This is a genomic window from Rubricoccus marinus (genome assembly GCF_002257665.1).
Lineage (GTDB): Bacteria > Bacteroidota > Rhodothermia > Rhodothermales > Rubricoccaceae > Rubricoccus > Rubricoccus marinus.
In genome coordinates this window covers 2,767,100-2,824,770 of record NZ_MQWB01000001.1, presented here as the reverse complement: position 1 = coordinate 2,824,770, position 57,671 = coordinate 2,767,100, and the positions used below count along the sequence as shown (strand labels likewise).

40 protein-coding genes (1 of these 40 cut by a window edge) are annotated in these 57,671 nt (G+C 70.5%); 19 read left to right on the top strand and 21 right to left on the bottom strand.

Annotated elements, in window-relative coordinates; genetic code table 11:
* Positions 1–6: the end of a hypothetical protein gene (locus BSZ36_RS11860; protein ID WP_094549210.1), read on the top strand. 567 nt of this gene lie to the left of the window's left edge; 6 of the gene's 573 nt are visible here — the last part of the coding sequence; the start codon falls outside the window, past its left edge; its stop codon occupies positions 4–6.
* A 94-nt stretch (positions 7–100) separates the two neighbouring features.
* On the opposite strand, the gene lon is transcribed toward BSZ36_RS11860, so the two are convergent.
* The 3 genes from lon to BSZ36_RS11845 all read right to left on the bottom strand — a co-directional run bounded on the left by lon (position 101) and on the right by BSZ36_RS11845 (position 6,538).
* On the bottom strand, positions 101–2,674 hold the full coding sequence (gene lon, locus BSZ36_RS11855) for an endopeptidase La (RefSeq protein WP_094549208.1): 2,574 nt from the start codon (positions 2,672–2,674) through the stop codon (positions 101–103).
* 363 nt (positions 2,675–3,037) lie between these two features.
* A complete protein-coding gene (locus tag BSZ36_RS11850; RefSeq protein ID WP_143536881.1) occupies positions 3,038–4,186 on the bottom strand; it encodes a PepSY-associated TM helix domain-containing protein in 1,149 nt (382 codons plus the stop codon).
* Positions 4,187–4,237: 51 nt separating this feature from the next.
* The gene (locus tag BSZ36_RS11845; protein WP_094549204.1) at positions 4,238–6,538 is read right to left on the bottom strand and encodes a TonB-dependent receptor; all 2,301 of its coding nucleotides are present in this window, start codon (positions 6,536–6,538) and stop codon (positions 4,238–4,240) included.
* 434 nt (positions 6,539–6,972) lie between these two features.
* Here BSZ36_RS11845 and BSZ36_RS11840 point away from each other — a divergent pair, with 434 nt between their 5' ends.
* The 5 genes from BSZ36_RS11840 to BSZ36_RS11820 all read left to right on the top strand — a co-directional run bounded on the left by BSZ36_RS11840 (position 6,973) and on the right by BSZ36_RS11820 (position 15,174).
* Positions 6,973–8,484, top strand: a complete 1,512-nt coding sequence (locus BSZ36_RS11840) for a tail fiber domain-containing protein (RefSeq protein ID WP_179271162.1) — start codon at positions 6,973–6,975, stop codon at positions 8,482–8,484.
* A 4-nt stretch (positions 8,485–8,488) separates the two neighbouring features.
* Positions 8,489–9,301, top strand: coding sequence for a T9SS type A sorting domain-containing protein (locus tag BSZ36_RS11835; protein WP_094549200.1), 813 nt, complete (start codon positions 8,489–8,491; stop codon positions 9,299–9,301).
* Between the two features lie 124 nt (positions 9,302–9,425).
* The gene (locus BSZ36_RS11830) at positions 9,426–13,799 is read left to right on the top strand and encodes a DUF7933 domain-containing protein (protein WP_143536880.1); all 4,374 of its coding nucleotides are present in this window, start codon (positions 9,426–9,428) and stop codon (positions 13,797–13,799) included.
* 92 nt (positions 13,800–13,891) lie between these two features.
* Positions 13,892–14,815 (top strand): M90 family metallopeptidase, encoded by a 924-nt coding sequence (locus BSZ36_RS11825; RefSeq protein WP_094549196.1) that lies wholly within the window; start codon positions 13,892–13,894, stop codon positions 14,813–14,815.
* A complete protein-coding gene (locus BSZ36_RS11820) occupies positions 14,812–15,174 on the top strand; it encodes a hypothetical protein (RefSeq protein WP_094549194.1) in 363 nt (120 codons plus the stop codon). Before BSZ36_RS11825 ends, BSZ36_RS11820 begins: the two co-directional genes overlap by 4 nt.
* A 34-nt stretch (positions 15,175–15,208) precedes the next feature.
* On the opposite strand, the gene BSZ36_RS11815 is transcribed toward BSZ36_RS11820, so the two are convergent.
* The 7 genes from BSZ36_RS11815 to BSZ36_RS11785 all read right to left on the bottom strand — a co-directional run bounded on the left by BSZ36_RS11815 (position 15,209) and on the right by BSZ36_RS11785 (position 24,764).
* Entirely contained in the window at positions 15,209–15,685 is a 477-nt protein-coding gene (locus BSZ36_RS11815) for a DUF2231 domain-containing protein (protein WP_094549192.1), read from the bottom strand.
* A 99-nt stretch (positions 15,686–15,784) separates the two neighbouring features.
* A complete protein-coding gene (gene gpmI / locus BSZ36_RS11810; protein WP_094549190.1) occupies positions 15,785–17,293 on the bottom strand; it encodes a 2,3-bisphosphoglycerate-independent phosphoglycerate mutase in 1,509 nt (502 codons plus the stop codon).
* Between the two features lie 123 nt (positions 17,294–17,416).
* Entirely contained in the window at positions 17,417–19,477 is a 2,061-nt protein-coding gene (mutL, locus tag BSZ36_RS11805) for a DNA mismatch repair endonuclease MutL (RefSeq protein WP_094549188.1), read from the bottom strand.
* A 125-nt stretch (positions 19,478–19,602) separates the two neighbouring features.
* A complete protein-coding gene (locus BSZ36_RS11800) occupies positions 19,603–19,860 on the bottom strand; it encodes a hypothetical protein (RefSeq protein ID WP_094549186.1) in 258 nt (85 codons plus the stop codon).
* A gap of 229 nt (positions 19,861–20,089) precedes the next feature.
* The gene (locus tag BSZ36_RS11795) at positions 20,090–22,885 is read right to left on the bottom strand and encodes a S8 family serine peptidase (protein WP_094549184.1); all 2,796 of its coding nucleotides are present in this window, start codon (positions 22,883–22,885) and stop codon (positions 20,090–20,092) included.
* Positions 22,886–23,046: 161 nt separating this feature from the next.
* On the bottom strand, positions 23,047–23,952 hold the full coding sequence (locus BSZ36_RS11790; RefSeq protein ID WP_094549182.1) for a hypothetical protein: 906 nt from the start codon (positions 23,950–23,952) through the stop codon (positions 23,047–23,049).
* Positions 23,949–24,764: a hypothetical protein gene (locus tag BSZ36_RS11785; protein ID WP_094549180.1), complete on the bottom strand. Its 816-nt coding sequence runs from the start codon at positions 24,762–24,764 to the stop codon at positions 23,949–23,951. The genes BSZ36_RS11790 and BSZ36_RS11785 overlap by 4 nt, the downstream gene beginning before the upstream one ends.
* 169 nt (positions 24,765–24,933) lie before the next feature.
* On the opposite strand from BSZ36_RS11785, the gene BSZ36_RS11780 reads away from it, so the two are divergent.
* The 4 genes from BSZ36_RS11780 (at position 24,934) to BSZ36_RS11765 (ending at position 29,016) form a co-directional block, all read left to right on the top strand.
* Positions 24,934–25,701 (top strand): TrmH family RNA methyltransferase, encoded by a 768-nt coding sequence (locus BSZ36_RS11780; protein ID WP_094549178.1) that lies wholly within the window; start codon positions 24,934–24,936, stop codon positions 25,699–25,701.
* Between the two features lie 30 nt (positions 25,702–25,731).
* Positions 25,732–27,147 (top strand): tRNA lysidine(34) synthetase TilS, encoded by a 1,416-nt coding sequence (gene tilS / locus BSZ36_RS11775; RefSeq protein ID WP_094549176.1) that lies wholly within the window; start codon positions 25,732–25,734, stop codon positions 27,145–27,147.
* A gap of 94 nt (positions 27,148–27,241) precedes the next feature.
* Complete coding sequence (gene hpt, locus BSZ36_RS11770) at positions 27,242–27,817, top strand: hypoxanthine phosphoribosyltransferase (protein WP_094549174.1); 576 nt, start codon at positions 27,242–27,244, stop codon at positions 27,815–27,817.
* A gap of 107 nt (positions 27,818–27,924) precedes the next feature.
* Positions 27,925–29,016, top strand: a complete 1,092-nt coding sequence (locus tag BSZ36_RS11765; protein WP_094549172.1) for an AI-2E family transporter — start codon at positions 27,925–27,927, stop codon at positions 29,014–29,016.
* A gap of 29 nt (positions 29,017–29,045) precedes the next feature.
* On the opposite strand, the gene BSZ36_RS11760 is transcribed toward BSZ36_RS11765, so the two are convergent.
* From BSZ36_RS11760 to BSZ36_RS11745, 4 genes are read right to left on the bottom strand one after another with little or no spacing between them, the layout of a single operon-like run.
* Positions 29,046–29,279 (bottom strand): hypothetical protein, encoded by a 234-nt coding sequence (locus BSZ36_RS11760; RefSeq protein ID WP_094549169.1) that lies wholly within the window; start codon positions 29,277–29,279, stop codon positions 29,046–29,048.
* Positions 29,280–29,334: 55 nt separating this feature from the next.
* The gene (locus tag BSZ36_RS11755; protein WP_143536879.1) at positions 29,335–29,862 is read right to left on the bottom strand and encodes a hypothetical protein; all 528 of its coding nucleotides are present in this window, start codon (positions 29,860–29,862) and stop codon (positions 29,335–29,337) included.
* A gap of 30 nt (positions 29,863–29,892) precedes the next feature.
* Complete coding sequence (locus BSZ36_RS11750) at positions 29,893–30,228, bottom strand: heavy metal-binding domain-containing protein (RefSeq protein ID WP_094549165.1); 336 nt, start codon at positions 30,226–30,228, stop codon at positions 29,893–29,895.
* 49 nt (positions 30,229–30,277) lie between these two features.
* The gene (locus tag BSZ36_RS11745) at positions 30,278–30,871 is read right to left on the bottom strand and encodes a hypothetical protein (protein WP_094549163.1); all 594 of its coding nucleotides are present in this window, start codon (positions 30,869–30,871) and stop codon (positions 30,278–30,280) included.
* 113 nt (positions 30,872–30,984) lie between these two features.
* On the opposite strand from BSZ36_RS11745, the gene BSZ36_RS11740 reads away from it, so the two are divergent.
* Entirely contained in the window at positions 30,985–33,465 is a 2,481-nt protein-coding gene (locus BSZ36_RS11740) for an ATP-dependent helicase (RefSeq protein ID WP_094549161.1), read from the top strand.
* Between the two features lie 140 nt (positions 33,466–33,605).
* Here BSZ36_RS11740 and BSZ36_RS11735 read toward each other — a convergent pair whose 3' ends face one another.
* The 5 genes from BSZ36_RS11735 to BSZ36_RS11720 all read right to left on the bottom strand — a co-directional run bounded on the left by BSZ36_RS11735 (position 33,606) and on the right by BSZ36_RS11720 (position 41,054).
* A complete protein-coding gene (locus BSZ36_RS11735; protein ID WP_094549159.1) occupies positions 33,606–34,784 on the bottom strand; it encodes an ArsA family ATPase in 1,179 nt (392 codons plus the stop codon).
* 25 nt (positions 34,785–34,809) lie between these two features.
* Positions 34,810–34,959: a hypothetical protein gene (locus BSZ36_RS19445; RefSeq protein ID WP_179271161.1), complete on the bottom strand. Its 150-nt coding sequence runs from the start codon at positions 34,957–34,959 to the stop codon at positions 34,810–34,812.
* Complete coding sequence (locus tag BSZ36_RS11730) at positions 34,940–37,495, bottom strand: metallopeptidase domain-containing protein (protein WP_094549157.1); 2,556 nt, start codon at positions 37,493–37,495, stop codon at positions 34,940–34,942. Before BSZ36_RS11730 ends, BSZ36_RS19445 begins: the two co-directional genes overlap by 20 nt.
* Before the next feature lie 242 nt (positions 37,496–37,737).
* Positions 37,738–40,302, bottom strand: coding sequence for a serine/threonine-protein kinase (locus BSZ36_RS11725; RefSeq protein ID WP_094549155.1), 2,565 nt, complete (start codon positions 40,300–40,302; stop codon positions 37,738–37,740).
* 188 nt (positions 40,303–40,490) lie between these two features.
* Positions 40,491–41,054 carry a sigma-70 family RNA polymerase sigma factor gene (locus tag BSZ36_RS11720; RefSeq protein WP_218827654.1) on the bottom strand — a complete coding sequence of 188 codons (564 nt, stop codon included), beginning with the start codon at positions 41,052–41,054 and terminating at the stop codon, positions 40,491–40,493.
* 189 nt (positions 41,055–41,243) lie between these two features.
* Between BSZ36_RS11720 and BSZ36_RS11715 the strand changes: the two genes are divergently transcribed.
* Both BSZ36_RS11715 and BSZ36_RS11710 read left to right on the top strand, forming a co-directional pair.
* Positions 41,244–45,590 (top strand): DUF7619 domain-containing protein, encoded by a 4,347-nt coding sequence (locus tag BSZ36_RS11715; RefSeq protein WP_094549151.1) that lies wholly within the window; start codon positions 41,244–41,246, stop codon positions 45,588–45,590.
* Positions 45,591–45,699: 109 nt separating this feature from the next.
* Positions 45,700–47,874 carry a T9SS type A sorting domain-containing protein gene (locus tag BSZ36_RS11710; RefSeq protein ID WP_094549149.1) on the top strand — a complete coding sequence of 725 codons (2,175 nt, stop codon included), beginning with the start codon at positions 45,700–45,702 and terminating at the stop codon, positions 47,872–47,874.
* A gap of 81 nt (positions 47,875–47,955) precedes the next feature.
* On the opposite strand, the gene BSZ36_RS11705 is transcribed toward BSZ36_RS11710, so the two are convergent.
* On the bottom strand, positions 47,956–48,750 hold the full coding sequence (locus tag BSZ36_RS11705) for a LytR/AlgR family response regulator transcription factor (protein ID WP_094549147.1): 795 nt from the start codon (positions 48,748–48,750) through the stop codon (positions 47,956–47,958).
* Complete coding sequence (locus tag BSZ36_RS11700; RefSeq protein ID WP_094549145.1) at positions 48,743–49,936, bottom strand: sensor histidine kinase; 1,194 nt, start codon at positions 49,934–49,936, stop codon at positions 48,743–48,745. Before BSZ36_RS11700 ends, BSZ36_RS11705 begins: the two co-directional genes overlap by 8 nt.
* A 312-nt stretch (positions 49,937–50,248) precedes the next feature.
* Between BSZ36_RS11700 and BSZ36_RS11695 the strand changes: the two genes are divergently transcribed.
* From BSZ36_RS11695 to BSZ36_RS11670, 6 genes are all read left to right on the top strand, one after another.
* Positions 50,249–50,863 carry a hypothetical protein gene (locus tag BSZ36_RS11695; RefSeq protein WP_094549143.1) on the top strand — a complete coding sequence of 205 codons (615 nt, stop codon included), beginning with the start codon at positions 50,249–50,251 and terminating at the stop codon, positions 50,861–50,863.
* Positions 50,864–51,074: 211 nt separating this feature from the next.
* Complete coding sequence (locus BSZ36_RS11690) at positions 51,075–52,364, top strand: protein kinase domain-containing protein (protein ID WP_094549141.1); 1,290 nt, start codon at positions 51,075–51,077, stop codon at positions 52,362–52,364.
* Positions 52,365–53,732, top strand: coding sequence for a PP2C family protein-serine/threonine phosphatase (locus BSZ36_RS11685; protein ID WP_094549139.1), 1,368 nt, complete (start codon positions 52,365–52,367; stop codon positions 53,730–53,732). It begins immediately after the preceding gene.
* Positions 53,733–53,766: 34 nt separating this feature from the next.
* Positions 53,767–54,666 (top strand): peptidase associated/transthyretin-like domain-containing protein, encoded by a 900-nt coding sequence (locus BSZ36_RS11680; RefSeq protein ID WP_094549137.1) that lies wholly within the window; start codon positions 53,767–53,769, stop codon positions 54,664–54,666.
* Positions 54,663–56,006 carry a PEGA domain-containing protein gene (locus tag BSZ36_RS11675; protein WP_094549135.1) on the top strand — a complete coding sequence of 448 codons (1,344 nt, stop codon included), beginning with the start codon at positions 54,663–54,665 and terminating at the stop codon, positions 56,004–56,006. The genes BSZ36_RS11680 and BSZ36_RS11675 overlap by 4 nt, the downstream gene beginning before the upstream one ends.
* A gap of 164 nt (positions 56,007–56,170) precedes the next feature.
* On the top strand, positions 56,171–57,562 hold the full coding sequence (locus BSZ36_RS11670; protein WP_094549133.1) for a serine hydrolase domain-containing protein: 1,392 nt from the start codon (positions 56,171–56,173) through the stop codon (positions 57,560–57,562).
* Positions 57,563–57,671: the final 109 nt, after the last annotated feature.

Genomic DNA, 57,671 nt, shown 5'->3' with positions numbered 1-57,671 from the left:
CGATAGCCGCGAGGCCGCTGGCGACGCGCCAAACATGACCGAGCCTCTGGCGCATCGTCGCGCCAGAGGCTCTTTGGGTTCTATCAGACGGCTGGCTTGCTTACAGCGCCATCGCGGGCTCTTCGTCCTCCTCTTCGCCAGAGGCGATCACAATGGGATCAGGGGAGGGCGCTGCGCCAGAGGCGAGCGCTTTGTCCTGCTCGGAGACGGCAAAGCGGGTCTCGGGGTCTTCCATGACCTCGGGCTCTAGGATCAGGTCCAGCGCGTCCGTGATGCGCGAGACGTACTTGACCTCCAGGCCCTCGACGGCCACGTCCTTGATCTCGTCCACGTCTTTCTGGTTTTTCTCCGGCAGGACGACGGTCTCGATGCCCGCGCGACGCGCGGCCAGGACCTTTTCTTTGATCCCGCCGACCGGCAGGACGAGTCCGCGAAGCGTGATCTCGCCTGTCATCGCTACGTCGTGGCGCACGCGGCGCTGCGTGTAGATGCTCGTGAGCGCTGCCACCATAGCCACGCCCGCGCTCGGGCCGTCCTTCGGGATGGCGCCCGCCGGCACGTGCACGTGGAGGTCCCAGTAGCGGAAGGCCTCTGGCGGGATGCCCAGGTCGTCGGCGTGGGCGCGGACCCAGGACTGAGCGGCTTGCGCGCTCTCGCGCATCACGTCGCCCAGCTTGCCGGTGAGCGTCATCTTGCCATTCCCGCGAGAGGCAGAGGCTTCGATGAACAGGATGTCGCCGCCGACGGGCGTCCACGCCAGGCCTGTGGCCACGCCGGGGACTTCGGTCCGCTCGGCGGTCTCATTGAAGAACTTCCGCGCGCCGAGGTACTCCTTGACATCGTCCACCTCCACGGTCTCGTGCTCGCTCTCGCCAGAGGCCACCTTGACGGCCACGCCGCGGGCCACGCCGCCGATGGTCCGCTCCAGTTGGCGCACGCCGCTCTCGCGGGTGTAACCCTCGATCAGGAGGTCCAAGGCGTCGGTCTCAATCGTGAGCTGATCGTCGTTTAGGCCGTTGCGTTCGGTCTGGCGAGGGACGAGGTACTGCTTCGCGATCTGGCGCTTCTCACCCAGCGTGTAACCGGTGATTTCGATGATCTCCATCCGGTCGCGCAGCGGCGCCGGGATGTTCTCGAGGTAGTTGGCCGTGGCGATGAACATGACCTTGGAGAGGTCATAGTCCAACTCCATGTAGTGGTCGTTGAACGCGTCGTTCTGCTCCGGGTCGAGGACTTCGAGCAGGGCGGAAGAGGGGTCGCCGCGGAAGTCGGAGCCCAGCTTGTCCACCTCGTCCAGCATGAACACGGGGTTGCTTGTGCCGGCCTTCTTGAGGCTCTGCAGGATGCGGCCGGGCATGGACCCGATGTAGGTGCGCCTGTGGCCGCGGATCTCGGCCTCGTCACGCACACCGCCCAGGCTCATGCGCACGAACTCGCGCCCGAGGGAGCGAGCGATGCTCTTGCCGAGCGACGTTTTGCCGACTCCGGGAGGGCCGTAGAAGCAGAGGATGGGAGCGCGGCTGACGCTCTCGCCGTCGCGCTCGCCCTTGAGCTTGAGAACGGCGAGGTACTCCAGAATGCGCTTTTTGACGTCATCCAGCCCGTAGTGGTCCTCGTCGAGGACTTCGCGCGCTTTCGCGATGTCCAGCGAGTCCTCGGACACGTGCTGCCACGGAAGGTCCAGGATCGTCTCCACGTAGTTGCGGACGACCGAGTATTCCGGGCTCGCGGGGTTCGTGCGGCCCAGCTTGGTGAGCTCCTTTTCCACGGCCTCGATCACCGTCTCTGGTAGATCGTCCCGCTTTTCGTCCAGCCTCTGGCGCAGCTCGGCCGCCTCCACGCCGCCGCCCTCGCCGTCGCCCAGTTCGTCCTGGATGGCTTTGAGCTGCTGGCGCAGGAAAAACTCCCGCTGCTGCTGGTCCACGTCGGTCTTGACCTTGGAGCGGATCTCCTCGCTGATCTCCAGCACGCGGATCTCCTGCTCCAGGTGCTCCAGGACGAGCGCCGCGCGCTCCAAGAGCGGCAGCGTTTCCAGCAACTCCTGCTTTTTCTCGACGTCGATCTGGAGGTTGCTCGCGATAAAGTGGACGAGAAAGCCGGGGCTCTCGATGTTGCGGATCGCGTAGGCCGCCTCGCTGGGGAGGTTGGGGCTCATGTTGACGATCTGCACCGCGAGCTCCTTGATGCTCCGCACGCGCGCGGAGAGCTCTGCCTCATCGTCCTCGGCCGGGTCTTCCTCTTCGATGGGGGAGACCTTCGCGCGGAAGTAGGGGTCGGTCTGGGTGATCTCGCCGAGGTCGAACCGCCGCTTGCCCTGGATCACGATGCTGACGGAGCCGTCGGGCATCTTGATCAGCTTGAGGATCGTCGCCGCCGTGCCCACCTCGTAGAGGTCAGCAGGATCTGGGTCCTCCGTCTCGGCACTTTTCTGCGCGACCACGCCGATCGTCCGGTCGTCGCCATACGCGTCCTTGACCAGCTTCAGGCTCGCGTCGCGCCCGACTGTGATGGGCAGGACGACGCCCGGGTACAGGACCGTGTTGCGGAGCGCGAGGATGGGGAGGTCATCCGGGAGCTCGGACGTGTGCATCTCGCGCTCCTCGTCCGGCGTGAGCAGCGGGATGGACTGCTCGGGATCGGAGGCGGCGAAGAGCGAGGGGGAGATGGGGTTCATAAAATCCGTTATTGCCAAAAATTAGAGCCGCCCGTCAACCCGGCCTCTGGCGCCGGGTTCCGCAGACGTCCGACGGGGTTGTTCTCGCGTACGTGGCGAGGGTTCCGGCGCGACCGGGAGTCGGTTGGAAACGCACGGCTCACCACTGGAAAGGCCTCTGCTCTCGCCAGAGGCGTCGGACATATGCGCATCAGATGCGAGCTCTTGGTCGCCCGTGGGTGTGCCAGAGGCATCGGTCTTGTCGGAACGTCCCGGAGTCGCTCCATGTCGGGTCGCGCGCCAATGGCGCCAATGACTACTGCGCCAGAGGCCTCTGGCGTATCACGAGGTCGTTTGTCCGGTTCACGCCGTGGGAGATTCCAGTCAGACCGCGGGGCGGGTCCGGCGCGGTTTGCGGGATCGCCTCTTGCGCCACCAGATCGTGATCCCTGTCACGTTGAGCGCGACGACCGCGATCCCCGACACGAAGACGATAAAGCGGCCGATGCCTCCAAACGCTTTCCCCGAGTGGAGCGGGTACTGCCACGCGAAAACGGCGTCCGCCGCGGTCCCTTCCGATTGGTGGCGGCTGTCCAGCACCGCGCCGGTCTGCGCGCTGACGGTGACGAGCTGGCGCCCGTGCGAGTCGATGTCATCTACCGAGAACACGCGGGCCTCGTAGACACCCTTTGCTGGCATGTACCCGATCATGTCGACGCCGCGGCCGTTGCCCTCTGCCGCAGCCGCTGCGACGATCTGGTCGAGCGGAACCGGGGCGTCGTAAAGTGGCGCGTCGAGGTCTGGAAGCGTGTACGGGTAGCGCGGCGTGAGCTCCGAGACGGTCGAGGCCGCCGCTTCGGCGTAGTCGTACCAGTTGAAGTAGGCCCCGCTCAGCGCGAGCATAAGCGTGACGGGCAGGAGCCAGAGGCCGACCGCCCGGTGGAGGTCGTAGTCCCGGCGGTAGCCGCCCGCCTTCCACTTGACCACAAAGCTCCGCTTCCACTTCGACAACCGAGGAAGCGCGAGGGCCGCTCCTGCGATGTGATCGAGCGCCCACAGGATCCCCAGCAGGCCGAGCAACCACGCCGCCGTGTGTCCCATCAAGAGGTCGACGTGGAGCCCGTACACCACGTCCATGGCGTGCTGTCGGTCGAGGCGGACCTGCCCCACTTCTCGCGCGCCGGCCACCTCGGCGGAGTACGGATCGACGAAGACGTGCGTCTCGTGCGCCAGAGGCGTCGCGCTATCCGGCCGGTCGGCGAGGAACACGCGCGTGGTCTCGTCGGGCCGGTTGGCGAGATCGAAAAAGCGCGCGTAGGTGCCGGGGTACCCAGCCGTCGCCGCCGCTGCGACGGAATCCAGCGGGGCGGCCGCGCCGCCGGGAGTGACGGTGCGTTGCTCCGGGACGAGGAGCCGGTCTAGCTCGTCGTAGTACACGATCGCCGAGCCGGTCAGCGCGAGCAGGGTCAGCCACAGCGCGGCCAAGAGGCCGAACCAGCGGTGCCAGAGCAGAAGAGCCGGGCGGAGCTTCATGGCGCACAGGAGCGGCCCCACGACGGGACCGCCCCAGACGGGTTGAGCAGGCTAGAGGCCGAGCGAGACCGAGAGCCTGATATCGCGGCCGGCCTCGTAAAGCCCGGCGACCCCTTCCCAGCCCGCGATCGCGTTGTAGTCGGCCACGCTGGCGTGGTCGCGGTACTGGACGTCGAAGAGGTTCCGGACGGTCAGGCCGAGTTCGACGCGTCGGCCCAGTGCGCCGCCGAGGCGGGGCGACCAGCGGGCGGCGAGGTCGTGAACGGCGTAGCCGGGCTTGTCGACGGTCTGGAGCGCGTCGATCCAGCCGATCTCGACGGCCCGGTACAGCACGGTGATGTCGTCGAGGTCCTGGACGACGCGGGTGTTCCACCCCAGCTCGACGGTCCGCGTCGGCGCGAAGAGGAGCGAGAGGTCCCACGTGTCGCCAGAGGCGTTCGCCAGGCCGATCTCCTCGTAGCCCTCAACGGTGTGGTCGTTGAGCTCGGCGTCGTAGGTCGTGTAGAAGAGGCGGGCGCGGAACCGCTCGCTCGCAAAGCCGATCCCGAGTTCGATTCCGTCGGTCGTGAGCTCACCCACGTTCTCGTAGAACACGGCGTCCTGGCCCTCGACGCGGTTGTTGCCAAGCTGGTCCAAGATCACGTCGTCAATCGCCATCCGGTACACCGCGGCGGAGGCGAACCACGGACCGCTGTCGAACGTGGCGCCCGCCTCGGCGTTGGTCACGCGCTCCGGCTGCAGGTTGGGGTCGATGGAGATGCTGCCGGGGCGGTGCTCAAGCGTAAAGGCGTCGCCGACTTCTTTGCCGCGGAACGCCTGCGCCACGCCAGCGGTGAGGTCGACAAACGGGTGCGGCTCGTACAGCACGCCGACGTTCCCGCTGAAGCCGTCGCTGCTCGTTTGGTTGCCGTACGTGACCTGGTCGAGGCTGTACGAGTCGTAGCGGACGCCGGCGCTCAGGAGGACCGGCGCGACGGGGCGAGCGTGCCCCTGGAGGTAGGCGCCGAACAGGTCGCCGGCCTCCTCGAAACGGCCGATCTCGGGGTCCCACGCCCAATCGGCCCACACCTCGGGATCTGCCCGGTACTCGCTGGCGACGCGGTCGAACCGGCCCTCGACGCCGTAGATCAGCTCGTTGGCTCCGAATGAGCTCGTGTTGCGAAGGTCGAACCCGTACGTGTCGGTGTCGGCACCGTAGAGCCCCCACCGGTCGCTCCGGTCCTGCTCGAACTGGGCCCGGGTGGCGTAGGCGGTCGCCTCGATAAACGCCAGAGGCCCGGCGTCCACGAGGTAGTTGGCGACGGCCGTCCGCCGCCCGGCATCGCCGGCGAAGAGCGGCTCGCCCTCGAGGACCGGCCAGTTGGGACGGGCGCCGAACTCGCCATCCTCGTCGCGGTGCTCGTAGCTCAGCGTGAGCCTCTGGCGTGCCGTGATGGCACCGGTGACCTTGGCGAAGCCGAGGAACTGGTCGGCCGCTGTCCCGAACAGTTCGGCGCCGCCGCCATCGGTCAGCGTGCCGCGGTCGACGTAGATGGCCGATCCGAGTACGCTCCATCCGTCGGTCACGCGGCCGAACGCGCTCAGGCTCGTTTTGTAGCCCTCGTTGGTGAACACGCTTCCCTTCGCGAGAGCGCCCACGCGGCGGCCCGGCGCGAGCAGGTCGTCGGCGTCCTTTGTGCGGAACCGGATGGCCCCGCCGATGGCGCCGAACCCGGCGGTCGCCTCGCCGGCCCCGGCCTGGACTTCGACCTCTTCCAAGAGCTCGGGCTCGATCTGGACGCGGCCGATGTGGTGGAACAGCGTCCCGGTCAGCTGAGCGCCGTCAACGTTGACGTTGAGCTGGGTGTCTTCCAGGCCCCGGAGGTAGATCTTCTGCGCGAGCCCGAGCGAGCCGCCGACCGAGACCGACGGGATCGTTCGGAACACGTCCGCGAGGTCGTTGGCCTGCCAGCGCTCGATCTCCTCGGCGTCGACGTCGGCGTTTGTCGCGCTCGCGGTCACGGTCACGGACTCGCGGAGGAGGTAGAGATCCAAGCGCACATCGAGCGCCGTGGCCTGACCGGCGACAATGGTCGCGATGCTGGTCCAGCCGCTAGGCGCGCCGTCAATGTGGGCCTCAATGGCATAGGCTCCCGGAGCGAGGTCCGCGATCTCATAGACGCCATCCGGCGCGGTCACTCCGCTTCGGCTGACGCCGCCCGTCTGGTCCGTCGCGAGAACAACGGCGTCGGCGACGCCAAACCCGTTGCCGTCAACGACACGGCCCGCCAGAGAGCCGGTCTGCGCGGAGGCGCTGAGTGTGAGGAAAGCAGAGAGGACTAGCAGGCCGAGAGGGAGGCGCAGGAACGGCATCGTCGAAGAGACAGAGTGAGCAAAGGCCTCCAGATGAGCTCTGAGGAGGCGCGGGAGCTTTAATTTAGACTAGATCCAAATAGAGCGCCGGGGGCTTTTCGCCTCCTATCTCAACTCCACGGCATCTTGACTCGGCCTCTGGCGCGGGACCCACTCGAGGCGTTGCGCCGCCGATGCGCGACCGATTACCGCGCCAGAGGCCTGGGCAGAGCTCTACAGGCCCATGCGTCAGGGCCTCTTGCGCGGCGCGCGGCTCGCCAGAGGCCGGGTGGGCGCCGCTGTGGAGGACGGGCTTGGCCACAGGCTCTTGTTACCGAACGGCTTCTGCCTGAAACGATGTGCAGGCAGAGGTGAGAAAATGGGGTTTGGTAACGTCCTGGCTCGTAAGGTGTGAATGCCGGGACGCCCGGCTTCTTCCCCCAGCCATGCCTGTCATGCCCCGTCCGTTTTCCCTGGCCTCCGCCCTTGCGCTGGCTATCGTCGTCTTCGCTGGATCGGTCGCGTCCGCTGCACCCCTCTCCGACGATCCGCCGCCGCTGCGCGTCAGCGTAGAGGACGGCCGCATCGCGTGGACCCCACTCGTTACCGTGGGGCACCTCACGCTCGAGATCTCCGGGCCGGAGGGCATCGTCGTGATGCGGGCATTCGCGGGCGCGGAGACGCCGTCGCTTGACCTCGCGTCACTCGGGCTGCCAGACGGCGAGTACGCCTACCAGGCCGTTCTCTCTGAACTCGACCACGAGCACGAGGTCATCGTCCAGGAAGGGCGGTTCGCGTGGGTGGAGGGCGCCGCGAGCGTTCAGGACGCCGCGATGGTGATCGTCCACGCGCAAGACGTCACGATCCAGGGCAGCCTCTGCGTTGGGGTAGACTGCGCCTCGGCCGAGTCGTTCGGGTTCGACACGCAGCGGTACAAGGAGAACAACCTCCGGATCCACTTCGACGACACGAGCAGCTCCGCCGCATTCCCCCGCAACGACTGGCGCATCCAGATCAACGATTCCGCCAACGGAGGCGCGAGCTACTTCGGCATCGACGACGCGACGGCGGGGACGAGGCCCTTCCGAATCGACGCGGGTGCGGGCGCGAACGCCCTGGTTATCGGGAGCTCGGGCGGCAACGTCGGCCTGGGAACGGCCACCCCCGTTCTCGAACTCCACGTCGCCGACGGCGACACCCCGAGCATCCGGTTGGAGCAGAACGGCACGGCGGGCTGGTCTCCACAGGCGTGGGACATGGCGGGCAACGAGTCCAACTTCTTCGTCCGCGATGTCACCAACGGCTCGGCATTGCCGTTCCGCATCCGTCCCGGAGCGCCCACCAACACGCTCTACATCGCCTCGGGAGGCGACATCGGCTTAGGCACTGCGGCGCCCACAGAGCGGCTCACGGTAGCGGGCAACGGCGCCTTTAGCGGCACGCTCGCCGCCTCTAGCGTGAGCGCCAGCGGGGACTTGAGCGCAGGCGGCGACATCCTGGGAAGTGGACGCCTGGAGCTCTCGGCCGACTACGCGGGCAGCGCTCCGTTCCAGGTAGTGGATACCAACGCCGCGGGCGACCCCGGCGATGACGAGACGCTCCTCACCCTTGACGACGCAGGCAACCTGACCGCGCTGGGGACGGTGAACGGGAGCTCCAGCGTCCACCTCAAAACGGACTTCCTGCCTGTCGACAACGCGCAGATCCTCTCTGCCGTCCGCGAGATCCCGTTGACCACCTGGCGCTACCGCGCCGACGCCGAGAGCGTGCGCCACCTCGGCCCCATGTCCCAGGACTTCCGGGCCGCCTTCGGACTGGGGGTGAACGACACCTCCATCTCTATGGCCGACGCGGACGGCGTCGCGATGGCGTCGATTCAGGCCCTCGCGGCGGAGAACGACGAACTGCGCGAGCGCATCGCCGAGCTTGAGCGCCTCGTCTCCGAACTCGCCGCGCGCGACCAGTAGACATATGAAGCACTTCACATACGCCCTTGCCGGCCTCGCCCTCGCCGTGGTTGCCGCCGCGCCCTCGGCCGACGCCCAGAGGCGCGCACCCTCCGACGCCGACGCCCCCGGAGAGCTCATCCCCGCCGAACGCGTGATCCTCGAAGCCAAACCGTCGTCTGATCAGGACGTCCCGGGCGCTGCACCCCTCCGTCCCACCCTGGCGCGCGACGGCCGGACACTGACTGGCTCGCGAGTGTCGGATCAGGACAAGGCCGCCCCGGGGCCTAGCATCGACCCACGCGCCGTCTATGTCAGCTACGACGCGGGGTTGGACATGGGTCGCGATGGCGCCGTGCCCACCATCACGCGCTTTCAGGCCGTGAACGTCTTCCCTGACGGCCGTGACGCGCCTGTCGCCTCTTCCAAGCGAGAAGCGGACGCCGGTCCAGCTACGGTCACCGCCGACGGCCGCGATCTCAGCGCCCGTCCTGGAACGCCCCTCGCCGACGTGCCCGCCGCCGAGGCGCCTCTGGCGAAGGCCGAGACCGACGAGGCGCCCGCCGCCTCTGGCGAGCGGCCCGTGCTCGGCGCCACCATGCCGAACCCCGTGGGCCAGACGGCGCGGATCACGTTCACGCTCTCGCGAGAGGCCGTGGCCGTTCTCACGCTCTACGACGTGCGCGGACGCGAGGTCTCGTCCCTCTACGAGGGCGTCGCGGCGGCGGGCACGCACCGCGTCACCGTCGACGCCAGCGGCCTCGCGCCCGGCACCTACGTCTACGTGCTCGACGTGGACGGGGAGCGGATGAGCCGCCAACTCCAGGTTGTGCGCTAAGACGACGAGGTAGTACGCGCGTGGTCCGCCACGCCGTATCGCCGGCCCCCACACGCTCTTGATCCCGCCCTCTGTGTTCTCTTTCTGCTCCGCCGACGGCGACCGATTCACCCCTCTGCGTCTCATGCGATCCCTCGTCCTCTTTGTCGCGATGGTCGCGCTGGCCCCCGCCGTGCAGGCGCAGCCGGCGTTCTCCAAAGCCTTCAGCCCCGACGTGATTGGCCCGGGGAGCGTCAGCACGCTCACCTTTACCGTCGACGCCTCTGGCGTGAGCGCGTCGACCCCGGTCACGGACCTCGCGTTCACGGACGTGCTACCTGCCGGCGTCTCGGTCGCCACGCCAGCGGCCGCCTCGACGACGTGTGCCGATGGACGGGCGCTGGCCTCACTGTCCGCGCCTGAAGGAGGGGGCACCATCACGTTTTCGGGCGGCGTGGTGGCAGGAGGGAGCGTGTGCACCGTGACGGTCAACGTGACGGCCTCGGTGCCCAGCACATACACCAACATCTCCGGCGACCTCACGTCAAGCGAGGGCAACAGCGGGACCGCGTCCGACGACCTCACCGTCTCGACGGACCGGCCGGGCTTCAGCAAGAGCTTCTCGCCTGCAACCGTTCCCTTTCAGGGCCGCAGCCGCCTGACGTTCACGATCGACAACAGCGCGAACGCTGGGCAGGTGTTCAACATGAACTTCAGCGATGACCTGCCATCGGGCATGACGATCGCTGACCCCTCAAACGCGGTCTCCACGTGCCCCTCGGGCCTCGCGCCGTTGGACGCAACGCCAGGGGCGAGCCGCATCGCGTACGCTGACTTCACGAACCAGGCCCTGGCCTCTGGCGCGACGTGTACGATCAGCGTGGACGTGATCGGCGGATCGGTCGGCAGCCTGGACAACGTCACGAGCGACCTCACCACTACGTCGGCCTCCACGTTTCAGTCGCTCTCCTCCGGCAGGGCCGGCGCACGCCTCACTGTTGTCACCGGCGCGCTGGCGCTTACGGCGTCCTTTACGGACGACCCGACGCCTCCCGGCGGCACTGTGGGGCTCCAGTTCACGCTGCGCAACCTGAACCGGACCGAGTCTGTGACGAACCTCTCGTTCACGGAAGACCTCGACGCAGCGTTGCCCGGCCTCGCGGCCGTAGACCTCCCGCAGAGCGACGTGTGCGGCGCGGGCTCCCAACTCACCCAGGCCTCTGGCGTGCTCACGCTCACGGGCGGCGTCCTGGCTCCGGAAGGGACCTGCACGTTCGGCGCTACGCTCCAAATTCCGGCCGGCGCCGCTCCGGGCACGTACACCATCTCCACGAGCGCCGTGACGGGCGACGCCGGGTCTCGCCCCGTCGTCGGGCTCGAAGCGTCGGACGACCTCATCGTCTCGTCGGTCCCGCTCCTGACGCAGTCGTTCATCAACGACCCCGCCTCGCCTGGCGCGTCGGTCACGCTGCGGTTCGGCATCACCAACACTAGCGCCACCTCTGGCGCGACGGACCTCGCCTTTACCGACCCGCTCCCATTCCTGGCGATATCCGATGCCGGGCGCCTCACGCTTCCCCCGAACGGTTTCTGCGGGCCCGGCTCCACGATCTTCCCCCAGCAGGCGCCCTCTTCTGGTCCGTTGCAACTCGCCGTGACGGGGGCGAATCTTCCCGCCAGCGGCTCGTGCACGTTCGATGTGGGGATCGAACTCCCGGACACCTTGCCGGGGGGGAGCTACGCCGTCGTATCGAGCCGCATCACGGGAACGGTGGGCGGCGCGAGCGTGAGCGGCGCGCCAGCGGCCGACGACCTAGCGGTCATCGAGACGCCGGTCCTCACCAAAAGCTTCCCCGACAGCCCAGCACGGCCCGGGACCTCGACGCCGCTCCAGTTCACACTCCGCTACGGCGAAGAAGCCCCAGCCGGTGCCACCGCGATCGCCTTTACCGATGACCTCGGCGCTGCGCTGCCGGGCCTCGTGGCCACAGGCCTCCCCGTTTCCGCATGCGGCGGTACGCTCTCCTCCGCCGACGGAGGCAGCACCCTCGCGTACTCTGGCGGCGCCCTCACCGCAGGGGAGGAGTGCACGTTCCGCGTGGACGTGAGCGTGCCCGCCGGGGCTGCGACCGGCACCTACACCAACACCACTGGCCCCGTCACCGCGCAGGTCGGCGGCTCCGCCGTTACGGGGGCGTCGGCCTCTGGCGACCTCTTCGTCTCGCCGGTCCTCTTCTCGAAGGCGTTCGACGGCCCCGTCCTGCCGGGCGGTACGGTCACGCTGGCGTTCACGATTGAGAACGCCAGCGCCTCCGCGGCTCAGGCGAACCTCTTCTTTACGGACAACCTCGGCTCCATGCTGAGCGGCCTGGCCTCGACGAGCGGGACGCTCAACGACGTCTGCGGAAGCGGGTCCAGCATCACTGGCACCACCTTCCTCATCTTTACCGGCGGCACGCTCAATCCGGGCGCGAGCTGCACCTTCGACGTGACGCTCGCCGTCCCCGCTGGAGCCGCTCCGAACACGTACACCAACGTCACGAGCACGCTCAACGGCAGCGGCGGGGCCGTTGCTCAGCCCGCCATCGCGCGGCTGGTCGTCACCGACCCGGCCGCGATCGTACCCGCGTTCTCCAAGGCGTTCTCGCCAGAGGCGATCGAGATCGACGAGAGCAGCACGCTCACGTTCACGATCGACAACGCGGCCTCTGGCGCCGCGGCCACGGCCCTCGCCTTTACCGACAACTTCCCCGCGGGGCTGGTCGTCGCGGCCACGCCAGCGGCGAGCACGACCTGCACCGGCGGGACGCTCACGGCCGTGGCCGGCGCGGGGACGGTCTCGCTCAGCGGCGCGAGCGTTCCGGCTGCGGCAAGCTGTACGGTACGCGTGGATGTCACGTCCGCCGCGGAGGGCGTCTACGACAACACGAGCGGGGCGCTGTCCTCCTCTGCCGGCACGAGCGGCACGGCCAGCGCGACGCTGACGGTGACGCGCCCGAACCTGCTCCTGACCGGACAGCAGGCGTACCGCGCGCTCGCGCTCCCCACCGGAAGCGCCTACGACCAACTCCTCGCGCCGCTGTGGACCCAGGGCTTCGACGGCTCCGACCGGCCCTCTGGCGGTTGCTCCGCGTACACCTATGACGAGACCGCGGCGAGCTTCGAGGGCGGCTACATGTGCCTCACCGATCAGGACGCGACGTGGCCCCGCGGCACGGGCGTCTACGTGTTCGTGTACGAGGACGACAACCTCGATGTCACTGGCATCCAGGGCGGCTTCCCCAAGTCGATCACCGTTCCCAGCCGTGATCTCCCCAACGCCGGGGCGCCGTTTACCTACCCGGGGTCCGTTCTGAGCTACACGAACAACCCCGGCGTGCCGAGCTACCAGGAGGGGTGGAACCTGCTGGGGAACCCTCTCACGGCCGGCATGGACTGGGACGAGACCGTCCGCGGCGGCGGGCTCACGCCGACGATCTACGTCCTCGACCCGAACTACTTCGGGGGGGACTACCGGACGTGGACGGCGGACATCGGGGGGGACTTGCCCGGTGGGGTCGTCCCGGCGTTCCAGGGTTTCTTCGCTAAGGCCGTCGCCGGCTCCCCAACGCTGACGGCGCCGGTGGCCTCGGTCGTGGAGCCGAGTCCAGACGTGTACGGCAAGGGCGCCTCTGGCGCCGAGAAAGCGGCCGACGAGCCCGCGCCGCTCCGCTTCGAGCTCTCGCTAGACGGCTCGGCCGTTTCGGCGACGTTTGTCGCGGTCTCGCCAGAGGCCTCTCTCGGTGAGGACGTGCTCGATGCCATCCGCCTCGCGCCGGTGGCGTGGCCGCGGACGGTGCTGAGCACGCGCGGCGTCGGGTCTGATGTGCCTCTGGCGCTGAACGCGCTGCCCCAGACGGACGGTGAGATCGAGATCCCGCTGGAGATCGCGGCCGAGGGCCACGGCGCGGGCCCACTCTCGCTCCGGCTCGGCTGGACGGGCGCGCTGCCCGAGGGCTGGACGGCCACCCTTCTCGACCGCCAGAGGCAGACGAGCCTCGCGCTGAACGACGGCGGCGAGTACGCCTTCGAGGTGATCGTGCCCGAGGGCGCGAGCGGTCTTCGCCCGGCGGGCCTCGGCCTTCTCGGCCCCACGCCTGACACGCAGGTGTTCGGCGGAGAGTCCGCCGCTGGCGACGCCGTCAGCACCGGCTCGCGCTTCGCGCTCCGCCTCACGCCGGGCTTCGCGACCTCCGGTGCCCCTGAGCCGACGCCGACGACGCTCGCGCTCCTAGCGCCGTCGCCCAACCCCGCGCGAGGCGCCGTGACGCTCGGCTACGCCGTGCCTCTGGCGGCGGACGTCTCCCTCGCCGTCTACGACGCCCTCGGCCGCGATGTCGCCGTGCTCGCCAGAGGCCCGCACGCCGCCGGCCGCCACGAGGCGCGTCTGGACCTGAACGGGCTCGCGCCCGGGGTCTACGTCGCCCGGCTGGTCGCGGGCGACGCGGTGAGCGTGCAGCGGTTTACCGTCGTTCGGTAGAACTGCGGGCCTCTGGCGTGGGACGCCCTCGCCAGAGGCCCGGCTTTGCCGGCTGTCGAAACCGCGGACGCCGTTTGTAGCGTACCGCCCCGATGCCGAGCGCCACCAAACCTTCCGACTGGCTCCTCCCCGCGCTCTGGAGCGCGATGGGCGCCGCCCTCGCGGGCGCGCTCGTGGCGCGGAGTGCCGGGGCTATGGCGGGCGTGCTCGTCGGCGCGGGTGTGTTCGTGCTCGGCATGCTGCTGGGGCTCCGCGGGCCGATGCGCCGCGCTCGGGCCGCCAGCGGAGACTTTCCTGAGGCGTGGCGCGCGTGGGCCGAGGCGCACGTGCCGCTCTACGCCAGAGGCTCGGACGAGGAGCGCGCGCTGTTCGAGGCGCGCGTGCTCGTCGCGCTGGACGGGTGGAGCATCGAGGGCGTGGACGGCGTGGAGATGACTGACGAGCTTCGGCTCATGGTGGCCTCTGGCGCTGGCGTGCTCCTCTGGGGCCGGCCCGAGTGGGACGTGCCCACCGGGCGCTCCATGCTGCTCTACCCCGGCACGTTCGACGACGAGTTCGGGACGGAGGACGCGGGCTCGTTCGACGGCATGGCGCACGCGCAGGGCCCCGTCCTCTTCTCCGCGCCCGCCGTCCGCTCGGGGTGGGCGCGTCAGAACGGCTACAACGTGGTCCTCCACGAACTGGCGCACGTGTTCGACTTCGGCCCCGATGGTGCCGACGGCGCGCCGTCTTTCCTCGACGCCCGCTCGGCCGACGCGTGGCAGGACCTCGTGCATCGCGAGATGCGCCGCGCCGCCAGAGGCGACGGCGTCCTTCGCGCCTACGCCGCCACCAACCCCGCCGAGCTGTTCGCGGTCTCGACCGAGGTCTTCTTCGAGCGCCCCGCGCGTCTCCGCCAGCACCACCCGGAGTTGTTCGAGGCGCTCCGCGCCGTCTACAACGTGACCCCGCCCGACGAGGCGCCGTCTCAACCCTCTGGCGAGAGCCTCATGTCTCGCCGATGGGACTCCACATGATCGGTTTCCTCGCTCAGACCCCCGCCTCCGGCGAGGCTGCAGAACTCGTCCCGCGCCTCGTCGGCCCACTGGGCCAGGTCGCTCCCGTCGTGGGCGCGCTCGCAATCGTGGCGGTGGCCGTGTGGGTCCGCAGGCGCGAGGGCGCCGACCGGGGCCTCTGGCGCCGCCGGCTGCTGCTCTCGGCGGTGTGCATGGCGCTGTGCTCGCTCGCGTTCGTCGCCAGAGGCGTCGAGTCCGTGAGCCGCGCCGGAGCCATCTCGCCCTCCATGATGGGACCGTTGCTGGAGGGCGCGGTCTGGTGGGTCGGCTTCGCGGGCGTGGCGGCGCTGCTGGTCTGGCACCTGCTGGGGGACCGGTAGCCTCTGGCGCCAGAGGCCGGCGTACACGGGGCGCCTACCCGACCGGCCGGCCCCAGACCATGAGCCCGCCGAGGTGCGCGGTGTAGGCCACCAGCACGGCGGGGACCGCGGCCACTACAGCTAGTGCGAGGCGAAGCGCCATCGGGTCTTTTTCGCCCACGTCGGTTGGCTTGGGCAGTTTTCGCAGCCACACGCTCGCGCCGGCGAACAGCGCGAGGGCGCCGAGAGCTGCCCACAGCGTCCACTCCGCAGACGCCTCGTGCGTCTCGATGATGGCCTCTACCATCGGCTCGCCGCGCACGTCGTCCTCCAGCGTCTCTCCGGTTTCCTGCGCCCAGTAGGCGCCCGCGGAGCCGAGGACGAGAAAGATCATCACCGCGTTGCGCCACACGACCGTGCCTCTGGCGGCGTAGACGGCGCCCGCCGCGCCCGCCAGCAGCAGGAGCACAAGCGGGAAGTGGACCGCCAGCGGGTGGAGGTAAGGAATCTCGTACTGCGTCAGGAGGTCCATCGTGGCGTTCCGGGTTCTGGTTCCGCGTTGAAAGGCGCGCGCGAGGCGGAAGGTCCCGCCGCGCGCGAATGGGGAGGGGGACCGGTCCGCACGGGGCTTCTAAACGAGCGGCGTGCCCGTCATGGCCTCTGGCGCACGGAGCCCCATGATCTTGAGGATCGTCGGCGCGATGTCTCCCAGCACGCCATCGCGCACGGATGCAACGCCCGGGGCGATCACGAGGTGCGGGACGGGCACCGTCGTGTGCGCCGTGTGGGGCGTGCCGTCGGGGTTGCGCATCTTGTCCGCGTTGCCGTGGTCGGCGATGACCTCGACGGAGTAGCCGCGCTCCAGCGCCGCCGTGATCACGACCTCGGCGCCGCGAGAGGCCGCCTCGACGGCCCGGACCGCCGCCTCGAACACGCCGGTGTGGCCCACCATGTCCGGGTTCGCGAAGTTGAGCACGACCAGGTCCGGCGCATCGGTTCGGATGGACTCGGCCACGCGAGAGGCCAGCGCCGGCGCGCTCATCTCCGGCTGGAGGTCGTAGGTCGCCACCTTCGGGCTGGGCTCCATGATCCGCGTTTCGCCTTCGAACTGCACCTCGCGGCCCCCATTGAAGAAGAACGTGACGTGCGGGTACTTCTCGGTCTCGGCGGCGCGGAGCTGCGTTTTCCCGGCGCGCGCGATCACGTCGCCGAGAGTGTCCGTGAGGTCCGCTTTCGGGAACGCGACCGGCACGTCGAAGCTCTTGTGGTACGGCGCGAACGTGGCGTAGTGGACCTCTGGCGGCGTCCGCTCGAAACCTCCGAAGGGCGTCTCGATAAAGGCGCGCGTGAGCTGCCGGGCGCGGTCGGCGCGGAAGTTGAAAAACAGCACGGCGTCGCCCGCGGCCACGCGCGGCGCGCCCAGGGTGACAACGGGCTCGGCGAACTCGTCGGTCACGCCGTCCGCGTACTGCGCCGCGAGCGCCGCGATGGGATCGCCAGAGGCCGCGCCGACGCCGTCTACGATCGCGCGGTAGGCCTTTTCCGTCCGCTCCCACCTTTCGTCGCGGTCCATCGCCCAGTAGCGCCCCACCACGGTCCCGATGACGCCGACGCCCGCGGCCTGCATCGCGTCCTGAACGGTTTGGAGGTAGCCCGTTCCGCCCTCTGGGGCGGTGTCGCGTCCGTCGGTAAACGCGTGCAGCACGAGGTCGTCGCCGCTGAGCCCCTCGCGCCGCGCCAGCTCGATCAGCGCCAGCAAGTGCTCCAAGCTGGAGTGCACGCCGCCGTCGCTCACGAGCCCGAAGAGGTGAAGCCGCCCGCCAGAGGCTTTGGCCGCGCGTGCCGCGCCAGTCAGCACGGGGTTCTCGAAAAAGCTCCCGTCCTCAATGCTCTTGTCGATCCGTGTGATCTCCTGGTCCACGATCCGCCCCGCACCCAAGTTGGTGTGGCCCACCTCGGAGTTGCCCATGAGGCCCGTCGGCAAGCCAACGGCGCGGCCAGAGGCTTGGAGCGTCGCGTGCGGGTGCTCGGCGAAGAGGCGGTCCAGGAACGGCGTGTCGGCGGCGTCGATGGCGGAGACGCTGGGGTCCTCGGCGATGCCGTAGCCGTCGAGGATGAGGAGGAGGTGCTTCTGGGACATGTGTGGCGCGGGGGAGACGGGAAGATCGCGCCCGCCAGAGGCCTCTGGCGACTCGGTTTGGGACGGCTACACCCTGGCGCCAGAGGCGAGGCCCCACCGGCCGCTCCCCGCTGGCCCAGAGGTTCAGCCGAAGCGGCGCTCGATCTCGCTCTCCGCGATGCGGATCATCGTGGGCCGCCCGGCGGGGTCCGTAAACGGGTCGCCGCAGGTGAACAGCTTTTCGATGAGCACGCGCGCCGCCAGAGGCTCCAGGATGTCGCCCTCGCGGTAGGCGGAGCGGCGGGCGAGGCTGCGGGCGAGCGTCTCGCGGGAGGAGAGCTGGAGCACGCCCGCGCTTTTGCGGTAGCGGTCCAGCAGGTCGGGCAGCGCCGCGCGCTCGTCGCCGACCGAGACATCGGCGGGGACGCCGCGGACCTCGACGGTGCCTTTGGAGCCCAGAGCAACGTCGAAGCCGAGCGCCTGCAGGTCCGGGAGCAGTTCGTCCAAGAGCGCGCGGTCGTCGGGCGGGAGGTCCAGCGTGTAGGGAAACAGGAGCTGCTGCGTGGCGCCCATGCCGCCTTCGAGCGCCGCGATGGCGGCCTCGTAAAGCACGCGCTCGTGTGCCGCCCGCTGGTCCACGACGAGCAGGCCGCTGGCGACCGGCGTGAGGAGGTAGCGGCCGCGGAACGGCCATACTGTCCGCTCGGGCGACTCTACGACCTCCTCGAACGTCGCCGAGTCCAGGCCTTCCATCAGCGAGCCGTCGGCGCGCGAGGGGATGGGGCCGAGTGGGCCTGTGGCCTGACGGAACGGCCGCGGCGAAGGGGCGGGCCGCGCCTCGCCGGGGAGCGTGGCGTTGGACGGCAGCGAGGCCCCAGAGGGAATGGAGACACCGGATGGCACCGGGCCACCGGGCTCGCGCGGGAGCGCCGTAAACGAGGCGCCCCAATCGCCAGAGGCGATCTCGGAGCCGGCCTCTGGCGTGGGGAGAGGCGGGAGCGATGCCGGTACAGCGCCGGTCTCGGGCGCGAAGGCAGGCATGGGCGGCAGCGCGCTGCCGTCGCCGCCCGAAGGGGCGTCCGCCAGAGGCTCGTCGTAGTGCGCCTGGGGGGCGGTCTGCGCGAGGTCGAGCGCGAGCCCGGCCTCGGAGAGGCCCTTTTTGACGACGGCGCCGACGAAGCTGTACACGCCGCGCTCGTCGTCGAACTTCACCTCGGTCTTGGTCGGGTGGACGTTGACGTCCAGGTGCCGCGGGTCCACGTCCAGGAAAAGCGCGAGGAACGGGTAGCGGCCGTCGGGCAGGAGGGCGCCAAAGGCGCGGGCGGCGGCGTGCTCCAGGCTCCGGCTTTTGACGTAGCGCCCGTTGGCGAACACGTACTGATCGCCGCGCGAGCGCCGCGCCACCTCGGGCGCGCCCACGACGCCGCGGATAGAGAGGTAGCTCGTCGCCTCGGCGACGGGCACGAGCGTGCCCTCATAGCGGCTCCCGAAGAGGTCCGCCACACGCTGCGCCAGCGGCTCCGCGCCCCCAGCCGCGGGCAGGCGGTACACCTCTGTCCCGTCGTGGACCAGGCAGAAGGCGACGGTGGGGTGCGAGAGCGCGAGCGCCTGGAACGTCTCGACGATGTGCTTGAACTCCGTCGCGGGCGTGCGCAGAAAGGCGCGGCGGGCGGGGACGTTGTAGAACAGGTCGCGGACCGAGATCGTCGTCCCGGTCGGGGCGGCGCAGGGCGTGCTCTCCACGATGTCGCCGCCGTGGACGCGGATGCACGTGCCCGCCTCGTCCTGGGCGCGCCGCGTTTTGAGCTCCACGCGTGAGACGGCCGCGATGGAGGCCAGCGCCTCGCCGCGGAAGCCCAGCGTGCGCAGCGTTTCCAGGTCCTCGAAAGCGCGGAGCTTGCTCGTCGCGTGGCGACCAAAGCAGCCTCTGGCGTCCTCGGGGCCCATCCCGCAGCCGTCGTCGGCCACCTGGATAAGCTCGGAGCCCGCCCGCTGGACCGTGAGTTCGATGCTGCCCGCCCCGGCGTCGAGCGCGTTTTCCACCAGCTCCTTGACCGCGTTCGCGGGCCGCTGCACGACCTCACCCGCTGCGATCTTGCTCGCGAGCGTATCCGGCAGCGCGCGGATCAGGCCGTCGCTCGCCGTCTCATCCGTCTCGCCATCGTAGGCGCCAGAGGCTTCGGGAACGGGGGAGGGGTTGGTCACGGAAGGCGGGCCAGTGGGGAGTGGCCAGTGGGGGTGGCGGAGGGCCGGGGCCTCTGGCGAGGCCGGCAAAAAGCTCAGCCCTGACGGCTTGACGCGGCGCCAGAGGCCGCTGCTGACGTGGCTACTTAGCCGCCGAACAGCGCCGAGACCCCTGCTACAGCCCGGCCGAAGACGGCGTCGGCGTTGATGTAGAGGTACAGCGCGAGAACGAGCCCGAGGCCGATGGCGATAAACTGCGGCTGCTTCGTTTTGCGGAACGTGCTCGCGTTGGTCCGCTGGATGCGGACCGAGCGGCGGCGGCGCTTGTCCGCTTCGGGGTCGTGGAACCGGGGCTCGTAGTGATAGCCGCGGGGTTTCGCCTGGCGGCGGCCGATGGTCAGCATGGCGTCGGGAGGCTGGACGGGAAGGTAACCGGAGAGGGCGTGTCCCTGTTGTGTCAGACGCGGTGAAGCGCCCGGGGGTTCGCCTCTGGTGGGGACCGCCGGCGGGCGTCGGCGTTGCTCCCGCGCCTCTAGAGCGCCAACGGGCGGTTCCGCCAGAGGCCGCCCGCTCCTGGGGTGTACGCTCGAGCCCCGCAGGGGCGCCCGTCTCGGCTCGCCAGAGGCCCGGCGCCTAGCGCACGACCGTCAGCGAACGCACAGCCTGGAACGTCTCGCCCACGATCCGCACGGCGTAGACGCCCGCCGCCAGCGGCGCGAGGTCCAGCGCGACGGTGGCCTCTGGCGCCAGCTCGCCGTCGTGCGCGACGACCACCTCGCGGCCGAGCGCGTCGAAAACGCTCACGCGCACGCGTTCCGGGTACGCCAGCGAGATCCGTACGGCGGAGCGCTGCGAGGCAGGGTTGGGCCGCGTGAGCCCGATCTCTGCGCCAGAGGCGCCCGCAGGCTGCGGCGTCCCGGTGGACGGCGCCGGCGTGACGCGGAGCACGAAGCGGGCGCCCGTGGTCGTGGCGGGCTCGGTGGCGGGCGTTTCCTCGCGCTGCAAGCCGCCGTCGAGGCCGAGGGCCGCCTCGGCGCGCTTGAGGGCGAGCTCTACGGGCGGAAGCGTGAACGCGTAGGTGCCGGGAGAGCCGAGTGGCGTCGTCGTGCTGGCCTGCCGGTCGACGAGGACCGCGCCCCAGCCTTCGGGCAGCGCACCGCTCCACGCGAGCGTGAGCGCGAGGTCGACGCGCGCGAAGCCCTTGGCAGCCACCTCCAGCGGGAGCTCGATCTCGCCCTGCGCCTCTGGCGGGAGCGCGTTGAGCGAGAGCGGGAGCGCCCCTCCAGGGGCGCGCGTGGAGAGCACGACCTGGGGCCACGCCAGCGGCCTCAGCCGCGGCGCGTCGGCGGCGTCCAGTCCCAGCGCGGCCTCTGGCGCGACGGCCACAAACGCCGAGGTGAGCGCCTCGCTGCCCCGCCGGACCTCGAAGCGAAGCGGCAGCGGCTCGCCAGAGGCCGTGGCGCCGTACACCCTCGGGCCGGTCACCACCGCCGCCAGAGGCACCTCCAGCGCAGGAGCGGGCGCGACGGCCCTCGCAAAAAAGCCCTGGAAGGGCGGCAGGATGCCACCAGGTAGGTCGCCGCCGACGCCCGCCGTCCACGTCCGCCAGTCGCCGCCGTGGTAGTTGGGGTCCAGCACGTAAACCGTCGGGCTGAGGCCGGTGCGGACGGTCCGGTTCCAGTCCACGGCCTCGCCGAGCGGGTTGCCGAGCAGATTCCAGCCGCGCTCGTGCGCCGGCGCGCCGGCTTGGCCGCCGTAGCTCAGCGGGAACGCAGAAAACGGGGCACCCGCGCCGGGCTCGGACACGGAGAGCAGCTTGGGGAAGCCGCCCTGGACGCCAGAGGCGTTCTGGTCGTCATCGGCGTAGATGTACGCCACCACGCCGCGGCCTCTGGTGAAGGCGGCGTTCTGGCCGGGCAGGCAGGCATAGCCGCTGGCGACGGCGCCCGAGGCCTCGCCAAAGGTGTAGGCCGAGCACGCGGCCTCTGGCGCGTCCGAGCCGGGGAAGCCCTGGGTCCAGAAGCGGCCGAGAAGCTCGTCGTAGGTGCTCCCGGTGGGGAGCGCGAGGGAACGGTAGCCGGCCGCGCCGCTCAGCGAGGCGACGAGTCCGGCGGGCGCGCAGTCCAGCCGCGGAAACGAGAGGCCGTTCGTGCCGTCGGTCACGCGGACGCGCGAGCTCTCGAGAAAGGCCTCGATGTCGTCGGGCGTCACGGCGTCGCCGGATTCGAGGAGGAGCGCGGCGCACCCGGCGGCGTGCGGGCTCGCCATGCTCGTGCCCGAGATCGCGGTCGTGCCCCCGTTGAGGTAGGAGGAGACGATGGCATCGCCGGGGGCGAACACGTCCGTGGTGGCATTGCTCTGCGAGAAGCCGGTCACGTTGTCCTGGTCGTCCGTCGCGCCGACCGAAATCACGTTGCGGATGCAAGCCGGGGCGCCCATCGTGGTCCCGGAGCCGTTGTTGCCCGCGCTCGCGAAGGCGAGCACGCCGCGCTCGCGGAGCCGGTTGACGACCGACGCGCCCGCCATCGTGTACGAGGTGGCGTTGTCGCACTCGCCGGCGAACTGCGCGTCGGTGAGCAGGCTCATGTTGATCAGCCGGACGCCGAGCTGCGGGTTCGCGCTGACGTAGTCCAGCCCGGCCACGATCTCGGAGAAAAAGCGGAAGCCGTTGTCGCCGTTGAGCACTTTCACGATCACGAGATCCGCGCCGGGGGCCACGCCGGGGGCGGAGACGGCCCCGCCAGAGGCCACGATGCCCGCCACGTGCGTGCCGTGCCCGTTGTCGTCCTCGCCCGAGCCGGCGCCCCGTTGCCGGGAGCGGCCGTCCGGGCACTGCCCCGAGCCGTCAGAGGCGCCGTAGCCAAGAAAGCACGCCTCGTCGACGACGCGCCCGGCGAAGTCGGGGTGGTCGGTGTCGATGCCGCTGTCGAGAACGGCGACGGTGACGCCACTCCCGGCGTTGCCCTCGGCGTGGCGCTCGTTGGCGCGGATCCGCGCGACGCTTTCGGCGAGGCCGCCCGAGCCGCCTACGTCGAGGTCGATCCGCAACACGGACGGGTGCGCCGCGAGGGCCGCGAGGGCCTCTGGCGAGGTAAGCGTCAGGGCGAGCGCGGGGACGGTCTCGTACTGGTGGTGCGCGGTGTAGCCGCTGGCGCCGAGCGCGCCCAGCACGGCGCGTTGCAGCACGGCAACCTCGCGCTTGACCGCCGCGAGGTCGGACGGGTCGGCCTGCTTGTATCCCGGCGAGTCCAGCATCACCATGACGCGCGCCTCGCCAGAGGCCCCGAGCGCCGCCGCGACCTCCGGCGAAGCGCGGGCGACCGCCGGATCGGGCGTCTGAGCGTCCGCGGCGGAGGCGAGGCCGCAGAGGCAGAAAAGCGCGCACCACAGCGCCACCGGGCGCAAGGGGGAAGAGGACAAGCGGGGCATAGTCGGGCGGGTCGGGGGGCGGAGCCCGGCCTCTGGCGAGGCCGGCGGGACCGCTGCGGGCGCCCTCGCTCTGCTGGGATCATAACGCCCGCAGGCCGGAACGACCAAGGCATTCCACCGCACACCTGTGCGCAGATCTTGCGGCAGCGCCCGCCAGAGGCCTACCGCCCGAACCCTCCGAAGACCCCCGACGGGAGCGGCTGGTTGACGCGCACGCTGCGCACCACGTACTCCCACTCCAGTGACCCGTTGGTCAGGATGGCCTCGTAAAACCCGACGGCCTCGCGCACGTCCTCCGGCAACGCGTCGATGGCGAGGTCGGGGTCTGGGGCGTCGAGCGCGTCGCGGACGAGGGCGAGCGCGCTTTGCTCCTCTTCGGTAAAGCCCTCGCGGATGGACGGCGCGGCGCCGTAGAGCGTGGCGCGGTAGTGGTGCGGGACGGTGAGGCCTTTGACCTGGCGGAGGTCGCTGCGCTCGAAGGAGAACGTCACCGGCGCCTCGTCGGGCGTTTCGCTGCCGGTCGTGCGCATGAGCACCAGCGTGAGCGTCTCGGCGTCGATCCACATCTCGTAGGTGTCCATGCCCGGCGCCAGAGGCCGCCCGCGCACGCCCGCGATGGTGAGGCCGTGTGCCTCGCGTCCGCCCCAGGTGCGCGCGTGGTACGTGATCTCGTACGGGCCGATGCCGCCCCCTTCTTCGCCGCCGCCCCCGCTACCGGCGGAGAGAAAGCCCAGCATGGACGAGCAAAACGTGTCGCGGTCCACGAACAACTCCGGTCCCACAACTCGGCAGTCCGCCAGGGGCCACTCCTCGGGTGCCGAGGCCTCTGGCGGGGTGACGCGCCAGAAGACCACGCCGCCGTCTAGTTCTACGGTCAGTGTTTGGATGCGCCGGAGGCGGTCGGCCTCCCGGTCGGCGGCGGCGAACAGGAGCGCGTCCGCGAAGCGGTCCACAGAGCCGCCCTGTACGGACGTGGCGCCAGAGGCCGGGGCCGCCGGCAGCGGCTGCGCGCCAGCGCCGACCGCGCTCAGCGCGGCCAGGAAGAGCCCGAACGCGGCCGCCCTCACCGCGCTAGAGGCGACACGCGAAGGGAGTCGACGGTGAACTCGAGCTCTTTCACGCCTTCGTTGAGAAGCTGCCGCTCGCGCTCCAACTCGACCATTGCCTCGCGGCGGGCGGTGGGAGGGAGGAGGCTGATCTGGCGCTCCTTGACGCCCATCTGGCCGCCGCGGAAAATGCGGACCTTCTGGGGGATGAGCTGCAGGAGCCCCTCTTGCCGCTGGCGCACGCGGAACGGCACGCGGATGCCCGGGGCCACCTCGCGGTAATCGTCGTAGATCACGCGTTGGACAAAGGGGATGTCGAGCGTGTCGGCCTTGAAGCGGTGGAAAAGCTCACGGACCTCCAGCGTCTCGACGTCGAGGTAGGCGCGGGCGAGGTGCTCGCGGGTGCCCTCGGCGACGGGGAAGCCCACGTCGGTCGGGTCCGTGGTTTCCAGCACGTAGGAGCGCACGCCCTCGCGCTCTACCGGGCCGGTCAGGCGGGCGTCGCCGAGCGTCTCCGCGAGGTAGCCGCCGACGGGTGGGTAGAAAACGAAGAGGTTCGCGGCCTCCGGGTCGGTAGGGGCGGGCGCCGTGGGGTTGCGCACGAGCGAAAAGACGCGGCCTCTGGCGGAGTCCTCGGTCGCCTCGTAGCGGACGGAGGTGCCCATAGCGAAAACCTCGAAGGACTCCAGGGAGCCCAGGCCGCTGGCGTAGGCCTCGCCGAGACGGCTGGCGACGGTTTCCGGGCTGGCCTCGCCCTCGGGGAGCGGGTCGCCAGAGGTGCCGGAGGTGCAGGCCGCGAGGGCGAGGACAGAAAAGAGGACGAGTGCGCGCACAGGAGCAAGGCGGAAGCGGGCGCGAAAGCTACGCGGGGCCGCGGTGGAGGGAGAGGGGATACGGAGGGGACGCCGCCTCTGGCGCCAGAGGCGCTCGTGCGGATCCACGGGCGCTCCGTGTTCTGCGTCGGATCTTGCAAGCGTCGCCCGTCTCGATCCCGTCGCGCCCGTGTCTGTCTCCCGCTTTCCGCTCCCCGCTACCGTCACCGTGGACGGCGCCGCCTACGCGCCAGAGGCCGTGCTGGAGACGCTCGCGCCGTACGTCACCGAGGCCCGCATGGCGACCATCGAGCGGGTGATCGCGGCTCGGACGTTCTCGGTCCTGCCCGTTCTGGAGCGCGTGCACGATCCGGGCAACGTCAACGCCGTGTTCCGCAGCGCCGAGGGGCTGGGCTACGGCGCCGCCGCGCTCGTGGACCTGCAGGGCGACGCCGGCGCGCTCGTGGAGCAGTACGAGGACGGCGCCGACGACGCCTCGCTCGCCAGCGAGCGCCCCATCCGGCGGCGTCAGAGCCAGGGCGCGCACAAGTGGCTCCACGTCGAAACGCACGCAACGGCCGCGGCCTTTGCCGAGAGCGCCCGCGCCAGAGGCTACCGCATCGCGGTTACCGCCCTGCGTGAGGACGCGGTGCCCATCGGAGACCTGGACTTCAGCGTGCCCACCGCGATCGTCTTCGGCGCGGAGAAGGACGGGGCCTCTGGCGCCATGCTGGACCTCGCAGACGAGGCCGTGCTGCTCCCGCTCGACGGGTTCGTGCAGAGCTACAACGTGTCCGTCGCCGCGGCGCTGGCGCTCTACCACGCGCGGCAGGACCGCATCGCGCGGCTGGGCGCCCACGGCGACCTCACGCCAGAGGAGCGGCAGCTCCTCACCGCGCACTACGTAGCGCGCGGGGTGCCTCTGGCGGCGCCGCTGCTGCGGCAGGCGGCGCGCTAGCCTCTGCCGCCAGAGGCCCGATCTTGCGGCGTGTTCCGCGCCCGCTTTCAGTCAGAACTAGATCGCCTTCGCGCCAGCGACGGCCCCGTCGTCGTCGGCGTCTCCGGCGGCGTGGACTCCACGGTTCTCTGGCGCTCGCTGCACGAAGCCGGCGTGCCGACCGTCGCGGCGCACGTCGATTACGGCCTGCGCGAGGCCTCTGGCGAAGACGCCGCGTTCGTGCGTGCGCTCGGCGCCGAACTCGGCGTGCCGGTCCACGTCCGCGAGGTGACGCTGGGACCGGGCAACCGGCAGGCCCTCGCCAGAGGCGCGCGGTACCGGTTTTTCCGCGAGGTGGCCGAAGGCTCGGGCGCCCAGACTGTCGCCGTGGGCCACACCGCCGACGACCAGGCGGAGACTGTTCTGATGAACCTCATCCGAGGCGCGGGCCTCTCTGGCCTCGCGGGCATGGCCGACGAGGGGCCTCTGGCGACGGCGCCAGAGGCGGGCGCGGCTCAGAAGTGGTCGCGCGGGATTCGGCTGGTCCGCCCGCTGCTCGGATTCGCGCGGCGCGAGGTGGAGGCCGAGGCGCGCGCCAGAGGATGGGCGTGGCGGGAGGACGCCAGCAACGCGACCGATGCCTACCGACGCAACCGCATCCGCCACCACGTGCTGCCATTGCTGGAGGAGGAGGGCGGCCCCAAGACCGTGCTCCGCATCGCTGCCTCGGCGCAGGCCGCCCGCCGCGCCTCTGGCGACGCCGCCGACCGCCTCGCGCGTGTGGGCGAGAGCCGCCCGGACGGTGGCCGCGTGCCGCTGGCGGCGCTCCGCGCGCTGGACGGCCCCGACCGCCTCGCGCTTCTCGCCGAGATGATGCGCGCCTACGCGCCCCAGGCCTCCATCGGCCGCGCGATGCTGGAGGCCATCGAGAAGCTCTTGGACGCCCAGGCGGGCACGCGCGCCGGGGTCGCGCCGGGAACGGAGGTGTGGCGGGACCGCGAGAGCTTGACGGTCACGCGCGCCCAGTCGGCGTGGCTCGGCGCTTCCGTCCGCGTCGGCGAGGCCGTCGAGACGCCGTACGGCACGCTCGCGCTCACGCCTCTGGCGGAGGTGGCGGATGCGTACGATCCCGACCCCAACCGCGAGGTGGTGGATGCGCGCGCGTTCGCGCCAGAGGCCCCCGCATCCCGTATCGCGTATCCCTCCACCCCTCTCACACTGCGCCTCTGGTGCGAGGGCGACCGGATCCGCCCGCTCGGCATGCGCGGCACCAAGCTCGTCTCCGACGTACTCACCGACGCCCGCGTGCCGTCGTCGGAGCGGCGCCAGAGGCTCGTGCTCACCTCTGGCGAGACGGTTCTCTGGGTCGTAGGGCTGCGGCTGGCGCACGAGGCGCGGCTTACGCCCGAGACCGAGGAGGCCGTGGAGATGACGTGGGCCCCGAACGAGCACGCGCCGACGGCGTGAGCGCCGAGGGCGGATTCCTCCTTCGCCAGCGGCGGTTTGCTTGAACGCTCACACTTGGCCCGCGTAGCTTCGCCGACTCCCTCCGGCCCCCGCCATGCCCGTCGCCGCCGCCCCCGAAACCGTCACCTGCCGTGACGAGCGCTTTCGGCTCTACCTCGACGAAGAGGCCATCTCGAACCGCATCGCGGAGCTGGGCGCCCAGATCGACGAGGACTACGCCGAGACGGACACGCCACCGATCTTTATCGGCGTGCTCAACGGCGCCTACATCTTCACCGCCGACCTCATGCGGGCCGTCACGGTGGATTGCGAGGTGGACTTCTACAAGCTCTCCAGCTATGGCGAGGCCAAGGTCTCCAGCGGAACCGTGACGGAGCGCAAAGGCATCGACGCTGATCTCGAAGGCCGCCACGTGATCGTCGTGGAGGACATCGTGGACACGGGCCTCTCCATGCGCTACGTGCTGGACCAGATCAGCGAGAAGAACCCGGCCTCGCTCCGCTCCGCAGCGCTGCTCCGCAAGCCGGACGCGCTCAAGGTGGACGCGCCGGTGGACTACCTCGGCTTCGACATCGACAACCTGTTCGTGATCGGCTACGGCCTGGATTACGGTCAGATCGCGCGCAACCTGCCGGCGGTCTACATCCTGGACGAAGAAGAGGGCGAGTAGCCCTCGCCAGAGGCCTCTGGCGCCCGCGCGGCTCTGTTCGCGCATGGAGGCGAGGGATCAGACGGGAGGGCAGGGGATACTAGGCGTGCCCCTCTCCGACTCCCATCATGTCCCTGACGTCCGCCGCGCCCCTGAAAACGACCCTCGCCTTCCGGCGCCGCGCGAGGTACGTCGTCGCGCTCATAACCGCCGTGGTGGTGGGCCTGCTGGTGCTGTGGGCGACGCGGCAGGCGGTCCTGCTCGTCTTTACAGGCGTCTCGCTCGGCGCGCTGTTCTACTACGCCAGCGAGTGGCTCGCGGAGCGCGTTGGCGGCGCCAGAGGCCTCTGGCTGGGTGTGCTGGTCACGCTGATGCTCGGCGCGTTCGGCCTCGCGGTGATCCTGGGGGCGCCCAACCTGCTGACACAGGCGCGCGGGCTTTTGGACGCTGCGCCCGACGTGCTGAGCGCTACCGAGCGGCGGCTCGGGTTGCCCGATAGCGCGCTCTCCATCCCCAAAGCGTTTGAGGGCCTGACCGGCCGCGCGCTGGGCATCTTTTCGAGCCTCGCGGGCATCGTGACCGGCGTGATCGTGATCCTGGTCGTCGCGGTGTATACCGCGGCGTCGCCTTCGACCTACACCGAGGGGTTCGTGCGGCTCGTGGACCGCGAGCACCAAGCGTTCGTGCGGCGGATTCTGCACCGCATGGGGCGCACGCTGCTCGGTTGGACGCGCGGCGTCGGCATCGCCGTCACGCTGCTGACGATCATCGGCGCCATCGGCCTGAGCGTGATCGGCGTGCCGGGCGCGCTGGCGCTGGCCGTTTTCGCCGGCGCCATGACGGCGATCCCCACGTTCGGCCCCCTTGTCGGCTGGGCCCCCGCCGTCGCCGTCGGCTTCGCCTCGGGCACGACGACCGGGCTGTGGACGCTCGGCCTTGCGGTGGTGGCGCAGCAGGTGGAAGGAAGCTTTATCACGCCCAAAGTCCAGGGCCGCATGGTCTCGGTCCCGCCAGCGGCCATCATCGCGGCGCAGATCGTGCTGGGCTCGCTCGCGGGCTTTCTCGGCATCTTGCTCGCCGTGCCCGTGGCGGGCGTGGCGCTCGTGCTGATGCAAGAGCTGTACATCGGCCCCTTTGTCGAGGGCGAAGGCGCGGACCCGGAGACGCACGAGGCGCCGCCAGAGGCAGACGCGTACGGCGAGGCCTCTGGCGACGACTAACGACGCCGGCCCGCCTCTGGCGCCAGAGGCTAGACGCGCTCGCGGACCTCGATGTGCGTCCAGTCGCCGTGCACGTCCACGGCCGCTTCCAGGCGGGCGCTCGCGCGGAGCACGCGCGGCACCAGGCGCTCGCCGACGCCCAGAACGTCGAGTGCGGCAGCGACGAGCGCCAGAGGCACGAGGATGGTGGCGGCCAGGCCTGCGATCCAGACTTTGGCGGCGTAGGTGATGGCGTCGGAGACGGACTGGGAGCGCGGGGACATGCTGCGGAAAGGAGGGGGAGCGCGCTCTACGGGGCCGTCCCCCCTGTGGGTTGCGCTACCACTCGGAGAGCGTCGTGTCTGGCGTACGCGTGCCTCTGGCGAACCGCGCGCCGTCCAGGGCGGCGCGGGCGCCGCAGTAATGCTGCCGGCAGACGTTGGCCGAGTCGCTCAGCGCCAACGTGTCGGCGGTGACCGTGAGCGCGAGCGTGCACGTGTCCTCGCCGCGGTAGAGGTCCAGCGCCTCGCGCCGGACCCACCGGCCGTTCTCGCGCTCAAACATGCCCCCGACCCCGCACAGGTGCGCGTTTGCCCGGACAAGGTTGGCCGCGACGAACAAGCGCTTGCCGCGCTCGATGAGCACGAGCTCGTCAGTGACCGGCGTCGGCACGAACGTCTCACCGTCGAAGATGCCGACCTCGTGGTCGTGCGTGTAGGTGCCCGTGAGCGGGGCCTCTGGCGCCGAGTGCTCAGGTGATAGCCGCGTGGGGCCACTGGCGCAGGCCGCCAGAGGCAGCGCGAGGAAAAGGGCGAGACGTAGCGACATGAGCAGCGGGGGTGGCGTCCCGAATAAGATGCTCTTCACAGCGCAAACCACGCGCAGCGGACGGGCTTCCTACCGGTACCGCACGGCGGTCCCCGTTGCCACGCGGCGGAGGTTGCCGGATTCCCCGCCGCCGTACGCCTCGAAGCTGACGCGGACGACGGCGTCGGCCCCGGCCTCTCGCGCGGCGTTGCGGAGAGCGGCGATCAGCTCCCGCGTGGTGTCGAACGAGCCGACGGTCAGGATCGCGATCTCCTCGTGTGGCGCGTCGATGTCTCCCGTCGTAACGGGGATCGCTCCGCCGAGCTCCGAGGTCTCCGGCGCCAGAGGCGTCACCTCGACGGAAGGGCCGCTGCACCCGGCGAAGACGAGCGCGGCGAGAAACACGGGGGCGTAGAAACGGGGCATGGGCCAGAGCAGGCGTGTGGGGAGATAGCCGCCGGACCCGCCTCTGGCGTCACGCCGCGTTGGGACTAGCCCACGGGTTGCCCGTGTTCTCGAGGTGCGCGGCGTAGAGCCCTGGGATGGTATCGAGGCTGTAGGCGTCCGTCCACAGCAGGCGGGAGAGGGGCCTTGCCCACGGCTGGAGCGTGCGCAGAAACCACGCGGGCGGCGCCTCGGGCAGAAGCGCTCGGCGGAGCCGGTCGCAGCGTGCGCGGTCCGAAACGCTCCACGTCGGCGGGAGGTCGCCGGGCTTCAGCGGTCCGCGCCAGAAGCCGGGCGCGCGGTAGTCGAAGCCTCTGGCGGAAGGCTCGGGGCGAAGCGCGAGCAGGAGCGCCGCCGCGATCTCGCCAGCGGCCAGGTGCTCGCGCAGAAGGCGCGCCGTGCGCTCGGCGCCAGAGGCCACCCACTCGGCCTGCTCCCGCATGGCCTGGGGCGCGATGTCGCCGATCACGCGGCGGTGCTCCTCGGAGGGCGCGTGGCCCGCGTCGAGGCGGATGTCCAGCGCGTCGGTCCACAGCCGGATCCGAGGGGCGTAGGCGTCCCACGCGCGGAGCTCGCCGTCGAACGCGGCAGTGGCGTCATCCCAGGGCGGAGGCGGTGCAGGCATGTGCGCAAGCTAGCGGGCGCGCCAGCGCCTCTGGTGGCGCGCGCGGGCCGGGATTTCAACGCCAGAGGCTCGGCCGCCGGGCTAGGTTCCGTCCACAGACTCCCCCCGACACCATGCGCTCGTTCGCCCTTTCGTCCGTCCCCCCGCCCGAAGACGGCGACCCCGGCCCCGGCGGCCTGTTCTCGCCAGAGGCGGCCTCTGGCGCCGACGAAAAGCGGGCCGATGAGCTGCTGGAAGGGCTCAACCCGGTGCAGCAGGAGGCCGTCCGCGCAAGCGAAGGCGCGGTCATGATCATCGCCGGGCCGGGCTCGGGCAAGACGCGCACGCTCACGCACCGCATCGCGTACCTCATCGCCGCGCGGAAGGCGTGGCCCTCGCAGATCCTCGCGCTGACGTTCACCAACAAGGCCGCACGCGAGATGCGGACCCGCGTGACCGACCTCGTCGGGCCGGACGCAAAAGGCATGTGGATGGGCACCTTCCACAGCGTGTTCTCCCGCGTGCTCCGCCGCGAGGCCGACAAGATCGGCTTCTCGCGCGACTTCTCGATCTACGACACCGACGACCAGGAGCGCCTCTTGCGCGAGCTCATGCTGCGCCAGGGCGTCGACGCCAAGAAGTACACGCCGCGAAGCATCCGGGGGCGCATCTCCAGCGCCAAAAACCAGATGATGACGCCAGAGGCCTACGCGGCGCTCGCCAACGACCCGTACATGGAGGTCACGGCGCGCCTCTACGGGCCGTACAACCAGCGGCTCCGCAAGGCCAACGCGATGGACTTCGACGACCTGCTCGCGTGGCCCATCCGGCTGTTCGAGCAGCACCCGGACGTGCTCGCGGACTACCAGAGGCGCTGGCGGTACATCCACATCGACGAGTACCAGGACACCAACAAGGCGCAGTACCTCCTCGCGAAACTGCTCGCGGCCGAGCACCAGAACATCTGCGTCGTGGGCGACGACGCCCAGTCCATCTACGCCTTCCGAGGCGCCGATATCGGCAACATCCTCTCGTTCCAGAACGACTACCCGGAGGCGACGACCATCCGCCTGGAGCAGAACTACCGCAGCACGCAGAAAATCGTCCGCTTCGCCGACGCCATCATCAAGGGCAACACGAAGCAGTTGGACAAAAAGCTCTGGACCGAGAACGACGAGGGCGAGCCGGTCCGGCTCATGGAGGCGCTGAGCGAGCGCGACGAGTCGCAAAAGATCGAGCGCACCATCCGCGATCTCCACGTCCGGGGCGGGATTCCGTGGAAACAGTTCGCCGTCCTCTACCGCACGAACGCGCAGAGCCGCTCCATGGAGGAGTCGCTGCGCCGCGGCGGCATCCCCTACCGCATGGTGGGCGGCACGAGCTTCTACCAGCGCAAGGAGATCAAGGACGCGCTGGCATACCTCCGCCTGGCCGTCAACCCGTCAGACGACGCGAGCCTCTTGCGCGTGATCAACACGCCCACGCGCGGGATCGGCGGCAAGACCGTGGACGGGCTCCGGCGCTACGCCGCCGAGCACGGCCTCTCGCTGTGGCAGGCCGCGCAGGAGCCGTCGGATGCCGGGCTCAGCTCCCGCGCCGCCGGCGCCGTCGAGAAGTTCGCGTTCTTGGTCGCGCGCTTTGCGAGCAAAGCGCCGCACACGCCCGCCGACGAGCTCGCGCGGGAGTACATCCAGGAAACCGGCCTGCTCCAGTCCCTGCGCGACGAGAACACGCCCGAGAGCCTGGTCCGGCTGGAGAACATCCACGAGCTGCTCAACGCCGTCGCCGAGTTCGCGCAGGCCGACAGCGACGCGCCCCGCACGCTCAGCGAGTTCCTCCAAGAGGTCTCCCTCGTCTCCGACGTGGACCGGCTGGGCGAGGAGGAGAACCGCGTCACGCTGATGACGCTCCACGCGAGCAAAGGCCTGGAGTTCAAGGTCGTCTTCGTGACCGGCATGGAGGAGGGGCTGTTTCCTCTGGCGAAAGCCGCGCAGGACCCGACCGAACTGGAAGAGGAGCGGCGCCTGTTCTACGTCGGCGCCACGCGCGCCGAGGAGATCCTGTACCTCTCCTACGCCCGTACGCGCTACCGTTACGGAGAGTCCACGTCCGCCGTCCGCTCCCGCTTCCTGGACGAGCTAGACGGCGACGACCTCATGCGCACCGAGTCCGGCGCCCGCTTCGCGCCGCGCAAGGACCGCTTCCAACTGCCCGATGACGACGGTGCGCAGGGCGGCTACCGCGTGGAGTACGACGCCGACGGCGGCTACTCCTACGAGTCCACGCCCGCCCAGCGCCGGGCCGCCAAAAGCGGCTATGAGCAGATGGACCCGCACTACTACCGCACCAGCCTCCGGCCGGACGCCGCGAAGCCCGCGCGCAAGAAGAAGGCCTCTGGCGGCGAGCGCAGCGTGGAGTACGAGCCCGGCGTGGCGCCAGAGGCGGCCGGCAGCGACGTGGTCCCCGGCGTGAAGGTGGTCCACGGCACGTTCGGCGAGGGCAAGGTCATCGCCATCGAGGGCAAGGGCGAGCGCGCCGCTGCGACCGTCCACTTCCCGCGCGTGGGGCAGAAAAAGCTCAAGCTGAAGTTTGCACGCCTCCGCGTGATCGGGTAGCGCAAGAGGCTTCTGGCGCGAGGAAGAGGGAACGGGGCGAGCGGTCGTCCCACCCTTGTTCTCCTGCCGAGAGGCTTTGTCCGCGGCCCGGGGATCGCGCCGGCGCCAGAGGCTTAGCTGCGGCCGACGCCCCTCTGGCCCTACGCCTCGCTCCCGACGGCCTCTGGCGCGAAGTGCGCTTTGAGCCAGCCGTCCTCCACCTCGGCGCCCGCGAACTTGTAGTAGCTCAAAAACGCGGGCAGCGTCACATTGCGCCGCTGGTTGGCGATCTGCACGACGAGCGTGTCGCCAAAGTGCTCGGCCTCGACGCTTCCCGGATCGGCGCCCGGCACGTGCACCTCCACGCGGTACGCGTCGCCAGAGGCCTCCACTTTGTAGGCGGGCTCGGCGTGGTAGACGGCCGCGGGGTCGCGGTCGGCATAGAGCCCCTCGCCGATCTCGCGCAAGAGGTCCAGGCCGAAGACCTCACGGCCGAGGTGCGGCACGCGCATTACGGGCAACGGCGCGAACGTGGTTTCGATCTCTTCCAGGTAGCCCGTCTGGGCCTCGACGTAGCGCTCCATCACGCCGCCCTCGTCCTCGGGGATGATCCGGTTAACGATGGCCGCGTCCACGCCGTAGCCGTAGAGCTGGAGGTAGGTGTAGGCGCGGCGGGCCTCCTGGATCACCATCTTCTCCGGGTTCATCACCAGGCGCGCGCTCGTAATGGACGTGTCTTGCAAGACTTCCTGGATCTCGGCCAGCTTGCCGAAGAGCCAGTCCAGTTCCTCGTAGCCCTTATCGAGCGGGATTCCGGTCGTTTTGCGGAGCGCGAAGCCGACGGTCTTAAAGGCCGTCTTCTGAAACGGGAACGCCTTCTGGAGCCACCACTGCGTGACCTGCGGGAGCGTGAGCAGCGTCAGCGTCTCGCCGGTCGGCGCCGCGTCCAGCACGATCACGTCGTAGTCGCCCTCGCGGTAGAACTTCTCCAGCCAGAGCAGCGCCGAGCCCTCGCCCATGCCAGGCAGCGCCGCCATTTCCTCGGCCGCCACGGCGTCGGCGCCCTGCCAGCGGAGGACGGTCCGCACCAGCTCGCGCATGTTGCCCCAGTACTTCCGCATGGAGTAGTACATGTCCACCTCTTGCGCCCACAGGTTCTCCGTGATCTCGACGGGCTCCGGCCCGAGCGGGCGGTCCAGCGCGTCCGCGAGCGAGTGCGCGGGGTCGGTGCTCATCACGAGCGTTTTCTGGCCTCTGGCGGCGCAGGCGAGCGCCGTGGCGGCGGCGCAAGTCGTCTTGCCGACGCCGCCTTTGCCGGTGAAGAGGAGGATGCGGGGCATGGGTACGGGCGGTGGTGCGCCCGACCTATGCGCCAGAGGCGGCCCGGTTGCCGCGCTGCGGCGTCCTCACTGCGGATTCGCCAGAGGCCTCTGGCGGGGTAGGCCTCTGGCGGGGTAGGCCTCTGGCGGGGTAGGCCTCTGGCGGGAGCCGAGCCTTAGTTCTGCTTCTGCCCACGGCGGACCGGAGGGCGCACTGGCACCCGTGGGCGCACCGGCACGCGTTGGAGCACCCGCGGGTCCACCTGCAGCAGCGGCGTGTGTTGCGAGGGCGGGAGCTCCATGTACCGGTCGGTCGGGACGGCGCCAGAGGCGCCGGGGAGCGCCCCTTCGGGCACCGCCGGGGCGGACTCCGAAAGGGTCACGCCGTCGAGGGAGAGGCCGTCGAGGACGAGCGGGCCGAGGCGGCGCGGATCGAGTACCAGCGGTGGGAGGTTCACCTGCGCGGCCGGGATCTGGAGGCGGAGCCCGTTGCTCCGCTGCGCGGCGGAGCGCGTGGCGCCGCGGGGGGCGACGACGAGCTCGTAGCGCCCCGCGGGCGTACCGGCGGGGATCGTGAGGACCGCCCGGCTCGGCGCCCAGGCCGTCATGGTGACGGGGCGGACGCTGCCGTCGGCGGCGACGAGGGCGGCCTCGGCGCCAGAGGCCACGCCGAACGAGCCGTCCACGCCGAGCGCGGAGCCGGCGGCGACGGTCGGGTACTCCTCGGTGAGGAAACCGGGGACGCGGAGCCGGTCGAGGCGGTAGGCGAGCGGGGTGGAGGCGTCGCGCCACTGGAGGAGCGCGCCGTTGGAGGTACGAGACGTGGGGCCGGACTGCAAACGGAGGCCGGTGTCGGTGCCGTCCATCCAGCGGAGCGTCATTTCGCCGTCGCCGGGGCGGAGAAACCGCGGCCTGCCAATAAGGCCCGTCGTGGGGTCGATGACGCCTAGTCCGCGCGTGGCGGCCTCTGGCGCGTGGTCCTCCGCCCACAGGTAGCGGCCGGCGCGGTCGCCGGCTTTGGTCACCGTCGTCAGCACGTTGTTGGCGTCGGTGGTGACGTGCCAGACGGCGAAGCCCATGTCGGAGACCGACCCGTCAGGGTTGCGGGGGCAGGCGTTGTTGGGTAGCCCGGACCCGGGGCACGAGGGGAACGGCGTGCGGAACTCGACGAGGAAGTACTCCTGCAAGCCTCTGGCGGGGTCGTAGAACGCCAGAGGCCGCTGGAGTTCGGCCACGCTTACGCCCTGCGCCGTGAAGCCCCGCATGCCTCCGGCCTGGCGCTGGGCGTCCGAGAGCGGCACGAAAAGAGGCTGTGCCCATCCGAAGCGGGCGCGGTGCCACGGGTCGAGCTGCATGAGTCCGTCGTCGCCTCGCATCGCGGCCATGATGGTGGCGTTCTGGTTGTGGCAGCCGTAGCACGGGCCGTACACGTCGATGCCGCCCCAGGTGTGGAGCATCTCGTGCATGAGCCCGGCGAGCGTGGTGTTCTTGGCCACCATCAGCACCGCGAGCTCCACGTCGACGCCGTCGAGGCGGAGCGCGCCGATGGCGTTGTACTGCCCGTCCAGCCAGTAGCCGCTGGTGGTACCCATCTGCCCTCCGATGCCAGGGTCGGCACCGAAGCGCATGATGACGAGCTCGGAGCTGTCCACGCGGCCGTCGCCGTTGGCGTCGTAGCGGTTGAACCGGACGGTGCGGTCGATGAGCTTGAGCACGCGCGTGCGGCCGTAAATATCTGCCGCGTCCACGCCGTCGCCGTCCACGTCGTACACGTCCAGCGAGTACCCGTACTCATCCTGGAAGCCTCTGGCGTCGTTGTCGCGCAGCGCGCGGAGGGCGTCGTTGCCGTTGACGAGCTGCTGGAACGTGACGCGGTCTCGGACGACGGGCGTGAACTCGGGCACCCACGCAAACTTGTTGTCACTGACGCGGCGCATGGCGGCCTCCAGGCTGAGCGGGTCACGCGGGTTCGCGAAGGCGGCGTAGCGCGCGAGGTCCTCCGGCCCGAAGTCCATGTCCGCGAACGCGATCGGCGCGAGGACGAGCGGCGTCGTGAAGCGCGGGCGGGCGCGGGCGAGCACGTCGTCCGGGCGCGTTCCTCGCTCGCTGGGCTGGAGCGGCCGCCACGCGCCGTAGCCGATGCCCGCGAGAGAGGCGACGTGGGCGCGGCTTGCCTCCGTCCCGTCGGCCTCTGGCGGGTAGACGTAGCCTTCCACACGGTAGACGCGGTGCTGGGCAAGCGACGGCACCGCGGCGCCGGGCGTGCCACGCAGCGCCAGAGGCACGCGAGGGTCCGTGGTGACCGCGTTGTCGCTCGCGGCCGGGTTCCAGAGGCTGACCAGCGGGATCGTGCCCACGCGCGGCTGGTCGAAGATGTAGCCCTCGAGGCGGAAGCGGCGGTAGCCGCCACGCTCCGCCACGGCCGTGTACTGCGGGTCGGTCGTCTGGAAGTTGTCGGTCCGGCCCGGGTGCCAGAAGCTGTAGAGTGGGACGGTGCCCGGCGGCTGGGGCCGGTCCGGGTTGAAGACCTGCCCCTCAATGCGGACGAGCTCGTAGCCCGAGCCGCCGCCGTCGCGGTTCCTCGTGCCGACGGTGGTGCCGCGCGACGGGTCGCTCGACGTGAAGTGATCCGTACGGGTCTGGCTGTACCAGGTACCTAGAGGGAGGAGCTGAGGCTGGGCGGCGGCCGATGCTGAGAACAGGAGGCCGCAGGCGAGGCAGAGAGCGCGCATGGCAAGCAGGGAAGGAGAACAGGCGCACCGGGGAAGGGTGCACCTCTACCTACTGGAAATCGCCTGGTGGCCCGTCGCCTCTGGCGCAGCGGTCGACGATTCCGGCGCCGCCGTTGCCGCCAGAGGCCCTGATGGAGCCGGTGCGGGCGGCACGGCTGGCCTCACCAGCGGCATCGCGGGTCCGCCTCTGAAGTCGGCCTCTGGACCGAGGCGCCGGACCGGGACCGCCAGAGGCTTGGGGATTACCCCGCAGTTGCGCGGCTTGACAGGGCGTTGCGCAGGCGCTCGCGCGCCGCCCGCGTCTCCTCGGCGGCTGGACCCGGCTTCGTCTGCAACTGCGCGAGACCTGTGCGCATCAGCCGGATGCCTTCCTCGGTTCGCCCCGCGCGGACCAGCGCCGAGCCGAGCAAGCTCTGGATCGACGCGCGGTCCGGGTGATCCTCGGGTAGGGATGCCTCCGCGCCCGCGAGGGCTGTCCGAAGCTCGCGCGCGGCCTCGGGTGCGCGGCCTCTGGCGAGAAGGATCTCGCCCAGCGCCGACCGAGCGTCTGCGACCCGCGGGTGGTCGTCTCCCAGCTCCGCCACGCGGGCGATCCGGAGGGTTTCGCGCGCCATCTGCTCGGCCTCGGGCAGGCGGTTCTGCTTCAGCCGGAGGCGGGTGACGCGCAGCGTGGCGCTCATCACGCGTGGGTGGTCGGGGCCGAGAAGCGAGCGGAAGAGGTCCATGGAGCGGACCACGGCGCGGTCCGCGTCGTCCAGGCGCCCGAGGCCGGTCAGCGCCGCGCCGAGCCCGCCGAGCGCCGTCGCTTCGTACTCCGACGAGTCGCCAGCGGCCACGCGCGCGGTGCTCGCGGCTTCGCGGAAGACGCGCGCGGCGGCGTCGAAGCGGTTCAGGTCGTAGTACACCGAGCCGAGGTTGTTCAGCGCCACGACGACTCTCGTGTTCGAGGAGCCGAGTTCCTCGCGGTAGACCGCCACCTGCTCTTCCATGCTCTGCGCGGACTCGTCCAACCGGCCGAGGTCGGCGAGGACCACCGCCACGTTGCCCATCGAGGCCGCCATCTCGACGCGGTCAGGCTCGTCTGCCGAGCGCCACACGTCGACGGCCCGCTGGTGGAGCGCCAGCGACTCGTCGAGGTCGCCATCGAGGTACCGGACGTACCCGACGTTGCCGAGGATGCTGCTCAGGTCGTCTGCTCTGAGCGTGCCATTCCGCTCAGCGCCTGCGAGCACAACGCTGAGGATGGAGTCTGCGCTCGCGTAGTCCCCCTCGAACAGGGCGAGCATCCCCAACTCGTTCTGCGCCAGAAGCGTCTCGTCGGCCGCCGCTCCAAACCGACCCATGCGGAGCGCGATCGCACGCTCGATCTGCAGTTTCGCCTTGTCGAACACGCCGAGTTGGCGGAACGTGACGCCGAGCGTCAGGCGCAGCGTCGCCTCCACCTCGGGCCGCTCAACGAGCCCGGAGTCCAGGTCGGCAATCGCCTTTTCCAGAAGAGGCACCACCCGGGCATCGACGCCCTCTTCGCGGGGGTCTGCGGCTTCGATGAGGCCCACGAGGAAGTCGCTCACGGCTTCGGCCGTCGCGGCCTCCGTTCGCGCCGCGTTGGCCTGCCATGCCGTCCCCGCCAGGCCGCCGATGAGCGCCACCGCCACCGCTACCGTACCGACCACGCCGACGCGGTGGCGGCGAACAAAGAGGCGCGCGCGATAGGCCCGAGAGGCGGGGCGCGCCGTGATCGGGATGCCGTCGAGGTGCCGCTGGAGGTCCTCGCCGAGCGCCGCCGCGGACGCGTACCGGCGCGCCGGATCCTTTTCGAGCGCCTTCGCCACGATCGTGTCCAAATCGCCCACAATCGCGCGACGGTCCGAGGCGGGCGCGACGCTCGACGCCAGAGGCGCCGGGGTCTCGCAGACGATCCGCTCGGCCTCGGCCGCCGTCACGCCGGAAAGGTCGTACGGCCTCTGGCGCGCCAGCACTTCGAAGAGGAGGACGCCCAGCGAGTACACGTCCGTGGCCGTGGTGATGTCGGCGCCGTTTAGCTGCTCCGGCGCGGCGTAGGCGGGCGTGAGGGCGCGAGGCGCCGTGAGGAGGGCTTCGCCTCCGTCCCGTTCGAGCAGAGACGCGACGCCGAAGTCGAGCAGCTTTACCTGCCCGTCCGCTGCCACGTGCAGGTTGGACGGCTTGATATCGCGGTGGATGACGAGCCGACCGTGCGCGTAGGCCACTGCCGAGCAGGCGTCGATGACCAGGCGCACCCGTTCCCGCACCGGCAGGTCGCGCGCCGCCTCGGTGATGGGTGCTCCGTCGACGAGCTCCATCGCGAGGTAGGGGATGCCGTCGGGCGTGACGCCGCCGTCGTAGAGCCGCGAGATCCCGGGGTGCTCCAGGCGCGCCAGGATCTGCCGCTCGGCATTCAGACGGTCCGCGAGGCTCTCGCTCTCCGTGAGCACGGCCGCTGGCGAGAGAAGCTTGAGCGCCACATCGCGCGCGTAGGCGCCGTCCGCTCGCGCGGCGTGGTAGACCGCGCCCATGCCCCCTTCGCCGATCTGCTTGACGATGCGCCAGGGGCCGACGGATTGCCCTGGAGCATGCGGGCGCCGGAAGGGCCCTTCTAGGACGGGCGTGTCGAGAAAGCCGCCGCTCGGCTGGTTCGCGGGGCCGTGGGAGCGGAGAAGCGCAGAGGCCGCGCCTCGGACGAGCGGATCGGGTTCCGCGAGGAGGGCCGCGCCGCGCTCCTCCTCGCTACGCGCAACCAGTTCAAGAAACAGATCGGTGGCGCGGCTGTGGCGTTCGGCCTCGGTCATAGGGGAGGGGGGGCAACCACGCGTGCCACCGTCCGCCCGCGTTTGGATGTGTGGGGAGGGTCCGGGGACCTCCTGGAATCGTGACCTCGCTAAATACCGAACGGTGTCCGATCTGCCAGCCGCGCGAGCAGAAGTGAGCACGCGCCACCCTCATGTTGGGGCTGGCCTCTGGCGACGGGTGCCGTCCACTACGACGCCAACGCGAGGTGGAGCCAGGCGCGGGCGGACGTCCAGTCCCGCTCCACGGTGGCGTGGGACAGCCCGAGGATATCGGCTGTCTCCGGGATGGTGAGGCCGACGAAGTAGCGAAGCTCCACCACCTGCGCCTGCCGTCCGTTCAGGGTGGCGAGCCGGGTCAGCGCCTCGTCCAGCGCGATGAGCGGCGCGGCCATCTCGGGCGCGGCGACCAGGGCCTCGTTCAGCGCCAGAGGCTGAAGCCCGCCGCCGCGCTTTTCGCTGTTCTGCTTGCGCGCGTGGTCCACCAGCACCTCACGCATGGCGCGCGCCGCCACACGGAAGAAGTGCTGCCGGTCGGCAAACCCGTGGCTCTGCGCAGCGCTGCTGCCTCTGGCGAGCTTCTCGTAAGCCTCGTGGACCAGCGCCGTCGTGTTGACCGTCTCGCCAGAGGCGCGGTACCGCCGCTGCTGGCGCGCGAGCGTGCGGAGCTGGTCATAGACGAGCGGGATCAGGTCGCGCAGCGCGCCCTCGTCGCCCGCCTGGGCCTGGTGGAGCAAAAGTGTGACGTCGCGCACAGAGGAGAGGGAGGGGCGTCCCATCATAACGGTGCGGGGGAAAAGACCGGCTCACGCCAGCGGCCTCGGGCGGCGGGACCGCGATCTGCCACCTCTGGCGCGATGCAGAAAAACGTCAGGGCCGTGAGGCGATCCGGCCTGGGAATACGGACTAGAGGACGTGGCCCTTTCCCCGCCTCCTCCAGACGCATGTCTCGACTTCTGTTTCTCGCCCTCGCCTGCCTCGCCCTCGCCTCTGGCGCCCACGCCCAGACCTGCTCCACCGAGTGGGAGAACCCCGTCGATGGCGACTGGGATGACCAGACCAAGTGGACGAACGGTGTCCCTACCGGCTCCACGAGTCCCGGCGGCGCAGATCCCTGCATCACGGTCCCCGGCACCTACACCGTCACCCTTCGGCCAGACGACCGGGCCAACCCCATTCTCTCCACGCTGACCGTCGGTGGCGCCAGCGGCACGCAGACGTTCGTCATGGGCGGCTACATCCGCACGACCGACGTGACCATCCGCGCCAGAGGCCGTATGGAAATCATCCCGCGGACAGTTGCGGGGGCGTTCGGGGGGCTCGATGCCAGCGGGATCGTCCTGGTAGAGGGGTTCTTGAGCATGAACCACAACCGCGTGTTCCTGACCAACCGGGGCTCGCTGGAGGTGGCCTCTGGCGGCACACTGCGTGGCACGAACGCCGCGCGCCTCGGTGGCCCGAACGGGACGTTCACCATCCGGGGCACGCTTGAGCTTGCGGATAACGCCCGCATCGACGCCCGGACGGAGGTGCTCGGCGGGACCGTCCGCGTCACCAGCGGAGAAGGCCAACTCTTCGTTACTGGCGGAGGCATCCTGCAGAACGCGACGCTGGACGCGGCTTCTGGTGCGACGCTCATAGCGAGCGGCAATTACGACGTCGAAGGCACGCTCTCCGGCAGCCCCGATGGGGAGGTGTACTTCTTCCGATCCACGCTCACGGCCGAGGCCTCTGGCGTGACGCTGAACATGACCGGGACCGGCCTGCGGTTCGGTCTCGCTAGTGGCGCGAACTTCACGACGATCCTAACGGGCGGGCCCGTCCTGAACACCGGCCGGCTCGTGTTCGCTCAACCCAACTTTTTTAGCCGCATCCGAGGTACGACGCTCACCAACGAGGGCACGCTCGAGTTGGAGGGCGACGCCGGATTGGCCGATGGCGCAGTCATCCGCAACCGCCCGGGCGGGGTCATCCGGATGTATGAAACGCAGTTCTTCCAGAACCCCAACAACAGTGTGGTACGGGTGGAGAACGCGGGACTGCTCGTGCGCGAGGACACCGGGCCAAACGAAGCGTCCGCCCGCTTCGTCAGCGTGACACTGGAGAGCCTGCCGGGCTCGGAAATCCGCGTGCTCGGCAACTACTTGGACCTGGCAAGCGGACCGAACGCCGACACGCTCCCACCGGGCATGACGCTGACGGGCAACGGAATGCTTCGGCTGGCCGGTTTGCCCATCCGCAGCACCTACAGTCCGGGCACGGAGGCCAATCCCATTGGGATGCTGAGGCCCCGAGGCTCTGACACCTTCGTGTTCGCCCCCGAGGCCATCACGATCCTCGACGTGGCGGCGAACGGAGTGAGTGATCGGATCTTCAATGCGCTCGATTTCCCGGCGAGCATCACGTTCGGCGGAACGCTGCGCGTCCGCGTGCAGCCAGGATTTAGGCCCGCCATCGGAGATGTGTGGCCGATCGTCGTCAACCAGGGGAGCACGGTAACTGGCGCGTTCAGTAGCGTGGAGATAGAGGGCGGCCCGCCCGAACTCTCCTTCGTTGTGGACACGTCCCAGCCCGGCTCCGCCTTCTTGCGCGCTGTCGCGAGCGCCTCGGTGAGCGCGCCGGTGGCCTCAGCGCCCGAGGGCACGCCTCTGGCGTTCGTGCTCACGCACCCCGCTTCGCCAGAGGCCTTCACCATCAACGTCGAGACCGGCGGCACGGCGACGCTCTTTGAGGACTACACGCTCAGCGCCACGCGCGGAACAGTCCGCGCGCGGCCCAACACGACGCAGACGACCGTCCAAGTCTTCCCGCGCCGCGATGCCAATGCCTCGGAGGGCGATGAAATCGTGACGCTTCGCATCGTGCAGGGCCTGGACGCGGCGCCGGGCGCCTCGCCAGAGGCCTCCGTCACCATCACGGACGGCCCGTCCAACACGGCCCTGGCGCTCGATGCCATCACGCCCGCCCGAGGCGGAAACATCGGCAGCGTCACGCCGACCGTCTTCGGCACCGGCTTCGGACCCGACGCCACGCTGCGGCTCGTGCGTGGCGGGACGAGCATCGAGGCCTCTGGCGTGGCTGTCGCAACTGGGGCTTCTGGCGCCAGCGGCCAGTTCGACCTCGCGGGCGTCGCGCCGGGGACGTACGATCTGGAGGTGACGAGCGGTGGCAGCACCGAGACGCTTCCCAACGCGTTTCAAGTGGTAGAAGGCGTCCGCGCCGCGCCGGTCTGGGTGGAGGTGACCGGGACGCCCACGCCGCGCGTGGGCCGCTGGAGCACCTACACGATCCACATGGGCAACGACGCCGACGTGGACCTCTACGACATCGGCCTCCTCGTCCGGATCACCGCGGGCATCCCGTTCGAGTTCCTGGAAGGCATCCGGGACTACAACGGCACGCCAGCCTCCGAACTGGACGTCGCCATCGACGTGGACGACGCGCAGGTGGTGCCGCTCTACTTCCACAAGCTCCCGGCGCGGTCCTCGGGATCGTTCCGCGTCCGCGTCCTCGCGGCGCCACCGGTGACGGACGGCGACGGCGTGGGCGTGGCGGCCGAGCTGTACCCGCCGGACCTGACGCGCGCCTCCACCTACACAGGCGTTCTGGACACGAACGAACTGCCGTACAACTTCGGCCTCCTCGCAGGCGCCTTCGAGGTCATGACGTTCGAGTTTCCCCCGCCAGATGGCAACCCGCGGACCCTGGCCCCGTCCGGTGCGCCGTGGGCCTCTGGCGCAGCCAAGCGAGACGACAGCTTTGGACCCTACTGGGACCGCGATAAGCCCATCGAGGACTACACGGACGAGCAGATCTTCGACGAGTACGACACGGCCGGGCGGTTCAACGAGTGGTACGGAAACGACGTTGAGCCACAAACGCAGACGACCGTAGAGAACTACGCGGGGTGGGCCGTCGCGCCCATTGCACAGGAGGCGGCGATTGCCAAAGGCTACTCCCTCGTCGCGGGTTCGGCCATCATCGTCTCGGGTGTGCTGACCGCGTGGACCATTCGCAGCTACGGGCTCAAGGCCCACCAGATTCTGTGTAGCCGCGGCATCCCGCTGCCAGAAGAGTGCATCGAGTACCTCGCGAGCCAGGGCATCACCTACGATCCCAACACCGGCTTCGAGACGCCGTTCGCCGGCGGCAAGGCCGGGGGCTCTCGCGACCCGAACGACAAGTACGGTCCCATCGGCGAGGGCGGGCAGCGCTACTACAATCCCACCGAGCCCTCGGCCTACACCATCGCGTTCGAGAACCTGGCGACGACCAGCTTCCCGGCACAGGAAGTCGTGATTGTGGACTCGCTGGACGTGAACGCCTTTGACCTGTCCACCTTCTCCTTCGGTCCGATCCGCTGGGGAGCCTCTGGCGTGGTCACGCCCCCGCCGGGCACGAAGAGCTTTGAGACGGAGGTCAACCTCATGCCGGATTTCAACGCGACTCTCCTGATTACAGCGGCACTGGACGAGGCCACAGGCCGTGTGGAGTGGCACTTCGCGACGCTGGATGTCACGACAGGCGACCTTCCGGAAGACGGGCTGGTCGGCTTCCTTCCGCCCAACGTCACCTCGCCAGAGGGCGAAGGCAGCGTCGGCTTCACGGTGCAGGTGCGCGACGACCTGGCCTCTGGCGCGACGGTGGAGAACCGCGCGGAGATCGTCTTCGATGTCAACGAGCCTATCGTGACGCCGGTCTGGAGCAACACGCTGGACCGCGTGGAGCCCGTCTCGAGCGTGCAGCCTCTGGCGGGAACGGAGTCCAGCCCTCTCACTCTCACGCTCAACGGCAGCGACTCCGGTTCAGGCGTTGAGTTTTACAACGTCTACGCCTCCAAGGACGGCGGCCCGTTCCGGCTCGCCGGTGTGAGCACGAACGGCACGTTCGAGTTCGAGGGCGAGAACGGGAGCCGTTACGGCTTCTTCTCGGTCGCGCAGGACTTCGTGGCGAACACCGAAGGCCCGAAGACCGAAGCGGAGGCGACCACGATGGTGGCCGTGGCGAGCGACGGCGCCCCTGCCGGGCCTCTGGCGCTAACGCTGGAGGCGCCGCGGCCCAACCCCGCCAGAGGCCTCGTGCGGCTCCGCTTCGGCCTGCCGAGCGCAGGGGCCGCGAGCATGCGCGTGCTGGACGCCCTCGGCCGCGAGGTTGCCGTGCTGGCCGCTGGCGAGGCAGCGGCGGGCTGGCACGTCGCCGAGTGGCAGCCAGACGTGGCCTCTGGCGTGTACGTGGTGGAGCTGCGCGCGGGCGACGCGGTGCAGGTGCGTCGCCTGACGGTCGTGCGGTAGCGCCGCACGCGTCGCCTCTGGCGCCAGAGGCGACGCGTGCCGGGATGAGCCGATCCAGAGGCCGATCTCGATTGAAAGGCAGACTTCCTGTTCCCCGGACCCCAACCCGATGCGCATTGCTGCCCTTCTCGCTCTCCTCTTGGTGAGCGTGCCGCTCGCCGCTCAGCCGCTCCTCTCGCGCTACTCCGTGCGGAGTCCCAACAGCCAGCCCAACGGCTTCTTCGGCCGCGTTATCGAGACCATCGGGGACGCCGATGGCGACGGCGTGCAGGACTTCCTCGTCGGCGCGTACAACGAGGATCCGACCGGCTCGCTCAACAACATCGGCCGGGCCTACTACTTCAGTGGGGCGGATGGCTCCGTTATCCGCACCTTCGACTCGCCGAACGCGCAGGCCAGCGGCTTCTTCGCCGTCTCGGCGGCAGCGGCAGGGGACGTGAACGGCGATGGCACGCCGGACTTCCTGGCTGGGAGCTACCACACCGTAAACGGCCTGACCGTAGCAGGCCGGGCGTACCTCATCAGCGGAGCGGACGGCGCCACGCTCCGCTCGTTCGAGTCGCCGGACCCGGAGCGGGACGGCTTCTACAGCTTCAACGTCGCCGCTCCCGGCGATCTGGACGGCGACGGCATCGGCGACTACGTGATCGGGGCCCCGAGCGAGGACGTCGTGGTCGGGGGCAACACCGTCGTGGATCACGGCGTGGCGTACGCCTACAGCGGCGCCGACGGCTCGCTGCTCTGGACCTCGACGCCGCAGACGCAAGAGGCCTCGATCTTCTACGGCCGCGTGGCCTCGGTCGGCGGCGACCTCAACGGCGACGGCACACCGGACCTCATCACGAGCGCCGTGCAGGCGACCAGTTCGGTCGGGCTTCAGACCGGCCTGGCCTACGCCGTGAGCGGCTCCGACGGGAGCATCCTCTACCAGATGGAATCCGGCAACGCCGCGTTCAACAACTTTGGCGGCTTCGGCTGGAGCATCACGGGCCTCACGGACCTGGACGGCGACGGCGTCCGCGACATCGGCGTCGGCGCGCCGTACGAGGGCGTGGCCGGGACGCACGTGCGGGACGGCAGCGTGTCGTTCTTCAGCGGGGCCTCTGGCGCGAGCTTCGGCACCTACTTCGAGGAAGAGCGGCAGGCCGAGCGCCTGTTCGGGTGGACGGTGCGGGAGATCGGCGACCTCAACGGCGACGGCGTGCCCGAGATCGGCGTGAGCGCGCCGAGCCAGTTCAGCGCCTACCAGGACCGCGGCGGCATCTTCGCCGACCCGTTCGCGGGCGCGCTCTTCATCACGAGCGGGTCCGACATCGGAATGGCCTCCGCCGAGGACATCGCGGAGGTCTACCCGACCCTCCCGGACTTCCCCACGCAGTTCCGCTGGCGCTTCGGGGAGACCTTCGCCGCGCTCGGTGACACCGATGGCGACGGTCTGCCGGAGATCGCCGTGGGCGCTCCCAACCAGGGGACCAACATCGGCTTCGTCGGGGTGTTCTCCGGCGCCAGCATCCTCGCGATCTCGGACGTCGACGTGTCTGCCGAGGACGAGCAGCCCATCGGCGGCGACGGCACGTACGGATTCGCCAGCACGGCCGCGAGCTTGGTGTTGAACACCGTCTCGACGCTGCGTGGGGACGAGGCTGCGGAAACGCTCGCGGCGGGCAACGGCACGTCGATCCGCGTCCGGCGGCACGCCAGCCCGCCCAACGGAACCGAGGGCATCGCGGAGGCGGAGGTGGCGGGCTACCGCTGGACGTTCACGAGCGACGGCCCGCTCTCGTTCGGCACCACGAGCGAGGCCCGGTTCCAGCTCTCCGAGATCCCCAACTCGCAGGTCGTCGACCCCGGCGGCATCGTCGTCTACCACCGCGCGTCCATCGGCGGCGGCGCGTTCGAGGCGCTCCCGACGAGCTACGACGCCGCCAGCGGCCAGATCGTGGCGACGGGGTTCACCACGCTCGGTGAGTTCGCCTTCGCCAGTGACACGAACCCACTGCCCGGCGAGCCCGGCGCCGGGGCCTCTGGCGTGGCGGTCCGCGCCTTCCCCAACCCCGGTTCGGACGCGATGACGGTCGCCGTCATGGCGCCAGAGGCAGGCGTGGTCCGCGCGACGGTCCACGACGCGCTCGGCCGCGAGGTGGCGCTCCTGCACGACGGGCCTCTGGCGGCAGGCGAGCAGCTTCTGCCGCTCGACGCCCGGACGCTGTCGCCGGGCGTGTACATGCTTCGGGTGACCACGCCGGAGGCGACGGTCACGCGGCGGCTTACCGTCGTTCGGTAGCGCCAGAGGCCTCGGGCGGGAGCGGAGTTCCGGGTTCGTGGTGGGTCCGGTGACCGCTCCCGCCGCCTCTGGCGCCAGAGGCTAGACCTCCATGCCCAGCCCTCGCGCGAGGTCATCGCGGCGGCTGCGGCTGACCTTGAGGCGGCGACCGTCGTGGAGGCGCACGGCGTAGTCCCCGCCGGCGGCGGTGAGCAGCGCCGCCACGCGGTCCAGGCGAACGATCGTGGAGCGGTGGATGCGCATGAACAGCGCCGGGTCCAGGCGCTCCTCCAGGGTTTGCATCCTCTCGCGAACCACGTGCACGTCCTCGCCGGCGTGGATCTCGGCGTAGGCGCCGTCGGCCTGGATAAAGTCCACCTCGGTGAGCGGGACGACGCGGATCTGGCCGCGCATCTCGACGGCGAGGCGCTCCAGGTACTTCGGCGCGGGGGGCTGGGCCTCTGGCGCGGGGGGCGCGCCGCCGAGCAGGCCGAGCAGCTTCTGGCGCAGGCCGTCGACCTCGCGCAGGCGCACGCGGTCGCGGACGCGGCGGAGCGTCTCGCGGAAGCGATCATCCTCGAAGGGTTTCAGCAGGTAGTCCAGCGCGTGCACGTCGAACGCTTCGAGCGCGTGCTGGTCGTAGGCGGTCACGAACACCGTCGCGGGCATGTTCGCGGCGCCGACCTCGCGGACGACGTCGAGGCCGGTGAGGCCGGGCATCTGCACGTCGAGGAAGACTACGTCGGGCGCGTGCTCGGCGAGCGCGGCCACGGCCTCGCGGCCGGTAGAGGCCGTGCCGACAACGGTGATGTCGGCCTCTGGCGCGAGGAGGTCGAGAAGGCGCTGCCGCGCCAGGGGCTCGTCGTCGACCACGAGGACGCGGAGGGAATCAGCCATGGAGCACGAGGTCGTCTGCGGTGTGGAAGGGGAGCATAACGCGAGCTTCGGCGCCGCCGTCGGCACCCGCGCCGAGCTCGAGCGAGGCGGCGCGCCCGTAGAGCGCGTCCAGCCTCTGGCGCGTGTTGCGCAGCCCGAGGCCGCCACTACGCGGCGCGGTGCCGGTGGCGCCAGAGGCGCTATCGTCCGTGGCGCCGCCGCGCGCTTCGGCCGACGGGCCGGGGCCGTTGTCGCGCACGGTGAGGACGAGCGAGCCGCCCTCGCGCTGGGCGCTGACAACGATCCGCCCGCCCGCGTCTTCTCGCCGGCTCACCCCGTGCTGGACGGCGTTTTCCGCCAGAGGCTGGAGCACGAGGTTGGGCACGAGGGCGTCCAGCGTGCCGTCCTCGATGTGCTCCTCCACGTCTAGGCGGCCCTGGAAGCGGACGCGCTGCACGTCGAGGTAGTCGCGGAGAAAGGCGAGCTCGTCGCGCAGCGTGACCTCGTGGCGGTCGCCGCCGTCTAGCACGCGGCGCAAGAGGCTGCTCAGCCGCGCGATCATCGTGCGCACGCCCGCCGGGTCGCGCTCGACAAGCGCGCTCACGGCGTGGAGCGTGTTGAAGAGGAAGTGCGGGTTGAGCTGCATCCGGAGCGCCGAAAGCCGGGCGTCGGCGAGTTGGGCTTCCAGCCGGGCCGTGTGCGTCTCGCGCTCGCGCAGTCGCGCCAGGGCGTCGCGCGCGAAGCCGGCGGCGAGGATGGCGACGGAGATCACCATCTCGTCCACGAACCGCAGCCGCGTGATGATGCCCTCTAGGCCGGGCTCCCACTGCCGCGGCCCGCCGCGCCGTCGGAACCGCCGTTCCAGGATCTCCTCGGGAAAAAAGGCTGCGAACAACGACTGCCGCGCCCACTCCACCGCGATGGCGGCCACGAGGACGACGCCGAGGTACAGCAGTGCACGCCGCACGCGCACGCCGGAGGCCATCGGGAAGCGCTCGGTCACGGCGAAGACGCCGAGCGTGATCAGGCTCCACAGCCCGTACTCGGCCAGCGTCACGATCAGGCTCGCGGTGCTCGTGGCGACGGGGCCACGGGGGTCCAGCGAGCGCCGGACGAGGGCGAGCGCGCCCAGGAGCACCCAGAAGCCCACCACGAGGAGGACTTCCGACGTGCGGGACCAGGGGGGCGGGGCGGAGGTTCGGCGCATCTGCGCAACCTATCGCGCGGGGAGCGCCTCTGGCGAAGGGCTCGTGCCTGCGCGCGTGCCGTTGGTGACACGGTCGTGCATCTCGTGCTGAGGGCCTGGCGTGGGGCGTCCAAATCGGCCCAGGCGCGCTCTGTGAGGCGGTTTGGTTCGCGCCGAAGGGTTCGTGTCGGCGCCCGTGCAGCCGGTGACACACGAGTGCATCTCGCGCCAGAGGCCGAACCAAAGGGCGGCTCTCGTTCGATTCTAGCTCCGAGCCCGGCGCAAGAGGCCTCGTGCCAGGCTCGCCCCCGTACCACTCAACCACGCATTCCGATGACACGCTTTCTCCGATTCGCGGCCCTGGCCGCTCTCTTTGTCCTCCCCCTCTCGGCCTCCGCCCAGCGCGCCGCTGGCGAGCGCAGCGACCGCGCCGAACGCAGCCCCGAAGACCGCGCCGAGCGGCACCTCGAACGCCTCACCGAGCGCCTGAGCCTCACCGACTCGCAGGTCGCGATGGTCAAGGCCTCCATGAGCGGCGAGCGCACGGCCGGCTCGTCCTGGGACCTCGCCGCGCGCCTCGCGCCCACGCTTTCCGCCGCGCAGATGGAAGCCCTCAAGGCTCCTCGCCAGCGCGGTGAGCGCGGCGTCAGAGGCGAGCGCGCGCAGAACGGCGAGGCCTCTGGCGAGCGCGCCGAGCGCCGGCAGGAGCGCGAGACGCGCCGGGCCGAAAGCCAGGCCGCCCGTGACGCCGCCCTCGGCCTGAGCGCCGCGCAGAAGCAGGCGCTGGAGTCCGCCCGTTCTGAGCGTCAGGCGCTGCCCTCCGGCATGGCCGACGTGCTGACGGACGACCAGGAGGCCGTCCTCCTCGTTCACCGCGCAATCTCCGGACCCCGCGGAGCGCGTGGTGGCAAGGGCGGGCGCGGCATGCGCCGCGGCGGCCGTCGCTAGATCCTTCTCGCGCCGTTCTCTCCGCCTCCCGCGAACAACTCGCGGGAGGCGGAGCCGTGTCTGGCCTCTGGCGCCAGAGGCCTTGGCCGGCGGAAAAGGGGACACATGAGCCAAAGGCGCCGGCGTGACCGCCCGCACGCTCGGAGCCGGTAGAGATGGACGAGGACCCCGTTCAGCGCCGGAGCCCTACCTTCGTAGGCCCCTCCCATCTATGCCGTTTCCCCCTCGTCTATTCGCCCGCAGATGGAGCCTCTTGGCGCTGCTCGCGCTGGCAGCGCTCGGCCCCCCTGTGGCCGCGCAAGAGGAGGTGTACATGATCATCTCGACGGGCCAGGGCCGCGATAGCGCCGCGGTGTACATCAACGGCGAGTTCGAGGGCCTGACCGATTCCACGGGCCAGCTCGACGTGGACCTGGCGCCCGGGACGTACCGCATCCGGGCAGAGAAAGAGGGGTTCCTGACCGGCGAGCTGTCCTACGAGCAGCCCGCAGACGCGGTCACGAACTTTATTCCGGTTACGCTGGACCCCGAGCCGCCCCCGGCGCCAGAGGCCCCGCCGCCGAGCGAGGGCAACCACGTGCTCTTCGCCGGGCTCCTGGCCGTGTGCGGGCTCCTGGCGGCGGCCCTCGCCTACGCTGTCACGCGCAAGCGCAAGCACGAGAGCACCTTCGACCGCTACACCGTTCTCCGCACGCTCGGCCGCGGCGGCATGGCGACGGTTTTCCTGGCCAAGGACGGCGACGACGAGGTGGCGCTCAAGGTCATGGATTCGTCGCTGCTCGGCGATAAGGAGTTGGTCCGCAAGTTCCTGAAGGAAGGCGAGGTGCTCCAGACCATCGCGCAGATGGCGCCAGCGGCTCCGGTGGTGCGCGCGTTGCGCTACGGCCGCGAGAACGATGAGGAGAGCGGCCGCCCGTTCGTCGCGCTGGAGTACGTGCCGGGGGACACGCTGCTCACGTTCTGCCGCGACGCCGGGCGGATGCCGGCCGTTCAGGTGCTCGGCGTGGCGCGGCAAGTCTGCGAAGGCCTCGCCGCCGCCCACGATCAGGGCGTGTGGCACCGCGACGTGAGCCCGGACAACGTGCTCCTCGAAGAGGCCGGCGCCAGCGGCGACGCGCCTCTGGCGGTCAAACTCATCGACTTCGGCGTGGCGAAAAACGAGTACACGCAGGCCAAAACGCTCGACGGGTCCATCTCTGGCAAGCCGCCCTTTATGTCGCCCGAGCAGTGCCGCGGCGAGAACATCGACGGGCGCTCGGACCTGTACTCGGTCGGCGTGATGATGTACACGATGCTGGCGGGGCACCCGCCGTTTACCGACACCAACCCGCTGCTGGTCATGCGCTTGCACGAGACCGCTCCCGTCCCCCCGCTGCCGGACGACGTTCCTGTAGCGGTCTCCGACCTCGTAATGCGGCTCCTCAAAAAGGACCGCGCCGACCGCCCCGCGACGGCAGGCGACGTGGCAGCGGAACTCTCGGCGCTGGCGCGCACGAACTAGGTGAAGGTCCGGAGCTCATCGCCAGGGGCGCTCCCGCCCACCGACGTCGTCAGCGTGACGGGGCGGCGGGGCCACAACGAGGACGTGGGCCGCGTGCTCCAGGGCGAGGCTGCCGGCATGCCCGTCACCCTGCTCCTCGTCGCCGACGGCATGGGCGGGCACGCCCACGGTGAGGTCGCCTCGCGCCTCGCCGCCGACGCGCTCGAAGGCCTCTGGCGCCGCCTCCTCGCCGCGCTCGACGCGCCAGAGGCGGACTCCGAGGCCGTCGCGCGTGGCTTTTTGCGCGCGGCCTACGCCGAGGCCGAGCGCAAGATCGGGGTGGAGGGCGAGGGCAACGGCATGGGCACGACGCTGGTCGCCGCGCTCGTCTACGGGGAATGCGCCGTGCTCGCCAACATCGGCGACAGCCGCGCCTACCTCGTCCGTGACACGAGCGCCGAACTCCTCACCGACGATCACAGCGTCGTTGCGGACGCCGTGCGGCAAGGGGCGCTCACGCCAGAGGAGGCCGAGAAAAGCCCGTTCCAGCACGCCCTCACGCGCGCGCTCGACGGCTCCGGCGACGCCGACCCCGACCTGTACCCCGCCAGCGGCTGCATCCGCCTCGGCCCCGCCGCGGTCTTGCTGTTGTGCTCGGACGGCCTCTCGGGCGTGATGGAGCCCGCCGACTTGCACACGCACCTCACGCGCACGCCCGACCTCACGAGCGCCGCCCGCGCCCTCACTGCCAGCGCCCTAGACCGCGGCTCGCCGGACAACGTCACGGTCGCGCTTATCGAAGTCGGCACGCTTGCGCGGGCGGGCGGGCCGCCTCTGGCGACCGAGCGCGTGGACGCGCTGCTGGCCGAGGCGGAGCCCGCGCGCCCCGCCGAGCCTCTGGCGCCAGAGGCCGCGGCGCCGGCCCACGAGGTGCGCGCGAGAGAAACGCTAGGGCGGTCGCCATGGATGCTGGGCGCTCTGGCTCTCGTGCTGCTCATTATCGCTGCGTTTCTCTGGCTGCGGCGCGCCGAGGCGCCCCCGCCGCCAGCGCGCGTGCCTGCCGTGCGTGGACCAGCCCGCGCCGTGCCGTCGGCGTTCGAGCTCTCTCGCGACCGTACGGCGCTGACGTGGCGGATCTCCGGCGTCGCCACGCGGAGCGACTCCGTGCGCGTCACCGTCTCGTTCCCCGCCGATACCCTTACGCGGACCGTCGAGGTCGTCGGCGCCTCATTGCCTCTGGCGGAGGTCGCGAGCGCGTGGCCCGGCGGCGTGCTCGCGCGCGGCGACTACGTGTGGAAGGTGGAGGCGCGATCTCTTTCCGGCTCCCGGCTCCGCAGCGGCCCGGCGCCCCTTATCCTAGACGAGCCCGTCTACGCCTCGGGCGGCTGACCGCGTCGGCACGCCAGAGGCGCCCCCTCGCGCCATGACCGTTTTGGCCCTGCCCCGTTTCGCCCTGTTGGCGTGCGCCGCGCTTCTCGCCGCGAGCGCCGCTGCGGCCCAGGTGGCGCTGCCTGCCGAGGGCACGGTCACGCTCGTGGGCGAGCAGATTGAGGTGGACCTGGACGGCGCCGCCGAAGCGGCGATCGGCGCGCGGCTGCTGACCACCCGCGTCGTCGACATCGGCGGGCGCGAGGTCGGCGTGCTGACGGGCGTGTACCGCGTGGTCCGCGTCGAGTGGCCCCGGCTCCGCGCGATCCCGGACGCCGACGCCAGCGGCGACCTCCCCGGAGCGGACCGCGGCGACCGCGTGGCCTTGGAGACGCCCGGCGATCCCAGCGAGATCATCATCGTGAGCGATCCCGCGGACGCGCGCATTTCTTGGAACGGCCACCTGCTCGGCATGACGGGCGACACGCTCACGGTTGCCCCCGGCCCGTACTCCTTCACCTTTGAGCGGGCCGACTACGAGCCCTCCACGTTCGATTTCGAGGTGCCCATCGGGCAGATCCGCCAGGAGTCCATCTCGCTGGACCAGGCCGCTGGCGGCGACGTGCTCTACAACTCCGCCAAGGCCAAATTCGCCGCGTGCGACTTCGCCCGCGCCCGAGACCTCGCGAGTGAGGCCATCTCCGCCGGGCTCTCCGGCGAGGAGCAGGACGAGGCGTTTATTCTGTTCGAGGCCATGCGCCAGATCGCGCCCGCTGCCGAGCGCGCCCGCGCGCAACGCGCCAAGGAAAGCGACGTGTGCGACGCCGGCTCCGCGCTCCACCTCTTCGTCAAGGCCGAGGCCGCTGGCGACGGCGTGACGCGCAACCTCGCGTGCGACGACCTCCGCCGCGCGCTCCCTGATGATCCCCTCGTGCGCCAGAAGTGCCCCGGATGACCCGCGCCCTCTCTCTGCTCCTGGTGATGCTGTGTGCCGTTTCGGTGGCGCAGGCTCAGCGCGTGCACGGCCGCGTGGTGGGCATCCGCGGCAACACCGTCCAGGTGCGGATGTCGCCGGACCTGGACGTGAAACCGGGCGTGCGCGGGACGATCTACGGCAACGTGCGCGGGCGGCAGGGCATCATTGCGCGCATCCAGTCGGCGCGGAAGGCTGGCAACGTGTGGACCTGCGAGGTGACGCGGACGGCGCTCCGCATCCAGCCCGGACACACCGTCGCGTTTAGCGCGACTGTAACGCCGCCACCGCCGGCCGAGCCGGTCGCGCCGCCACCGCCGGGTACCATCGTGCTGGACGCCAACGTGCGCGAGGCGCTCGTGACCTCTGGCGGCGTGCGGATGGGCCGCACGGCGTACAGCCAGCGGTTCTCGCCGCGCAACGCGACGTTCTACATCCAGAAGCCGGGCTACGAGACCGAGCGCGTGGTCGTGGACATCCTCGCGGGCGAGACCACGCGGCGCGAGGTGACCCTCCGCGAGGTGCCCCGGCCTGTGGCCCCCGCGCCGGCCCCGACGCCAGAGGCCCGGGCCGACACGCTCGGCGCCGAGCCCGCACCGGCGCCAGAAACGGTGCAGCGCCTCGCCCCCGCGCCCGCCCGGGTGCCACCCCCCGGCACGCCGCCGCCGCCGGAAGACGACGCCGCGCTGACGGTCTACGTCAACCAGGACGACGTGGACCTCGTCATCAACGGGCTGCCCGTCCTCCGCATACGTGGGGAGACGCAGGCGACGGTCAACGTCGTGCCCGGCACGTACGACATCGCGGTGTACAAGGGCGGCTACTACGCCGTCGCGCAGCAGGTGACCGTCGGCGCGAAGGCGGAGCAAGCGCTCCGCTTCGACCTCGTCGAGGCCTCGGCCGCCATCTCGGTCAACAGCGTGCCGACGGGCGCCCGCGTCAAGCTGTCCGGCGTGGAGATCGGCACGACGCCGCTCATCATCCCGTACGCGCCGGGCCGTTTCGAGGTCACCGTCGAAGCCGACGGCTACCAGACGGCCTCGGACTTCGTCGTCGCGCAGCCCGACGAGGTGGCGGAGTTCGTCGTCGGCCTGGAGCCCGCCGTGGGCTGGGTCTTCGTCGGCGCCCCGCCAGAGGCCTCGGTCCGCATCGACGGCGTGTTCGTAGGCCGCGGCTCGCAGTCGCTGCGGCTCATGGCGGGCGAGTACAACGTGGAGGTCCGCGACGCGGGGCAGACGGTCCTGGAGCGCCGCGTGGAGGTCTTCGCCGGCGGCGAGGAGAGCCTGTCCGCCTCTGGCGCGGTTCCGCCACGTAGGCCATAAGCGGTTCGGAAATCACGCGCGCCAGAGGCCTCTGGCGCTTCTATGCCTCCGTCGTCTGCATCGCGAGAGGAGCGACTGGCACTACGAGCCGTGCGGGCGGCTACCAGGGGAGCAACTCGCGCGCGCCGGCGCGATCCTGATTACCTCTCTCGCTGTTCACTCGTATGACTCCGACGCGACTCCTCCCGCTCCTCATTCTATGCGGCTGCGCCGCCGCGCCTCTGGCGCCAGAGGCACCGGCCTCAGAGCGCGTTTCGCTAGAAGCCGCCACGCGTGAGGCCGCGCCGCCAGAGGCTATGCGCCCGTACCGCGCCGCGCGCCTGGACTCCGCCCTCGCTGCGCTCCACGCTGACGGCCTCTTCGACGGCGCGCTCGCCATTTCGGACGCCAGCGGCCGCGTCGTCTACCGCTACGCCTCTGGCGCGTACGAGGGCGATCTCGCGACGACGCGCACGCCGTTCTACCTCGCGAGCGTGAGCAAGGCCATGACCGCCGCCGCGGTCCTCACGCTTGCCGCCGAGGGCCGCGTGGACCTGGACGCGCCCGTGCAGACCTACCTCGATCCGTGGCCGTACAGGGACGTGACCGTTCGCCACCTCCTCAACCAGACCAGCGGACTCCACTTTCTGACCGCCGTCACGGCCCATCGCGACACCACGCGGCGCGTCACGACGGCTGACCTCCTCGGCATCGTTGCGCGCCAGAGGCCGGGGCTGGGCTTCGAACCGGGCGCGCAGTTCGACTACGACAACGCGAACTACGAGACCCTCGCGGCGCTGCTGGAAGCCGTGACCGGGAAGCGCTACGCCGAGGCGGTGCGCGAGCGCGTGACCGAGCCGGCCGGCATGCGCGACGCCACGACGGGCGCCTCTGGCGAGATCCCGTGGGCCGCCTGGGCGGGCGGCGGCGGCGACGCCATCAACGCATCGGCTGAGGACCTGCTCGCGTTCGACCACGCGTTCTGGAGCGGCGAGATCGTGCCTGAGGCATGGGTCCGCGCTGCGGCCGAGCCGCCGACGCTCGCGGACGGCTCCACTAGCCGCTACGTGTTCGGCCGCTTTGTCGAGACGTCTCCGCGTCCGCTTATCGGGCACTTCGGCGACGGCACGAGCAAGACGGCGCTGTACCGCGAGCGGGAAGGCGGTACGTCGCCGGGGACGACGTACGCGCTCGTGATGAGCCCACCGGGCATCCACCGGACGGCCATCTTCACGGCCATCATGGCGATCTGGAACGGCGAGCCGTTCGAGCTTCCTCAGGCGCGGCCGGTCGCCGAGGTGGCGCCAGAGGTGCTCGCGCGTCACGTCGGCAGCTACAGCTCCGGCATGGGTCTTCTCCACATCACGCTGGAGGACGGCCAGCTTCGGCTGGAGCCAGAGGGCGCCGGTGGCAGCGAGCCGCTACTCCCGGCGTCCGAAACCGTTTTCTACTTCGGCGGCCAGGACCTCACGTGGGAGTTCGTCCAAGACGCCAGCGGCCGGACGACGGGCCTCCAACTCCAGGGCAACCCGGAGACGCTCGGCCAGCGCGTGAGCGACACGCCGCCAGGGGAGTAAGGGCCTCTGGCGAGGCGCGGACTGCTGGCGATGCGGCGTGGGTACCTCTGGCGCCAGAGGATCGAGCCGGTTTGCTTCCAGTCCCCAGTCCCCAGTCCCCAGTCCCCAG

Excerpts from the sequence above, each read along its gene's own strand:
- BSZ36_RS11760 (WP_094549169.1), bottom strand. The coding sequence starts at position 29,279 with ATGTCCCCGCGCTCCCAGTCCGTCTCCGACGCCATCACCTACGCCGCC.
- BSZ36_RS11845 (WP_094549204.1), bottom strand. The coding sequence starts at position 6,538 with ATGCCGTTCCTGCGCCTCCCTCTCGGCCTGCTAGTCCTCTCTGCTTTC.
- BSZ36_RS11680 (WP_094549137.1), top strand. The coding sequence starts at position 53,767 with ATGACCGTTTTGGCCCTGCCCCGTTTCGCCCTGTTGGCGTGCGCCGCG.
- BSZ36_RS11670 (WP_094549133.1), top strand. The coding sequence starts at position 56,171 with ATGACTCCGACGCGACTCCTCCCGCTCCTCATTCTATGCGGCTGCGCC.
- BSZ36_RS11690 (WP_094549141.1), top strand. The coding sequence starts at position 51,075 with ATGCCGTTTCCCCCTCGTCTATTCGCCCGCAGATGGAGCCTCTTGGCG.
- BSZ36_RS11765 (WP_094549172.1), top strand. The coding sequence starts at position 27,925 with ATGTCCCTGACGTCCGCCGCGCCCCTGAAAACGACCCTCGCCTTCCGG.
- lon (WP_094549208.1), bottom strand. The coding sequence starts at position 2,674 with ATGAACCCCATCTCCCCCTCGCTCTTCGCCGCCTCCGATCCCGAGCAG.
- BSZ36_RS11715 (WP_094549151.1), top strand. The coding sequence starts at position 41,244 with ATGTCTCGACTTCTGTTTCTCGCCCTCGCCTGCCTCGCCCTCGCCTCT.
- BSZ36_RS11735 (WP_094549159.1), bottom strand. The coding sequence starts at position 34,784 with ATGCCCCGCATCCTCCTCTTCACCGGCAAAGGCGGCGTCGGCAAGACG.
- BSZ36_RS11710 (WP_094549149.1), top strand. The coding sequence starts at position 45,700 with ATGCGCATTGCTGCCCTTCTCGCTCTCCTCTTGGTGAGCGTGCCGCTC.
- BSZ36_RS11730 (WP_094549157.1), bottom strand. The coding sequence starts at position 37,495 with ATGCGCGCTCTCTGCCTCGCCTGCGGCCTCCTGTTCTCAGCATCGGCC.
- BSZ36_RS11835 (WP_094549200.1), top strand. The coding sequence starts at position 8,489 with ATGAAGCACTTCACATACGCCCTTGCCGGCCTCGCCCTCGCCGTGGTT.
- BSZ36_RS11675 (WP_094549135.1), top strand. The coding sequence starts at position 54,663 with ATGACCCGCGCCCTCTCTCTGCTCCTGGTGATGCTGTGTGCCGTTTCG.
- BSZ36_RS11830 (WP_143536880.1), top strand. The coding sequence starts at position 9,426 with ATGCGATCCCTCGTCCTCTTTGTCGCGATGGTCGCGCTGGCCCCCGCC.
- gpmI (WP_094549190.1), bottom strand. The coding sequence starts at position 17,293 with ATGTCCCAGAAGCACCTCCTCCTCATCCTCGACGGCTACGGCATCGCC.
- BSZ36_RS11800 (WP_094549186.1), bottom strand. The coding sequence starts at position 19,860 with ATGCTGACCATCGGCCGCCGCCAGGCGAAACCCCGCGGCTATCACTAC.
- BSZ36_RS11820 (WP_094549194.1), top strand. The coding sequence starts at position 14,812 with ATGATCGGTTTCCTCGCTCAGACCCCCGCCTCCGGCGAGGCTGCAGAA.
- BSZ36_RS11815 (WP_094549192.1), bottom strand. The coding sequence starts at position 15,685 with ATGGACCTCCTGACGCAGTACGAGATTCCTTACCTCCACCCGCTGGCG.
- BSZ36_RS11700 (WP_094549145.1), bottom strand. The coding sequence starts at position 49,936 with ATGCGCCGAACCTCCGCCCCGCCCCCCTGGTCCCGCACGTCGGAAGTC.
- BSZ36_RS11850 (WP_143536881.1), bottom strand. The coding sequence starts at position 4,186 with ATGAAGCTCCGCCCGGCTCTTCTGCTCTGGCACCGCTGGTTCGGCCTC.
- BSZ36_RS11795 (WP_094549184.1), bottom strand. The coding sequence starts at position 22,885 with ATGCCCCGCTTGTCCTCTTCCCCCTTGCGCCCGGTGGCGCTGTGGTGC.
- BSZ36_RS11695 (WP_094549143.1), top strand. The coding sequence starts at position 50,249 with ATGACACGCTTTCTCCGATTCGCGGCCCTGGCCGCTCTCTTTGTCCTC.
- BSZ36_RS11725 (WP_094549155.1), bottom strand. The coding sequence starts at position 40,302 with ATGACCGAGGCCGAACGCCACAGCCGCGCCACCGATCTGTTTCTTGAA.
- BSZ36_RS11840 (WP_179271162.1), top strand. The coding sequence starts at position 6,973 with ATGCCCCGTCCGTTTTCCCTGGCCTCCGCCCTTGCGCTGGCTATCGTC.
- BSZ36_RS11750 (WP_094549165.1), bottom strand. The coding sequence starts at position 30,228 with ATGCCCCGTTTCTACGCCCCCGTGTTTCTCGCCGCGCTCGTCTTCGCC.
- hpt (WP_094549174.1), top strand. The coding sequence starts at position 27,242 with ATGCCCGTCGCCGCCGCCCCCGAAACCGTCACCTGCCGTGACGAGCGC.
- BSZ36_RS11740 (WP_094549161.1), top strand. The coding sequence starts at position 30,985 with ATGCGCTCGTTCGCCCTTTCGTCCGTCCCCCCGCCCGAAGACGGCGAC.
- BSZ36_RS11705 (WP_094549147.1), bottom strand. The coding sequence starts at position 48,750 with ATGGCTGATTCCCTCCGCGTCCTCGTGGTCGACGACGAGCCCCTGGCG.
- BSZ36_RS11745 (WP_094549163.1), bottom strand. The coding sequence starts at position 30,871 with ATGCCTGCACCGCCTCCGCCCTGGGATGACGCCACTGCCGCGTTCGAC.
- BSZ36_RS11825 (WP_094549196.1), top strand. The coding sequence starts at position 13,892 with ATGCCGAGCGCCACCAAACCTTCCGACTGGCTCCTCCCCGCGCTCTGG.